General features: G+C 70.7%; 46 protein-coding genes and 3 pseudogenes (1 of these 49 running past the window's edge). 21 read left to right on the top strand and 28 right to left on the bottom strand.

The features are described 5' to 3' along the window. The 3 genes in view from AB0G63_RS18985 to AB0G63_RS18975 are tightly spaced (at most 15 nt apart) and all read left to right on the top strand, a layout consistent with a single transcriptional unit that may run on beyond the window. Positions 1-384: the end of a hypothetical protein gene (locus tag AB0G63_RS18985; protein ID WP_360751322.1), read on the top strand. It extends 654 nt beyond the left edge of the window; the window shows 384 of its 1,038 coding nt (coding positions 655-1,038); its start codon lies beyond the left edge, outside the window; it ends in the stop codon at positions 382-384. 9 nt (positions 385-393) lie between these two features. Further along, positions 394-1,143 carry a hypothetical protein gene (locus AB0G63_RS18980; protein WP_360751319.1) on the top strand — a complete coding sequence of 250 codons (750 nt, stop codon included), beginning with the start codon at positions 394-396 and terminating at the stop codon, positions 1,141-1,143. 15 nt (positions 1,144-1,158) lie between these two features. Continuing rightward, positions 1,159-1,983 (top strand): methyltransferase domain-containing protein, encoded by an 825-nt coding sequence (locus tag AB0G63_RS18975; protein ID WP_360751316.1) that lies wholly within the window; start codon positions 1,159-1,161, stop codon positions 1,981-1,983. A gap of 83 nt (positions 1,984-2,066) precedes the next feature. Here AB0G63_RS18975 and AB0G63_RS18970 read toward each other — a convergent pair whose 3' ends face one another. The 7 genes from AB0G63_RS18970 to AB0G63_RS18940 all read right to left on the bottom strand — a co-directional run bounded on the left by AB0G63_RS18970 (position 2,067) and on the right by AB0G63_RS18940 (position 8,829). Continuing rightward, positions 2,067-2,510: a hypothetical protein gene (locus tag AB0G63_RS18970; protein ID WP_360751314.1), complete on the bottom strand. Its 444-nt coding sequence runs from the start codon at positions 2,508-2,510 to the stop codon at positions 2,067-2,069. 20 nt (positions 2,511-2,530) lie between these two features. Then, a complete protein-coding gene (locus AB0G63_RS18965) occupies positions 2,531-3,307 on the bottom strand; it encodes a hypothetical protein (RefSeq protein ID WP_360751311.1) in 777 nt (258 codons plus the stop codon). A 267-nt stretch (positions 3,308-3,574) separates the two neighbouring features. Beyond that, on the bottom strand, positions 3,575-4,051 hold the full coding sequence (locus AB0G63_RS18960) for an ATP-binding protein (RefSeq protein WP_360751308.1): 477 nt from the start codon (positions 4,049-4,051) through the stop codon (positions 3,575-3,577). A 235-nt stretch (positions 4,052-4,286) separates the two neighbouring features. Beyond that, positions 4,287-5,006: a TetR family transcriptional regulator gene (locus AB0G63_RS18955; protein ID WP_360751305.1), complete on the bottom strand. Its 720-nt coding sequence runs from the start codon at positions 5,004-5,006 to the stop codon at positions 4,287-4,289. An 85-nt stretch (positions 5,007-5,091) separates the two neighbouring features. Next, positions 5,092-5,817, bottom strand: coding sequence for an EthD domain-containing protein (locus AB0G63_RS18950; RefSeq protein WP_360751302.1), 726 nt, complete (start codon positions 5,815-5,817; stop codon positions 5,092-5,094). A 261-nt stretch (positions 5,818-6,078) separates the two neighbouring features. Next, on the bottom strand, positions 6,079-7,740 hold the full coding sequence (locus AB0G63_RS18945; protein ID WP_360751300.1) for an AMP-binding protein: 1,662 nt from the start codon (positions 7,738-7,740) through the stop codon (positions 6,079-6,081). 360 nt (positions 7,741-8,100) lie between these two features. Then, the gene (locus AB0G63_RS18940) at positions 8,101-8,829 is read right to left on the bottom strand and encodes an alpha/beta hydrolase (RefSeq protein ID WP_360751298.1); all 729 of its coding nucleotides are present in this window, start codon (positions 8,827-8,829) and stop codon (positions 8,101-8,103) included. 385 nt (positions 8,830-9,214) lie between these two features. Between AB0G63_RS18940 and AB0G63_RS18935 the strand changes: the two genes are divergently transcribed. Then, entirely contained in the window at positions 9,215-9,625 is a 411-nt protein-coding gene (locus tag AB0G63_RS18935) for a nuclear transport factor 2 family protein (protein ID WP_360751295.1), read from the top strand. 752 nt (positions 9,626-10,377) lie between these two features. Here the strand turns inward: AB0G63_RS18935 and AB0G63_RS18930 are convergent. After that, positions 10,378-10,878 carry a substrate-binding domain-containing protein gene (locus AB0G63_RS18930; RefSeq protein ID WP_360751292.1) on the bottom strand — a complete coding sequence of 167 codons (501 nt, stop codon included), beginning with the start codon at positions 10,876-10,878 and terminating at the stop codon, positions 10,378-10,380. Between AB0G63_RS18930 and AB0G63_RS18925 the strand changes: the two genes are divergently transcribed. Further along, positions 10,859-11,014: a hypothetical protein gene (locus AB0G63_RS18925; protein WP_360751289.1), complete on the top strand. Its 156-nt coding sequence runs from the start codon at positions 10,859-10,861 to the stop codon at positions 11,012-11,014. The genes AB0G63_RS18930 and AB0G63_RS18925 overlap by 20 nt on opposite strands. A gap of 416 nt (positions 11,015-11,430) precedes the next feature. Then, on the top strand, positions 11,431-14,490 hold the full coding sequence (locus AB0G63_RS18920) for a family 78 glycoside hydrolase catalytic domain (RefSeq protein WP_360751286.1): 3,060 nt from the start codon (positions 11,431-11,433) through the stop codon (positions 14,488-14,490). A 140-nt stretch (positions 14,491-14,630) separates the two neighbouring features. Here AB0G63_RS18920 and AB0G63_RS18915 read toward each other — a convergent pair whose 3' ends face one another. Further along, complete coding sequence (locus AB0G63_RS18915) at positions 14,631-15,212, bottom strand: TetR/AcrR family transcriptional regulator (RefSeq protein ID WP_360751409.1); 582 nt, start codon at positions 15,210-15,212, stop codon at positions 14,631-14,633. Here AB0G63_RS18915 and AB0G63_RS18910 point away from each other — a divergent pair. The 3 genes from AB0G63_RS18910 to AB0G63_RS18900 all read left to right on the top strand — a co-directional run bounded on the left by AB0G63_RS18910 (position 15,195) and on the right by AB0G63_RS18900 (position 16,350). Continuing rightward, entirely contained in the window at positions 15,195-15,395 is a 201-nt protein-coding gene (locus tag AB0G63_RS18910; protein ID WP_360751284.1) for an alcohol dehydrogenase catalytic domain-containing protein, read from the top strand. The two genes, AB0G63_RS18915 and AB0G63_RS18910, sit on opposite strands and share 18 nt — an antisense overlap. 30 nt (positions 15,396-15,425) lie before the next feature. Then, the gene (locus AB0G63_RS18905; protein WP_360751281.1) at positions 15,426-15,731 is read left to right on the top strand and encodes a zinc-binding dehydrogenase; all 306 of its coding nucleotides are present in this window, start codon (positions 15,426-15,428) and stop codon (positions 15,729-15,731) included. A 91-nt stretch (positions 15,732-15,822) separates the two neighbouring features. Then, complete coding sequence (locus AB0G63_RS18900; protein ID WP_360751279.1) at positions 15,823-16,350, top strand: hypothetical protein; 528 nt, start codon at positions 15,823-15,825, stop codon at positions 16,348-16,350. Here the strand turns inward: AB0G63_RS18900 and AB0G63_RS18895 are convergent. The 8 genes from AB0G63_RS18895 to AB0G63_RS18860 form a co-directional block, all read right to left on the bottom strand. Beyond that, entirely contained in the window at positions 16,298-17,092 is a 795-nt protein-coding gene (locus AB0G63_RS18895) for an IS5 family transposase (RefSeq protein ID WP_360751277.1), read from the bottom strand. The genes AB0G63_RS18900 and AB0G63_RS18895 overlap by 53 nt on opposite strands. Before the next feature lie 608 nt (positions 17,093-17,700). Further along, positions 17,701-18,801: a phosphotransferase gene (locus tag AB0G63_RS18890; protein WP_360751273.1), complete on the bottom strand. Its 1,101-nt coding sequence runs from the start codon at positions 18,799-18,801 to the stop codon at positions 17,701-17,703. Then, on the bottom strand, positions 18,798-19,619 hold the full coding sequence (locus AB0G63_RS18885; RefSeq protein WP_360751272.1) for an ABC transporter ATP-binding protein: 822 nt from the start codon (positions 19,617-19,619) through the stop codon (positions 18,798-18,800). Before AB0G63_RS18885 ends, AB0G63_RS18890 begins: the two co-directional genes overlap by 4 nt. Next, positions 19,616-20,506 (bottom strand): ABC transporter permease, encoded by an 891-nt coding sequence (locus tag AB0G63_RS18880; protein ID WP_360751269.1) that lies wholly within the window; start codon positions 20,504-20,506, stop codon positions 19,616-19,618. The genes AB0G63_RS18885 and AB0G63_RS18880 overlap by 4 nt, the downstream gene beginning before the upstream one ends. Next, on the bottom strand, positions 20,506-21,549 hold the full coding sequence (locus AB0G63_RS18875) for an ABC transporter substrate-binding protein (RefSeq protein ID WP_360751266.1): 1,044 nt from the start codon (positions 21,547-21,549) through the stop codon (positions 20,506-20,508). Before AB0G63_RS18875 ends, AB0G63_RS18880 begins: the two co-directional genes overlap by 1 nt. 124 nt (positions 21,550-21,673) lie before the next feature. Continuing rightward, positions 21,674-22,603 (bottom strand): ABC transporter substrate-binding protein, encoded by a 930-nt coding sequence (locus tag AB0G63_RS18870; protein WP_360751263.1) that lies wholly within the window; start codon positions 22,601-22,603, stop codon positions 21,674-21,676. 97 nt (positions 22,604-22,700) lie between these two features. After that, the gene (locus AB0G63_RS18865; RefSeq protein ID WP_360751260.1) at positions 22,701-24,077 is read right to left on the bottom strand and encodes an LLM class flavin-dependent oxidoreductase; all 1,377 of its coding nucleotides are present in this window, start codon (positions 24,075-24,077) and stop codon (positions 22,701-22,703) included. A 327-nt stretch (positions 24,078-24,404) separates the two neighbouring features. Further along, positions 24,405-25,109 carry a GntR family transcriptional regulator gene (locus tag AB0G63_RS18860; RefSeq protein ID WP_360751258.1) on the bottom strand — a complete coding sequence of 235 codons (705 nt, stop codon included), beginning with the start codon at positions 25,107-25,109 and terminating at the stop codon, positions 24,405-24,407. Positions 25,110-25,326: 217 nt separating this feature from the next. Here AB0G63_RS18860 and AB0G63_RS18855 point away from each other — a divergent pair, with 217 nt between their 5' ends. Then, on the top strand, positions 25,327-26,241 hold the full coding sequence (locus AB0G63_RS18855; protein WP_360751256.1) for a rhodanese-like domain-containing protein: 915 nt from the start codon (positions 25,327-25,329) through the stop codon (positions 26,239-26,241). A 69-nt stretch (positions 26,242-26,310) separates the two neighbouring features. Here the strand turns inward: AB0G63_RS18855 and AB0G63_RS18850 are convergent, their stop codons facing one another. After that, positions 26,311-26,442 carry a hypothetical protein gene (locus AB0G63_RS18850; protein WP_360751253.1) on the bottom strand — a complete coding sequence of 44 codons (132 nt, stop codon included), beginning with the start codon at positions 26,440-26,442 and terminating at the stop codon, positions 26,311-26,313. A 474-nt stretch (positions 26,443-26,916) separates the two neighbouring features. Here AB0G63_RS18850 and AB0G63_RS18845 point away from each other — a divergent pair. From AB0G63_RS18845 to AB0G63_RS18825, 5 genes and pseudogenes are all read left to right on the top strand, one after another. Beyond that, a pseudogene (locus tag AB0G63_RS18845) lies at positions 26,917-27,003 on the top strand (ectoine/hydroxyectoine ABC transporter ATP-binding protein EhuA); the annotation flags it as partial. 65 nt (positions 27,004-27,068) lie between these two features. After that, positions 27,069-28,094: a transporter substrate-binding domain-containing protein gene (locus AB0G63_RS18840; RefSeq protein ID WP_360751250.1), complete on the top strand. Its 1,026-nt coding sequence runs from the start codon at positions 27,069-27,071 to the stop codon at positions 28,092-28,094. Positions 28,095-28,367: 273 nt separating this feature from the next. Continuing rightward, the gene (locus AB0G63_RS18835; RefSeq protein WP_360751407.1) at positions 28,368-29,594 is read left to right on the top strand and encodes an MFS transporter; all 1,227 of its coding nucleotides are present in this window, start codon (positions 28,368-28,370) and stop codon (positions 29,592-29,594) included. Positions 29,595-29,680: 86 nt separating this feature from the next. Further along, positions 29,681-30,517, top strand: a complete 837-nt coding sequence (locus tag AB0G63_RS18830; RefSeq protein WP_360751247.1) for an LLM class flavin-dependent oxidoreductase — start codon at positions 29,681-29,683, stop codon at positions 30,515-30,517. Positions 30,518-30,629: 112 nt separating this feature from the next. Next, positions 30,630-31,109: a nucleoside deaminase gene (locus tag AB0G63_RS18825; RefSeq protein WP_360751404.1), complete on the top strand. Its 480-nt coding sequence runs from the start codon at positions 30,630-30,632 to the stop codon at positions 31,107-31,109. 72 nt (positions 31,110-31,181) lie between these two features. On the opposite strand, the gene AB0G63_RS18820 is transcribed toward AB0G63_RS18825, so the two are convergent. The 8 genes and pseudogenes from AB0G63_RS18820 to AB0G63_RS18785 form a co-directional block, all read right to left on the bottom strand. Next, the gene (locus AB0G63_RS18820; RefSeq protein ID WP_360751245.1) at positions 31,182-31,634 is read right to left on the bottom strand and encodes a cupin domain-containing protein; all 453 of its coding nucleotides are present in this window, start codon (positions 31,632-31,634) and stop codon (positions 31,182-31,184) included. A gap of 62 nt (positions 31,635-31,696) precedes the next feature. Continuing rightward, on the bottom strand, positions 31,697-32,962 hold the full coding sequence (locus AB0G63_RS18815) for an MFS transporter (RefSeq protein WP_360751242.1): 1,266 nt from the start codon (positions 32,960-32,962) through the stop codon (positions 31,697-31,699). Between the two features lie 8 nt (positions 32,963-32,970). Beyond that, positions 32,971-34,227: an ATP-grasp domain-containing protein gene (locus AB0G63_RS18810; protein WP_360751239.1), complete on the bottom strand. Its 1,257-nt coding sequence runs from the start codon at positions 34,225-34,227 to the stop codon at positions 32,971-32,973. A gap of 81 nt (positions 34,228-34,308) precedes the next feature. After that, complete coding sequence (locus AB0G63_RS18805; protein WP_360751237.1) at positions 34,309-35,535, bottom strand: ATP-grasp domain-containing protein; 1,227 nt, start codon at positions 35,533-35,535, stop codon at positions 34,309-34,311. A 44-nt stretch (positions 35,536-35,579) separates the two neighbouring features. Continuing rightward, positions 35,580-36,590, bottom strand: coding sequence for a cysteine synthase family protein (locus tag AB0G63_RS18800; protein ID WP_360751401.1), 1,011 nt, complete (start codon positions 36,588-36,590; stop codon positions 35,580-35,582). After that, positions 36,585-37,463, bottom strand: a pseudogene (locus AB0G63_RS18795) (ATP-grasp domain-containing protein); the annotation flags it as partial. The pseudogene AB0G63_RS18795 and the gene AB0G63_RS18800, both read right to left, overlap by 6 nt. Before the next feature lie 442 nt (positions 37,464-37,905). Continuing rightward, positions 37,906-38,514: a serine O-acetyltransferase EpsC gene (epsC, locus tag AB0G63_RS18790; RefSeq protein ID WP_360751234.1), complete on the bottom strand. Its 609-nt coding sequence runs from the start codon at positions 38,512-38,514 to the stop codon at positions 37,906-37,908. Positions 38,515-38,576: 62 nt separating this feature from the next. Further along, positions 38,577-42,611, bottom strand: a complete 4,035-nt coding sequence (locus AB0G63_RS18785) for an amino acid adenylation domain-containing protein (RefSeq protein ID WP_360751232.1) — start codon at positions 42,609-42,611, stop codon at positions 38,577-38,579. A gap of 849 nt (positions 42,612-43,460) precedes the next feature. Between AB0G63_RS18785 and AB0G63_RS18780 the strand changes: the two genes are divergently transcribed. The 3 genes from AB0G63_RS18780 to AB0G63_RS18770 all read left to right on the top strand — a co-directional run bounded on the left by AB0G63_RS18780 (position 43,461) and on the right by AB0G63_RS18770 (position 47,846). Beyond that, positions 43,461-43,637 (top strand): hypothetical protein, encoded by a 177-nt coding sequence (locus AB0G63_RS18780; protein ID WP_360751230.1) that lies wholly within the window; start codon positions 43,461-43,463, stop codon positions 43,635-43,637. Positions 43,638-44,771: 1,134 nt separating this feature from the next. Next, positions 44,772-46,871, top strand: a complete 2,100-nt coding sequence (locus AB0G63_RS18775) for a glucose PTS transporter subunit IIA (RefSeq protein WP_360751227.1) — start codon at positions 44,772-44,774, stop codon at positions 46,869-46,871. Positions 46,872-46,994: 123 nt separating this feature from the next. Further along, positions 46,995-47,846: a PRD domain-containing protein gene (locus tag AB0G63_RS18770; RefSeq protein WP_360751224.1), complete on the top strand. Its 852-nt coding sequence runs from the start codon at positions 46,995-46,997 to the stop codon at positions 47,844-47,846. Positions 47,847-48,044: 198 nt separating this feature from the next. Here the strand turns inward: AB0G63_RS18770 and AB0G63_RS18765 are convergent, their stop codons facing one another. Continuing rightward, positions 48,045-49,637, bottom strand: a complete 1,593-nt coding sequence (locus AB0G63_RS18765) for a cellulose binding domain-containing protein (protein WP_360751222.1) — start codon at positions 49,635-49,637, stop codon at positions 48,045-48,047. 528 nt (positions 49,638-50,165) lie between these two features. Between AB0G63_RS18765 and AB0G63_RS18760 the strand changes: the two are divergent. Then, positions 50,166-50,756, top strand: a pseudogene (locus AB0G63_RS18760) (lytic polysaccharide monooxygenase); the annotation flags it as partial. Positions 50,757-50,932: 176 nt separating this feature from the next. Here AB0G63_RS18760 and AB0G63_RS18755 read toward each other — a convergent pair. Then, the gene (locus AB0G63_RS18755) at positions 50,933-51,394 is read right to left on the bottom strand and encodes a pyridoxamine 5'-phosphate oxidase family protein (RefSeq protein ID WP_360751219.1); all 462 of its coding nucleotides are present in this window, start codon (positions 51,392-51,394) and stop codon (positions 50,933-50,935) included. A gap of 390 nt (positions 51,395-51,784) precedes the next feature. Here AB0G63_RS18755 and AB0G63_RS18750 point away from each other — a divergent pair, with 390 nt between their 5' ends. Together AB0G63_RS18750 and AB0G63_RS18745 are read left to right on the top strand one after the other, a co-directional pair. After that, positions 51,785-52,651: a DUF4132 domain-containing protein gene (locus AB0G63_RS18750; RefSeq protein ID WP_360751216.1), complete on the top strand. Its 867-nt coding sequence runs from the start codon at positions 51,785-51,787 to the stop codon at positions 52,649-52,651. A 14-nt stretch (positions 52,652-52,665) separates the two neighbouring features. After that, a complete protein-coding gene (locus AB0G63_RS18745; protein WP_360751398.1) occupies positions 52,666-57,558 on the top strand; it encodes a DNA-binding protein in 4,893 nt (1,630 codons plus the stop codon). Positions 57,559-57,671: the final 113 nt, after the last annotated feature.

Below are 57,671 nucleotides of genomic sequence, written 5' to 3'. Positions count from 1 at the left end.
GTCCTCCGGTCGATGTCCGAGGAGGTCTTCCCGGGCATCGAACTGGTGGCGAACTTCCTCATGATGCACGACCTGCTGGCCGCCCACGATGACGGCGCCGACGTCGTGCGGACCCTGCGGCGGGTCTTCCCGGACGCCCGGTACTTCCTGGTGGCCGACACCACAGCCCGGCCGTGGGACCGGCATGCGGGCCCGGTGCCGGTCTTCTCGCTGGAGTTCGAGCTGGTTCACACGTTCATGGACACACCGATCATGAACCGCGACGTCTACGAGAACGCCTTCGCGGCCGGCGGCCTGCGGATCCTGCGGCGCGAGCCGTTCGGCGCCCCCTCCACGTGGATCTACCTGCTGGAGGCCGACGGCACGACCACGCCGCGCCGCTGAGGGGCGGGCATGAGGAAAGGGAACCTGCTCTCCGCCGCCGGATACGCGCGGCTCCTCGCTCCACTCACCGGCGAACTCGGCATCGAGATCGCCGGTGTCGGGGACCCGCGGGCGAGCACAGCGGACCGGGACCGGCACGAGGCCCTGCTCCAGGAGATCTCGGCGTTCCGCGGACACACGTACTACGCCGGCGGGCAGCGGCCCGATTTCCGCCGGACCGACGGCGGTTACGCCGACCTGCAGCCGTACGACCGGGCGGCGTACCACGTCATGCTGCGCGAGCGGGCCTCGGGCGCCCTGACGGCGGTGGTCCGGCTGATTCCCCGTGACTGGGCGCCGGCCGGGCACAGCGCCGTGGAGCGGATGTTCGGGCCACGGGTGGTGGAACTGATCGCCCGGCGCGGGCTGTGCGACGCCGCCGTCCTGGAAGGCGGCCGCCTGGCCGTCGCCGTGAGCCGGCAGAACTACTCGATCGGGCCGCTGGTCAGCCTCGTCGGGCTGGCCTTCGCCGAGTCGATCGGGCGCCCGATGCTCTGGGGGCTGTCCGGTACCAAGGGCCGGCAGGACCTCCTGTTCGCCCGGCTCGGTGCCCACATCCACGACGAGTTCCTCGAACCGGACCCGAAATACCACGACACGATGACGGTCTACAGCTTTGATCTCGCTGCCGTACCACCGGTTCTACGGCCCGTCTACGACCGCATTCAGGAACTGCTGCTCGCCGGCCCCTACCCGGTACCGGTCGGCCCGAGCACGTGACGAACGAGGTGAGTGATGCGTCCCTTCAGCGCTCTGCCGACCGGCGACAGGTCGGTGGCGGCCCAGACCTATCTGGAGACGGTGTCCCGGCACCCCAAGACCGCGGAACTGCGCGACCTCGCCCTGGAGGCGCTTCCGCTCACGGAGGGCGAGTCGGTTCTCGAGGTCGGCTGCGGCCTCGGCGAGATGGCCCGCAGGCTGGCCCGGCGGACCGGACCGCGTGGCCGGGTGACCGCGGTCGACCACGACCCGGCCATGGTGGCCGCGGCGCGACACCGGGACGACTCCTCTCCCGGGGCGGCCGGTGTCGACTACCGGGTGGAGGACGTGTGCCGGCTCACCTTCGCCTCCGGCGAGTTCGACGTCGTCTGGTGTGAACGGGTGCTCCAGCATGTCCCGGATCCGGGGCGGGCCGTGCGGGAAATGTGCCGCGTCACCGCACCCGGCGGACGGGTCTGCGTCCTCGACGTCGACTGGCGCTCCCTGCGCGTCGACGGAGTCGGCCCGGAGATCGCGGGGCCTGTGCTGACGTCGTTCGCGTCGATCGTTCCGGGCCCCGACGTCGCCGGCCGGGTTCCCGGGCTCATCGCGGCAGCGGGGTTCGATCAGGTCTGGTCCCGGCAGTTCACGGCCACGTTCGCGTCACTCGCCGAGGCGAAGCCGATCATCCCCTTGTTCGACCGCACCAGTCCCCTCGCCGCCCAGCACGGCGACGGCAGCCTGGACACCTGGTTCGATCTGCTGGACGCCGCGGACGCGCGGAACGAACTGGCGGTCTCGCTGTCCACCTGGATCACGATCGGCACCGGGCCGAGCACGACGGACCGACCCCGAGTGTGAGACACGTGTGCCGGCACGGACCGGGCCGCGCATGCCGAGGCCTGCCCGGGGCGAGACATCGCGCCCCGGGCAGGCCGTCCGGTCTACAGCTCCCGCTCCGGTACCTGCGGATCCATACGGACGGGGGGGTCCGGAATCTCCGCGTCCGTGCGGACCTCGACCGGGATGCCGAGGTCGGTGAACCACTGTCCGAGCAGGGCCGCCTCCGAATCGTCCTCGGCGCAATGCGCCGGAAGCGCCTCGGTGAGCGTCCGGCCCCGCACGGTGAAGAACATCGCCTCGGCGTCGATGCAGACGACGGGCGGCGGCCAGACCTCGCCCGGGTACCGCCAGTACCCGTAGACGAGATCATGCTCCTTCTCCGCGGAGGGAAGGAAATAGTCCAGCAGTGTGGCCAGGTGCGGAACCGCCGCTCGACCGTGCCTCCTGGATGGCGTGAGCTGGAGAAACTCCTCCGGGACCTCCCGATCCCCCAGCCACTTCGCAGCCCAGGCCCTCAACTCCTGCGTGCCTGCCACGTCGCCCACAGCCCGCCCCCCGCGGAGACTCAGCTGAGCTGGGCCGCGTCGAGGCTCTCGGACGCGCTCGGCACGTCAATGCTGAGCGGCTTGCCGTACTCGTCGAGGACGACGCCGGCGGGGCTGTCCCCGTCCGTCCCGTGGATCTCCAGCGGGTAAGGCTTGCCGGTCCGGGCGATGTACAACTGGGAGCGGCCTTCCTGGGGATCGTTCCTGACCAGCTCGAGAGCCGCGATCCCCCTGACCTCCTTCTGCACGCCCTTGTTGACGGTGCTGTTGCCGTTGTCCTCGGTCATGGAGTCGGCGTAGCCCGCGATGTCGCAGGCATCCGCCAGCGAGCTGAACTCGGGATTGCTGGAGTCGGTGACGATGTAGCGGTCGCCGACCAGCGCTTCCGTCTGGGTGGCCTGATCACCGGCGGCCTGGACCCAGAACGCGTGATCGGGCTTCAGCCACACCTTGCTGCCCTGCTTGATGAGATCGACGTTGGTCCCGTCCTCCGTGATACGGCCCTCACAGTTACCGGAACTGTCCATGCGCAGGTCGAGTTGGCTCTTGTTCACCGTGCCCGCGATGTGGACGGACGGTGCTGTCCGCAGAGCGTCGGAGGCGGCGTCGACCACCTCCGACGCGGAGAGGTTGTCGATCCCGTTGAACTGCGGCGCGCTGGAAGGAGTGGCCGAAGGGGGAGGAGGGGACGAGGGCTCCGACTTCTTGCCGCCGGTGAATGAGATGGAACAACCGGAGGTGGCTGCCAGGGCACAGATGGAGGCTATGGCTATGCCTGCCCTCTGGGTGATCTTCATGGTCTTCCTTCGCGAATCAAGTCAGCACGGCCCGCGCACGCGTACCGTCGGCCGGCCGCGCCCTGTGCGTTCACACTGCGGTTCGTCCTCGGGCGCCGGCCATCGGTTCTGCGGACATGCAGCGGACCGACGAGCCCACGTCGGTCCGGTCCCCGGCATCCGACACACACCAGACTGCCGACCCCGTGCGGATTTCACATGAGTACTCATTGCTCATGCGGCGCACCCGGACCCGTCTTCGGCCGGGGGCGGCGGGACCCGCGCCGGTCAGCACACCCCCGCGTCCGCGAACAGGACCCGCGCCGTCCGCGATTCGGCGGCCTGCTCGGTCATCGGCAGCTCGACCCACTGGGTTTTCCCGCCGTCGTCGGTGCGCTCGGTGAAGGCGGTGCCCTTCAGCTCGCGGACCAGATCACGGACGATCTGGAGCCCGCGGCCCCGGCTGGCCTCGGGAGGGGCGGGAGAGGGGCTGGGGCAGTGCGGATGGAGGTCGTGGACTCCGAGCCGGATCCGGGTGCCGTCGACGATCTCGACGGTCAGTGTGATCTCGGCGGTGACCGTCGAGGAGTAGCGGACCGCGTTGGTGAGCAGCTCCGAGACGATGAGGCGCACCGTGTGGGCGACATCGCTCTGCGTGTCCAGGCCCCACTTCCGGAACGTGTCGAGCACCGCGCGTCGGGCGAGGGGAACCTGTTCGTTCGAAGGCACGCAGATGATCTGGTGGTGACGGTGCGCGGTCGTCATGATGGCGATCTCCCGTGGCCGCGAGCGGACGCCCTTGCGTGTCCCGCGCAGTGGGGGGCGATACGCGCCTCGAACGGCCGGCGGGTGGGCGTGTGGCCGTACCTCCATCAGTACTCGAACACCGCTCGTCTGTCAAAATCGGCGTTCCGGAGGAAGTGGCGAAGGCCGACCGACCCGCTCGGCGGGGCCGGTGCCCCGCTCGCGGCGTGTCGCGACGTGGGCCGACCGGTACGGCTCAGTTCGGCGACGCCTGGCCGCATTCGGCGACGCGGGCCTTGATGCCGGCGATGAAACGCTCGACGGCGTAGCGGAACTGGCGCTTCATGGCTTCGCCACCCGTACCCGGCCCGTAGCGCATCAGGTTCGGGTACAGGCGGGCGGCATCCGCTGCCTCCTCGTCCTGGTCCGACAGCTGCGCGCGCATCTGGCTGTAGGGAGGATTCCCCGGTGAGGTGCGTCCGCCCGCGACGAAGCCGAGCATCATCGTGACCAGGGCCAGGTAGGAGTCGGCCACCTCGTCGTCCGGAAGGCCGCTTTCGGCGACGAGTCCGGTGAGGGCATCGGCCACCCTCAGTGTGTCGGGCCCCAGTCGCCACGCGGCACTCCACAGCACATCGACGAGTGCGGGGCGCGCCAGGAGCGCATCGTGGCATTCGGTGAGCGTCTCGAGGAGCCGGACATCCCATGCGCCGGCCTCGGGAGGGACGACATCGCGCAGCGTCTCGTCGAGGATGAGCAGCAACAGCTCATCCTTGTCCTTGACGTGCCAGTACAGGGTCGAGGACCCGGTACCCAGCTCCCTGGCCAGCTTGCGCATCGACAGCTTCTCGGCGCCCTCTGTGTCGAGGAGCCGGATGCCGGCCCTGATGACTTCCGCCCGCGTCAGGGTCAGGCGACCCTTGGCGCGCGCGGAATCCGACCGACGGCGCTCTACCTCGAACTCTGCTCGTGACACTCGAACAGTCTAGAGCACCTTTCGTCCGGTGCCACCGCCCCGTCCGGGTGCCGCGCCTCGCACCGTACCGGGCGGGACACATGCGTCATGGACCGGTCGGCAGGAACTCGTCCGGCTGCCCTGCGACGAGGACTTCGCGGGTGGCGACTGCGCGGTAGGTGCCCATGAAGGCGCGCTCGTCCTCAAGGAGCACCTCCAGGTTGGACCGCACGAAAGCCTGCTGCTCGGCCACCGAGTAGTCGAGGGCGAGTTCGGCGATCCCGTCGTAGAGAGGAGACTCGTGCGGCGACCACCCCCGGTAGTCGGCGGCGAGGCCCACGTTCGTCGTGTAGCGGACGAGGGCGTCGGCGAACAGGTCCCGGACGAAGGGAACGTGCCGGTCCCGCCAGTAGGCGACCGACTGATCCGGCGTCATGTCGGGCCGGCGCATCAGCATGAACAGCATCTTGACGCCGGACTGGGCACGTCCCACGTCGCGGTGGACCCGCTGATCCGTGATCACATGCCGGAAGGTGCCCATGAACTGCCGTTCACCGGCGCGCAGATGATCAGCCGTCGCACTGAGGAGAGCCGTCAGATCGGCGGGGTCGTCGCAGTCGTACCAGCCTTCGGCGACACCGTCCCAGGCCGGAGCCTCATCCGGGGCCCAGCCGGAGTAGTCGGCAGGCACGCCGACGTTGCATGCGTACCGGAGCAGGTGACTGCCGTGCGCCGCGACCACCTTCGGGGCGTGCACCCGTGTCCAGTAGTCGACGGCCTCGTCATGGGTCTGGTCGAGACGGCGGTTCCAGAGCGTGAAAAGCTTGATCACATCGCACTCCTGTCGGAAGCTTGAGGTCGGTGTTCGGTACAGCGGTTCGCGCAACGCGGCGCAGCGGAGATCGGCGCCGGCGGTTCGACCGGGGCGTTCGGGGGACGCGTACGGATGCCGGCCGGCGGCACTTCTTCCGTCCGCCGGGCCCCGAGCGCCCGGCTTCGGCGCCGCAGTACCCGTACTCGGCCGGGTCCGCGGGCACACGGGTTCAGCGGTACGAGCGGCTCGGCTCCGGATCGACGGGTGGTGGCCCCCCGGTCACGCCGGTCCTCCGGCCTTCCGGTCGGCGTACCGCTCGCGCAGCTTGACCTTCTGCACCTTGCCGGAGGCCGTGAGGGGCAGTTCCTCGACGATCTCCCAGTGTTTCGGGACCTTGTGGCGGGCGAGCCGGGCCAGACAGTACTCGCGCAGACCATCAGTGTCGGGTGTGTGCCCGGGCGCGGGCAGGACGAAGGCGGCGACCTGTTCGCCCCACGTGTCGTCCGGGACTCCGACGACGGCGACATCGGCCACGTCGGGGTGCTGGAACAGCACGTCCTCGATCTCCCGCGGGTAGATGTTCTCGCCACCCCGGATGATCATGTCCTTGAGGCGTCCCTCGATACGGCAGTAGCCGCGGTCGTCCATGCTGGCCAGGTCCCCGGTGTGCAGCCACCCGTCACCGTCGATCGTGCCGGCGGTGGAGTCGGGGGCGTCGAAATACCCCATCATGACGTGGTAGCCGCGGGTGCAGAGTTCTCCGACCGTGCCGACCGGGACGACTTCGCCGTCGGCAGGGCTGATGATGCGCACGTCGGTGTGGGGCAGCGGCCGGCCGAGTGTCTCCGCGCGGTCCCGGGCGCTGTCCTGCGGCGACGTCCCCGTGATGACGGGCGACGCCTCCGTCTGGGCGAACAGCACGCTGACGGTCGCCGCGGTCTGCGTCTCGACGCGGTGGACGAGTTCCGGCAGCACCACGGCTCCGCCGCTGATCACGCGGGCCAGCCGTGACAGGTCCGTGCGGGCGAAGTCCGCATGGTCGAGCAGACCGATGAGCATGGTGGGGACACCGATGAGGGTGTCAGCGCCCTCCGTCTCCAGGAGGTTCAGCACGAGCGCCGGGTCGAACACGGGCGGGAGCACGAGCGTGCCGCCCACGGCGAGGGCGCCCAGGACGCTCACCACACAGCCCGCGGTGTGGAACAGCGGCATGGGACTGACCTGCACGCCACCCGGGTGAAGTCCGCACCGTTCGGCGTAGAGGCGGGCGTTGTTGACCACTCCGCGGTGACGCAGCAGCACCCCCTTGGGAGTCCCCGTGGTACCCGAGGTGTACTGCAACTGGGCCGCGCTGTCCGGGGAGACGGCGGGAAGCGGCTGTCCCCGCTCGCCCTCGGACAGGAACCGGTCCCAGTCCGCGAGCGAGACGGCCTCGCGCAGGTGAGGCAGCTCCGCACGCACCTGCGCCAGGATCTCGGAGAGTACGCAGCCCCGGTACTCGGGGATGTGGAGAAGACCGGCCGCGCGGGAGTGTCCGAGGACGTGTCGCACTTCCCCGGCCCGCAGGGCGGGATTGACGGTGACCAGGGTGATCCCGGCCAGCGCGGCTCCGTACTCGAGCAGCACCCACTCCGGCCGGTTGTTGGCCCACACGGCCACCCGCTCACCCGTCTCGAAGCGGGCCAGCAGCGCGCGGGCCACCGTCTCGGCCTGCTCGAGCAGCTGCGCATACGTCCAGCGGCGCCGTTGTGCGGCGTCGGGAAGGCCCTCGACGAGGGCGACGGTGTCGGGGTGGTCATGTGCCGCCGACCGGAGCGCGGCGCCGACGGTGAGGTCGGCGAGCGGCGGCGCTGGCTCGGCAGGCCACCATGAGCTGGTCAGGGGCGGTCTCGGCCCGCTCGTGGTGTCCCCCGTCGGCGGGAGGTGTGGCGCGTGGGTCATTGCGGATTCTCCAATCGGGACGGTGCGGCCTGATGCAGCGCCGGTGCAGCCGAGTTGGCCGGATTCGGCAGCGGCCGCTCGGCGGCCGGCCCGCGGACCATCTCCTCGGCGACGAGGCTCCCCTGCTTCGGGGACCCAGGGCCTGTCACGGAAGTCGGGTCGTCCGAGGCAGGGCGGGGCCCCGCGGCGTTCGCCGCCTGTTCTCGGCGTACCGGGAGGCAAGCCCTCGCACCGGGCGGGTGCGAGGTGCGAGGTGCGGCGAGTGGGAGCAGTCCGGCGGCGGGCGGTGGTGGACGATGTACTCGCCCATCCGTGCGGGCCGCCACCGCCACCCCGTGCTGCCGCCGTGGGGAAGCGCGATCACTCCGCCGATCGCGAAGCGAGCGATTCGATCAGTCCGGCAACCGTGGCCGGCATGACGCGCACCGCGTCATGGGGGCTGGCCAGTTCGTAGTAGTCCCAGTCCGGAGAGTTGCGGGCACGCAGCGCGTAGGGCTCGACGATGCCCAGCGGCCGGGCGTTGCAGTAGACGAACGATCGACGCGCGCTCAACTCGGCCGGGGCGCGCACCGGTTCCTCCATGGTGCCGATGGGGTGCGCGGTCAGCCGTTCGGCGACCGCCGCGGCCCGGGGGCCGGACCATCCGGTGGTGTCCTCCACCGTGAACATCGGCGGGATCAGCAGGGGAGAGCCGGAGGCCGCGGCGGCCGCTCGGGCGCTCTCCACGAAGTCGGGCCCCAGAAGGTCGCCCACCGACTGACCCGCCTCCGGCACGAAAGCGTCCAGGTACACCAACTCGGCCACCCGCTCGCCCCGCTCGGCCGCTACGCCGGTGATGACCATCCCCCCGTAGGAGTGGCCGACCAGGACGATGTCGTGCAGGTCGTGCTCATCGATGACGCGGACGACGTCGGCGACGTGCGCCGACACGTCGGTGTGTTCGGAGGCCTCGCCCGCCCGCTCCGCCAGGCCCGTCAGGGTCGGCGTGTAGACATCGGCGCCCGCGGCGCGCAGTCGCGCGGCCACGTCTTCCCAGTGCCAGCCACCGTGCCAGCCACCGTGTACGAGGACGCAGGGTCTGAGTGTCATTGACAGTCTCCCGAGATCAGCAGGTCAGGCAGCAGGCCAGGGCTCAAGGAAGAGCGCCGCCTGCTTGTAAGCGGCAGGACGCCGTGTAAACTCGGCCCACTGTCACTGGAACACCGTTCGTCTGTCAATATCGGTGCACCAGAAGCCCGGACGGCGCTCATCCGGGGGTGGGGGAGTGGTTGCCGCACAGGGCATACGGCCGCACCCCCCGCACCCCCGGCTGCCGGGGCCGTCACGTCACCGTCGGCAACGGCCGCCTTCCGTCACCACCCGTGCCGAGCGCAGGAACCGCCACGGCAACCGCGGCCGAGGCGCTCGACCTGCGGGAACCGGCAGGTCGACGCCCGCTCGGTCCCCGTACTCCTCCACCCCTGGAAAGGACGCCATGACCACCCCGAACCACCCTGGGACGCGCGAGTCCCTGCTCGACCAGGATCAGCGCTTCTTCGACGCCCTGGTCGCAGGCGACGTCACCGTGCTCGACGAACTGCTCACAGATGACTTCCTCCTGGTGAGCCTCAGCGACGGAGCGGTAGCGACAAAGTTCGACCTGCTCAGCCTGGTGAGGTCAGGAGCCGTCACGTTTCCGGCCGTCCAGCCCTTTCCCGCCGAGGCCGTCGTGCGCTTCATCGGCGACATCGGCATCACCGTCGGAAGGACGAGCATGAACTTCACCCAGCCCGACGGCACCACGTTCACCGCCGGCAGTCGCTACACCCACGTGTTCGCCTTCGAGCCGGCTGTGGGATGGCGCCTCCATTCCGCGCAGGGGACACAGATAACAGCTGGAGCCTGACGCGCTCCGGCTCCCGTCCAACGGCGCCGTGAGGCCGGCGGCGGCCGCCGACCCGTCCACTTCGGACGGCGGCAGGCGCTGGCCGGCCGGTCCACCCCTCCCTTCCCGCGCCACCCCTGCCTGCCGAGCGGATTGACCGGGTGACTTGAAGCCGGTTCGCCTCCGACGGGGCCAGAGCGTCCCTCGAAGCCCCGGACCGGACGGGCGCCCGGCTCGCGACGGCGCGCCCCCACGCTCTGCCGTGCTCGCCGGGAGAGATCCCATCGAGGGCACTCGGGCGCCTACCGGTCGCACGCACCGGACGCCGCGAGCTGATCGGCCCCGTTATGCCCCACGCCGTGGAGCGTAGCGGCATCGGTCAGGCTGCGTACGCGTACGGGGCTCGGCCACCAAGATCTCCAGCGGTCGGCACGGATGTCTGCCGCTCCCCCTACTGCTCCAACCGCTAACCGTCACCGAACAGCCCCTGCGCGCCATGGCACAGCATGCCGTGGCCCTGCTCCTGGACAGCGCCTCCCCGCAACTCCCCCCGCCGGCCCAGCTGATCCTGCGCCAGAAGCTGCTGCTGCAGTCCTGTCCAGTGACTTCGGCGACTCCCCAACGAGAGTTCCCTCCGCACCATTGCCAAGCCGTGCTTCATCCATCGACTCCGGATGATCGAGGACACCATCGAGACCGCACAGGTTCGCCGGGGTGTAGGCGCTGTCGGGGTGCCGTCGAGGCTGATGACGGCCAGCCGGTCGGGGGCGGGGTCACCCGTGGCCCCGGCCCGCGGCGAGGACCCCGATGGGTTGCTCGTCGGTGGCGGTGATCAGCGCGTGGGGCATGGCACCCTCGACGGTCAGGCGCCCGGTCAGGGCGGCTGCCGCGGCGCGCGCGTACTCGCAGCGCAGCAGAAGGGCGTCCGTTCCCGCGACGGCCTCCTCCCAGGTGGCGCGGCGCCAGGCCACCGGTCCCGCGTCCTGCGGTCCGGCGAGGAAGGCGATGCGCGTGTGCCCGTGGCCGCGCAGGTGGTCGACGGCCTGCCGGACGGCGGCGGCGTTGTCGGCGGTGACGGCCGGCCCCTGCCCGCCGACCGGCTGGTTGTGGACGTACACGGTGGGCACGCCGGCCTGCCTTGCCTGCGCGCCGACATCGGTGCCGCCGTCGGCGGAGACGATGACGAGCCCGTCGACCTGGGCGGCGAGGAACCGGTCGACCAGATGCTCCTGCCGGTCGGCGCAGTATCCGGCGTTGCCGATCAGCGCCGACACCCGCACCACCTCCGCCACCACGCTGCAACGCGAGTTCGAGTCGCTGTCGCGGACCCCCGGATGGACCAGCCGGCATGAGGCCCTCGCCCAGGGCAACGCCGCCCAGGCGTACTTCACCCCGCGGAGCGGGCGGTAGGCAGGCAGGGTCGCGGTGGGTGCGCGGCGACTCCGACGAGCCTGACCGCCGGAGCCGCCGCGCGTCGTGACGGCGGAGGCGAGACCCGAGCCGGTCAGGTGCTGCACGAGGCGACCAGGTCGCTCGCCCGTCAACGACCGCGTCCCGTGCGCCACCAGCGAATTGAACGTTTCAATCATCTGCATCTGCCTTTTCGTGCCCGCTTATTGACTGGCTGAATGTGCGGTCCTAGGCTCCCGGCAATCCGATTGAAACCTTTCATGAACTGCGAGAGCGCCATGGCTCCAGATATGTCGCGCCGGAGACTTCTTCAGCTGGGCGGTGTCGCAGCCGCTTCGGTCGCCCTGACCCGGCCCTGGCCGTCCGTCGCCGCCCCGGGCGCTGTCAGGAACGCGGCATCGCCCGTACCCACCGGCATGCTGGCTGACCTGCTGCCCCAGGGGCTCGGTGCGAGTGCCGGACGGGACCTGCGTTTCAGCTGGCAGATGCCCGACTTCGGTGCTGGGACCGTGCAACGCGCCTACCAGCTTCAACTGGCCGCCACGCCCGACGGCTTCGACTGCGACCGCTTGGTGTGGGACTCGGGCAGGGTCACGTCCGCCGATTCCACCGCTGTCCCGTACGGCGGGCCGCCGCTCAAGCCCCGTACCGCTTACTGGTGGCGGGTGAGCAGTTGGGGGCGGAAGCGGTCGGCATGGTCGCAACCGGCGCTGCTCGCCACGTCGGTGGAGAACGAGTGGGAGGCCGAGCCCATATGGGCGCCTGCCGGCAAGACCCTCACGGACGGCACGTTCACCACCCGGCTCAAGATCACGGCCGTGGCCGCGGGCCTGTGGTTCCGTGCCGCGAGCGTCAATGACAACTACCTGTGGCAGCTGCGGGCCGGAAGCCCCGGCGTGCTGCGCAAGCACATCCGCGTGAACGGGACCTACACCGTGCTCGCCGAGGTCCGGCTGCCCTTCGCCGTGGCCACGGGGGAGTGGCTGGACCTGGCCGTCACCATGACCGGCTCCACCTTCACCACCTCCGTGAACGGCACCGTCGTCGACACCACCACCGACACCCGGCACACGGGCGGCAACATCGGACTGCGCAACGGCTCCACCGAGTCCCAGATCTACGACCGGGTCACCTTCACCGGAGCGGACGGCACCGTCCTGCTCGACGACGACTTCACGTCCGACAAGGGGACCTTCACCGCCGGCACCGTCGCGAACGGGGTGCTCACCTTCCCTGCCGGAGCCTCCTCTCTCTCCTCCTACAGCGACGACGACACCTGGGCTCTGCTGCGGAACGAGTACCAGCTGGGCGCGAAGAAGGTCGCGGCCGCGATCCTCTACGTGGCCGCCGCCTCACCCGCCCCGGCCCGGCAGTACGTCGCCAAGGTGTGGAGCAACGGACACCTGGTGGGCTACGCATCGGCGCGCTCGGGCACCGGAGTCGCCTATCACGTGTTCGACATCACCGACACCGTCCGCTCCGGCAAGGCCAACGCCCTGGCCGCGCTCTGTAACGCCACCTCGTCCCAGAAGTTCCTGGCCCAACTGGAGATCACCTACGCCGACGGATCCCGCGCGACCATCAGCTCCGGCGGCGGATGGAAGGCCCGCCGGCACGCGGGCATGCTGCCGCCGAAGGGCAACGCGGGCAGCAGCTACTACACCGCCCCGCAGGAGTACTGGGACCTGCGCCAGGAACCGGTCGGCTGGACCGAGCCGGGCTTCGACGACAGTGGGTGGGAAACGCCGGCGTCCCGCGACGCTGTCGGCGAACTCGTTCCCGCGCGGATCGAGCCCGTCAGGCTTCACGACGTGACGCCGGCATCCATCACCGAAGCGGCCGAAGGGCGCTGGCTGGTGGACCTCGGCAGGGAGATCGTCGGAGGCCTGTCACTGCGGGTGGCGGGCAGCCAGGGAGACACCATCGAGGTGCGTCTGGGCGAAGAGCTGAACTCCGACGGCTCCGTCAGGTATCAGCTGCGCGCCGGCAACACCTACCGCGAGGTCTGGACCCTGCGAGACGGCGCCCAGCGCTTCGAGCACTGGGGATACCGCGCCTTCCGCTGGGCCGAACTGCGCACCACACTCGACCTCTCACAGGCCGTTGTGACCGGACGGGCCTGGAAAGCGGACTGGGATGACGCGCACTCCTCCTTCAGCAGCTCCGACCCCGCACTCGACCGCGTCTGGGACCTGTGCCGCTACTCCATCGAGGCCACCCGCGGCGACCTCTACGTGGACACACCGACCCGGGAACGCGGTCCCTACGAGGGAGACGCGCTGATCAACCAGCTCTCCGAATACGGAGTCCAGCGCTCCTACGCGCTGGCCCGCTGGTCCAACGACTACCTGGTACGCAAAGGCACCTGGCCGACCGAGTACCGCCTCATGTGCGCGATATCCGCGTGGGAGGACTACCTCGTCACCGGCGACGACCGGCAGCTCACCAAGGACTACGATCTCCTCACCGCGAAGAACCTCACCGCCTACCTCGGCACGGACGGCCTGGTGCACAAAGCGCCCGGCTCCAGCAGCCAGGACCTCGGCGATCTCGTCGACTGGCCGACGGCGAGCCGTGACGGGTACGTCTTCACCAGCGTCAACACGGTCGTGAACGCCTTCCAGTACGCGGCCTTCGACGCCCTCGCCAAGATCGCCACGGCGCTCCGGAAGACGGACGACGCCCAGCTGCTGCGTCAGCGCGCCGACACGCTTGCCGCAGCCATGCGAAGCACCCTGCTCGACGCGACCGCCGGCCGTTTCCTCGACGGCGCCGGAACCACCCACAGCGCACAGCACGCCACCGCCTTTCCCGCCGCGCTCGGCGTCGCCGACTCCCTTCCCGACGAGGTGCGGAAAAGGCTGGGGGACACACTGGCCGCCGGCGGGATGAAAGTCAGCGTCTACGGCGCTCAGTTCCTGCTCGACGCACTCTTCACGCTGGGCCGCTCCGACGCGGCCATCAAGCTCCTGACGTCCACGGCCACCAATTCCTGGCTGCACATGCTCGACGACCTGAAGGCCACCATCGTCACCGAGGCATGGGACCCCGCGCTGAAGTCCAACATGACCTTCTCCCACGCCTGGGCTTCCGCACCCGCCAACGCGGTCGCCCGGCATGTGCTCGGCGTCCGGGTCAGCGAGCCGGGGGCGGAGGAGTTCCTGATCCGGCCCAGGACCGGCGCCCTGACCGATGTCCGGGGAACGGTGCCGTCCATCCGGGGCCCCGTCTCGGTCTCCGTCCACCGCGACGACACCGCCCACGAGACGAAGGTGACGCTGCCGCCGAACTCCCGGGCCGTGATCGAGGTGGAAATCGGAAACGGTGACCCCGACACGTATCAGATCGACGCCACGCCCTCCGGGGGCGGCGGGGCCGTGAACGTGACATCGACGAGTGACCTCTCAGGGACCGTGCTGCGCATCGGACCGGTCGGCTCGGGAACCACCACGGTGAAACGCGTTCCGAACGCCTGACATCCCGCAGCCGGACCGACCAACCGCAGCTTCACGAGATGGCGCGACCGCAGTCCCAAGGCCGGAACCCTCGGCCGCGTGACGGTCGCGCTCTCTCGCTGTGAGAGCCGAGGCCGGACTCGTCGGGCGTGGTCGTCGCCTCAGGTGGCCGGGCGGGCGCTCGGCGCGTGGGCCGCGCGCCAGCAACGCATCGCCGCGTCCTCGGGCGACTCGTCGTGGGGATCGAGGATCCGGTCCTCGAGGAGTGCTCCGATGCCGGCGAGGATGAACAGTGTCATGTCCTCCAGGACGGTGGCCGGCAACTGGGAGCCGTACTCTTCACCCACCCTTCGTCGGGTGCCCGGCCGGAAGTACCCGTTAAGTGTCTGTCCGACCTGTCGTGCGACCGGGCTCTGAATGACTTGCCGGTAGAACTGCCGGTGGGACCAGAGGTGCCGCGTGAGTGCGCCGAGCACCGCGGGCGGCTTGTCGCTGGGCCACGCGGTATCGGCATCGTGCGGAACCTCCCGGCGTATCAGGTCCTCTGTGGCGGCCAGCAGGACGGCAGCCGCGTCCGGGTAGTGCGAGTAGATCGTCTGGCGGGTGAGCGCCGACTCCTGGGCCAGCGCGGCCACGGTCAGCTTGTCGCCTCGAGTGACGAGGCTGATGGCCGCACTCAGCAGTGCCTGCTGGGACCGGATGGCGCGGCGGCCGACGGTCCCAAGGTGATCACTCAGGGGCACGAGGCATCCGGCTGCATCGCGGAGCTCGGTCCGGGTGTCCGGGGCTGGTCGGTCGGTGACCGGGTGATCCCCGCTGCCGGCCGCCCGTGCCTGGAGTGCCGAGACTGTGCCCGTGGCGACTTCGCCCACTGCCTCCAGGTCCGCATCAAGGCTTTCGCGTACGACGGCGCGTGGGCGGAGTAGACCATCGCGACGGCGGCTGGACTGACGCGCGTGCCCGACAACGTTCCGATGGAGCAGGCCGCGATCCTCGCCGACGCCGTCTCCACACCCTTCGGCGCTGTCGTCCATACCGAGGTACGCGTCGGTGAATCCGTCGGCGTTCGGGGCGCAGGCGGCGTCGGGACACATGTCGTGCAGATCGCGCGACTGGTGGGTGCCACTCCCGTCATCGTCATGGACGTCAACGACGAGGTGCTGCAGCGTTCACTCGACCTCGGCGCGGACCATGCGTTCCGTTCGGACGACCCTGCCTTGCAGGCCAAGGTCGCTGAGAAGCCGTATCTCAACCGAACATGATCACTTGATTTCCACTGGTCAGGCATGGTCTAGCTCGGAATGAGGGAGGCATGCGGCGTCTCGTTTCGGCTCCGTGATCGAGGGGTGCGCGATGGCGTCGGTGCTGGGAATGCTGGAGGAGCGGGAGACAGCGGCCCGGGTGCGGGTGGAAGGACTGCGGGAGGAAGTCGCGCGGCTGGCTGGGGTGTTGGAGGCCGCTGAGATCGAGCTGGACCGGCGGGTGATCGCGCGGGAAGAGCTGGTAGAGGCCCTGGCGGCCTCAGCTGCCGAGACCACCTCCGTGACCGAGGCGAAGGCGGAAACCGTGTCCTCGCCCGCGCCGGTGCCGGGCTCGATCGTGCCGCCTTGGCGCGAAGGACTGCCGGTGACGGTGCTGGCGCCGGACTACCAGCGGATTTTGGGCGTGCTCGACGAGCGGCAGCCCGCGGGCCAAGGGCCGCTGAAGGCCAAGGAGATCGCGGTGGAGCTGGGCCTTCAGACGACGTCGGCGAAGGTCGAGGGGGTGCGCTCAAAGGCCCGCCGTCTGGCGGAGCGCGGGTGGCTCCTGCAGGAGGCGTCGGGAGCATTCAGCGTCGGCTGGCGGCCCGTGGCCGTGCCAGACGCCGGCTCATCCGCGTGACCATCGACCACCGGATCATCGCCTCGCTGCTGGCCGGCAACGTCTCGTAGTCCCGGGCCAGCCGGCGCGAATGCATCAGCCACGCGAACGTGCGCTCTGCCACCCAGCGCCTGGGCAGCACCACGAATCCCTCCATGTCGTCGGTGCGTTTGACGATCTCCAAGGTCAGCGCGAGTTTCTGACGGCACCAGTCGACGAGGGAACCGGTGTAGCCGCCGTCGGCCCAGACGAGGGTGATGTCACGGTGCAGGCGGCGCAGCCACCTCAGCAGGCCCACGGCGGCGTCCCGGTCGCCGATGTTCGCAGCGGTGACCGCGACGACCAGGAGCAGACCGAGCGTGTCGGTCACGATGTGGCGCTTGCGCCCTGGCACCTTCTTCCCGCCGTCGTAGCCGCGTGAGGCGGCCGGCACCGTCGCGGCGGCCCGCACCGACTGCGCGTCGATGATTCCCGCCGTGGGCTCGGCCTCACGGCCCTCGCGCTCACGGACCTTCCCGCGCAGCCGGTCGTGGAGCTCGGTGATCAGCCCGTGCTCGCGCCAGCGGCGGAAGAAGGCGTAGACGCGGCCCCAGTCGGGAAAGTCCGCGGGCATCGCCCGCCAGGAGATCCCGCCCGCGACCAGGTAGCGGATCGCGTCCAGCAGCTGGCGGTGGCAGTAGCCCTCGGGCTGCCCGCCCCGGCCCTGGAGCCAGGCCGGCACCGGCAGCAACGGCCGGATGGCCGCCCACTCCGCGTCCGTCATGTCCGACGGATACCGGCGCACCCGGTCAGGATGATCGGCCGCGTTGCCGTACACGTGAGCGAGGCAATCACACGATGGTGCAGCCGAGTTGAACTGGACGGGCTCGGACGCGTACAACAACGACACCAGGGCCTTCCGGCATTGCTTGGTTAGATTCGCATCCCCGAGCTACCGAGGGGCCCTGTCTTCATGCGCGCACAACGGGAAGATCACCCCGGCGGGAAACCTGTTCGACCCGCCCGTTACATGATCGGTTGAGATACGGCTTCTGAGGTCACGGACGGCCGAATGCTTGACGTCACCTTCGACGCGGTAGGGATCAAGGCGACGTTCGAAGCCGCCCTCGCCCTGCCGCGGGGCCCGCCGGCGGACTCCCGGCGCGGTCGGGCGCCCACTCGGCCCGCGGCCCGTCGGCCCGGACATGACTGAGCGCCCGAGCCGGCGCCGTCGGTCGGTTCGGGCGCGCGGACGAGGCAGGGCTTGCTTGTCGACGCGGTTAGGGCATCCGGTGAACGCGGTCCGACATCGCGGCCGCTCAGACGGTCATCGAACGGCCGCCGGACGCCGTGCGCGGAGCGGCCGGTGACGGCGCGCGCCCGGACGGCGCCTCAGCCGAGACGCTCGAGCCGGTTGCGCAGGTGATCCAGCAGACGCCGGCCTGCCGGACCGCCGAACCATTCGGTGTGTTCGGTGAAGTAGGCGTATGCCAGAGCGGTGTTGACGGCCGATCCGGTCACGCCGTGGAAGTAGTCCATCTCGGAGAGCGCGAACTCCGCGTTGACCAGGGGCAGCAGGGCCGGCAGCGCGGCTCGTTCGGCCGGTGTCAGCGGGCGGACCGCGTGATAGCCGTCGAGCAGGGCGTCCAGGTGGTCCAGGTGGACCCGAACCCTGCCGCTGGGCAGGTCCAGCCACTGGACGACGTTGCGTTCCAGCGCCACGGCCAGGTCGTGCACCGCGGTGGTGCGGTCACTGAGCCCCATGTCGAGCGCGGTCGCCACCGTCGCAGGCGTGCGGGTCGTGTCCCACAGCAAGTTGGAAGCGTGCCAGTCGTTGTGGGTCCACAGTGCCTCCAGCGCGTCTAGGTGGGGAGCCAGCACCTGGTGGTACGGCAGATGCAGCCGCTCCAGGTCGTCCTGCCAGGACCTGCCGGACAGGGCGTCCGCGAGCGCGGGACGGGCATCCACGTAACGGTGCAGCGCCGTCACCGGATCGGGTCCGGCGAAGATGGTGAAGGAACTGACCAGGGGCTGCACCCGGCGTCGTGGGGCGTCGAAGCCGACGGCGGCCAGGTGCAGCCCGGCCAGTGCCGCCCCGGCCTCCCGGGCGTGCCCGCAGGAGGTGAACGGCGACCACGAGCGGGCGTCCCGGTACAGGTCGGTGCCGACGCCGGCCGTGTGCACCTCGTACACCCACTCGCCGCGGCCGGTGGCGGACACGACCTCGACCACCGGGGCCCCGCGGCTTCGCAGATGACGCAGGAAGGCATGCTCCTCGGCGAGCCCTTCCAGGGAGCGCACGCTCACATGGTGGCGCTTGACGAACAGCCGCCGTCCGGCGTCCACGAGTGCGGCGGCCGACAGCGGGCGGGGGCTGCGCCACACGATCCGGGCGGGCCCGCCCAGCACGTCCGCGACCTCCGGCCCGGTCAGCGGAGCCCAGTCGGGCTCCACCGCCTCATGGCCCAGACCGTGGGAGAGCACGGTGCTCACGGCGAGGCCTCCTCGTGTTCGACGACGGGCGCCGTGGTGCCGGAGGAAGTACGGCGGGTCAGGGCTGCCAGCAGGCGTCGCTCCACGGCCGCCGTGGCGGGCTCGGTGAGGTCGGCCCGTCCGCGCGGTGTGCCGCGCGGGATCTCGACACGTTCGACGACGGTCGCCGGGCGCGGGGACAGCACGTGCACGGTGTCCGCCAGCAGGGCCGCCTCGCGGATGTCGTGGGTGACCAGAATGATCGTCCAGCGGTAGCGCTGCCACATCTGCGCGAGCCACAACTGCATGTCGGTGCGGGTCAGCGAGTCCAGCGCACCGAAAGGCTCGTCGAGCAGGAGGACCGGCCGGCCCAGGACCACGGTGCGCAGCAGCGCCGCGCGCTGCCGCATGCCGCCGCTGAGCTGGGCGGGGTAGGAGCCCTGGAAGCCGTCGAGGCCGAACGCCTCGAAGAGCTCGCCGGCCCGCCGCCGGGCCTCCTTGCGCCGCACGCCCTCCGCCTCCAGGCCGAGGGCGGTGTTGTCCAGGACGGTACGCCAGGGCAGGAGCAGGTCCTTCTGGGGCATCTGGGCGACCTGGCGGGAGCCCGGCCCGGTCGGCTCGCCGTCGACCAGGACGGTGCCGGTGTCGGCCCGCTCCAGACCGGAGATCAGGTCGAACAGGGTGGACTTGCCGCTGCCGCTGGGTCCGATGACCGCGGCGAACTCTCCGGGACGGACGGTGAGGTGCAGGTCGCGCAGCACTTCCAGGGTGCCGAACGACTTGCCGACGCCGCGGACCTCCAGACCGCGGTGGAGTGCCGGAGAAGGGGCGGTGCTCATGACGCGTCTCCGTTGCGCAGAATGCGCTGCCAGGGCAGCAGCAGGCGTTCGAGCAGGTAGGTCGCCGCGAACAGCGCGATGCTGAGCGCGGCGGTCACCGCGACCGCCGCCAGGACCAGGTCGGTGCGGAAGGCGCTCTTCTGGGCCTGCAGGTAGATGCCGAGTCCGCTCTCGGCGCCCGCGTACTCCGCGAACACGGCGCCGACGACGGCGTAGGTGATGCTGACGCGCAGGCCGGCGAAGAAGTACGGCATGGCGCTGGGGACCCGCAGCAGCCGGAAGGTGCGCAGCCGGCCGGCGCCCAGGGAACGCAGCAGCCGCATCGCGTCGCGGTCGGCGGAGGCGAACCCGGCGGCGAGGTTGGCCGCGAGGGGGAAGAACGTGGCCAGGGTGACCACGAGCATCTTCGGCAGCAGACCGAAGCCGAACCAGATGATCAGCAGTGGGGCGATGGCCACGATGGGGATGGTCTGGGACGCGACCAGCAGCGGGTAAAGGCCGCGGCGGGCGGCGCGGGAGAAGTCCAGCAGTACGGCCACCGCCCAGGCCAGGACGAACGACAGGGCGAAGCCCGCGGCGGTTTCCTGGATCGTGGGCAGTGTGTTGGCCGACAGGTCCGCACGGTTGGCCCAGCCCTGCTCGACGATGCGAGCGGGGCTGGGCAGCACCGTCGGGTCCACGGCCGCGGCCGTGGTGTAGATCTGCCAGCCGCCGACCAGGAGGGCGAGGACGAGCAGAGGCGGCCAGAAGGCCGCGAGAAGGGCTGCGAACCGGCGACGGGAGTGGCGTGCCCGCGGCGCGGCCGGGCCTGCCGCGGTCGTGGGCACGCCGGCGGCCGGCGCGGGCGGGGCGGTGGAGGTGACGGACGGGGACGCGGGCACATCCATCACCGCTTCGGGAGGTAGTCGTTGGTGAAGAACACGGAGGCGTCGGGGGCCTTGGTCAGCTTCTTGCCGTCGGCGTCGGTGAGCAGGCCGGCCCCGAACTCGAAGTCGGCGAAGTCCTGCCAGCGCTTCGCGGACTGCCCGCCGATGGTGCCGTCGGCGGCCCGGTAGTACTTCTGGGCGAGCAACTCCGCGCTCTTGTGCACCAGTTCGCTGTTGGTGAGCTCGCTCCGATTGGCCTTGATCAGCAGGTCGGCGGCCTTGTCGGGATGGTCGGCGGCGTAGGTGTAGCCCTTCTGAAGGGCGGCGACGACCTTCTTCGCGGTGTCCGGGTTCTTCTTGAGATAGGTGTCGGACGACGCGATCAGCGTCGAATAGATCTCGGGGAAGCCGTAGTCGGACAGGGCGAAGTTCTTCAGCGGCTTGCCGGTGAGATCGGCTTCCAGCCCTTCCCAGGTGGGCATCGGCATGGCGAAGTCGGCCTTGTCCGCGTAAAGGGCGGTGTAGGCGGAGGTGTTGAGGGCGACCGACCTGAAGTCACCCTTGCCGCCCGCGTTGCGGATGACCTTCTGCAGGAGCGGCTTCTCGTAGGCGGCGCCGAAACCGGCGTACGTCTTGCCGTCGAGGTCCTTGGGGCTGCGGATGTCGTCGCGTTCGGCGGAGACGGCGATGGTGACGTTCGTCTTCTGGGTGACCGCGTACACCGAGGTGATGTCCTGGCCCGCGGCACGGGCGACGGTGAGGCCCTCCTGGTAGGAGATCCCGAAGTCCGCCTTGTGGGAGGCGATCAGCGTGTTGGGGTCGGTGGAACCGTAGGGCAGGATCTTGAGGTTGATGCCGGCCTTCTTGAAGTAGCCGAGCTCCTGGGCGACGTAGATGCCGGTGTGGTTGGTGTTGGGCGTCCAGTCCAGGGCCAGGGTGACGGTGGTTTCCGACGTGCTGGACGCGGTGTTCTGGGTGCCGGCGGAGCAGGCGGTCGCGGCGAGCAGCAGAGCGGTGGCTGCGGCGAGCAGGGTGGTGCGGGGAAGCGGGGAACGGCGTGTCATGGCGGGGGCCTTCTTCGTGCGTGCGCGGCGGTGTCCGGACGGGGGTGGGGTACGGCGGCCGGGCAACAGAGGGCGCTGCATGTGCGTTTGAGGTCGACCGGCACCCGCCGGGTCAGCAGGGAGTTCACGCGGCCGCCGTCTGGGAGAGCGGCAGGAACCGGTTGGTGTACGACGTCTCCCAGCCCTCGGCGGAGGGGATGGCGCCGTGCTCGGCGAGCCACTCGGCGTACGGTCCGGTGCGGTCGGCCGCCACGAGGCCCCAGCGGCCCTCGGCGTCGGTCCAGGTGGGGGCGACGAGTGAGAGGGAGCGGGAGATGAGGGACTGCGGGAAGTACGGGATGACCCGTTCGAGGAGGTCGAGGGTGCGGGTGTGATCCTCGGCGGCCGCCTGGAAGCCGCGGGCGGTCGCGGCGAGGAACGCGGCGATCAGAACCGGGTTGGAGGCCACGAGTTCCTCGTGCGCGCCGAGAAGGTAGCTGTGGTAGCGGGGAGCGCCGATGGCGTCGACCGGCCAGGTGATCCGGCGCTTCTCGGGCAGTTCGCCGCGCAGGGCGTCCCAGGACCAGTAGTTGCCGAAGGTGGCGTCGGCGCGGCCGGCCTCGATGTCGTCGACTGTCAGCTCGCGGGCGCCGGCGTCCACCGTGACGAAGGTGTCCGGGTCGCCTCCGTCGGCGGCTATCAGGTGCCGGATCATCGCCCGGCCGCGTGGCGTCGGGTTGTAGGCGATGCGCCGGCCCGCGAGGTCGCGGGGACGTGTGATGCCCCTGCCGGTGACGGTCTGCACGGCCTCCAGTCCGCGGTGGTTGACGGCGGCGACGCCGATGACGCGTTCCCCGCGGGCGCGGCGTGCCAGCAGGCGGTTGGGCGGGAAGACGCCGAAGTCGACCCGGCGGCGGGTGAGGTACTCGAGGGTGTCGCCGACTCCGGGGTCCTGCACGACCAGTTCCACGTCGAGCCCGGCGTCGCGGTACCAGCCGCGGTCACGGGCGGTGTAGAAGCCGGCCGCGTTGGGCCAGGGATGGAAGTAGTCGAGCATGACGCGGATCTGGGACACGGACGGCTCCGTACGGGCGTTCGGGAGGACAGTGGGTGGGATACGGCCAGGGCGGACGGGCGGACCGGTAGTGGCCGGGCGGACGGGCGGGAACGGTTCAGAGCCGGCGGTGTGAAGCTCCGGGGTGGCTCGCGGGCAGCCGCGGCCGGCCGGGACGGCCCAGGTACTCCCGCAGCGTGTGGCCCTCGTACTCGGACCACACCCGGCCACGGCGCCGCAGTTCGGGCACGACCAGATCGACGAAGTCGCGCAGGGTGACGGGGGGAACCGGGTCGGCGATGTTGAAGCCGTCGACGTCGGCGGCCTCGACCCATCGCTCCAGTTCGTCGGCGACGGTCGCGGGGGAGCCCACGATCACCGGTCCGCCGCCCCCGACGCCCACGAAGTCGGCGATCTCCCGGGGCGTCCAGGTGCGGGTCGGGTCCAGCCGGGTGAAGACCTCGACCATGCCGCGGATGCCCTCGGTGTCCACGTACTCCAAGGGGACGTCGGGGTCCAGTCGCGAGAGGTCGATGTGCATCAGGGCGCTGTACCGGGCGAGGCTGCCCTCCAGCGAGGCGTAGCGGTGATAGTCCTCGTACTTCGCCCGGGCCTCGGAGTCCGTGGCCGCCGTGACCACGGTGACGCCCGCGAAGAACTTCAGATCGGCCGGATCCCGGCCCTCCCCGGCGGCCTTCGCCCGGACGGAGTCCACGAGTCGGCGGGCCATCTCGGGACGGTAGGCCGACAGGAAGACGCCCTCCGCGTGCCGGGCGGCGAAGGTCTGCCCGGCGGGTGAGGTGCCCGCCTGGAAGAGGGCGGGCGTGCGCTGTACGGACGGCTCGGACAGGGCGATGCCCGGCACGTCGAAGTACTTCCCCCGGTGGGCCACGGGACGCACCCGGGCGGGATCCACGAAGACTCCCGCCTCCGCGTCGTGCACCACGGCGCCGTCCTCCCAACTGCCCTCCCACAGTTTGTAGACGACTTCCATGAACTCCTCGGCGCGCAGATACCGCTCGTCGTGCGGTATCTGTTCGGCCAGGCCGAGGTTGCGGGCCGCGCTGTCCAGCGCGGAGGTCACGATGTTCCAGCCGATCCGGCCACCGGTCAGATGGTCCAGCGTGGTCATCTTCCGGGCGAAGGCGTAGGGGAGTTCGTAGGTGGCGGAGACGGTGACCGCGAATCCGAGGTGCCGGGTGGCCGCCGCCATGGCGCTGACCAGGAGCAGCGGGTCGTCGGTCGGCGTGTTGATGCCGTCGCGCAACGCCGCGTCGACGCGTCCCTGGTACACCTCCAGCGGGCCGAGGGCGTCGGCGATGAACAGCGCGTCGAAGCGGCCGTGTTCGAGGATGCGGGCCGTCTCCGTCCAATGGTCCAGTTCGCGGTAGCGGTGGGCCTGACTGTCGGGGTGGCGCCACAGCCCCGCGGCGGTGTGGCCGACGGTGGACTGGCGGAGGGCGTTGAGACGGATACGACGGTCGTTGCTGCTCATGCGGGAGCGCTCCTGGCGAGGTGGCCGACGCCGCGGCAGCGGGGTCGGCGGACGAGAGGGACGGGGAGGTCAGCGGGAGAGGCGGTGAACGCGACAACACCGGCGACAGGTGCCGGACAGACACGTGCCGGAGGGGTGCTGCTCGATGCGCTGCTCGCTGTGCTCTCGCGGCGCGAGGAGACAGTGAGGGCGGCAGGAAGGGCGGGCTGCCACGGTCGTCTCCTCTCGTCGGTTCTCGTCGGTTCTCGCCGGGACGTCCCTGTTCTCGTCAGGGGCTGGGAGCGCTGCCATGACCCGGGGCGCGGGTCCGCTCGGCAGGGGAAGAGCTCAGTGGACGGGGACGTGCTCCCCGCTGCCCACCAGAACGCGGATGCGCTGTTCCAGACTGCGCTGGAGGTGGGCCCGCATCGCGGCGCGTGCCTCATCGGGGGAATGGCCCTGGAGGGCCTGGAGAATCCGCTCGTGCTCCTCGTGCAGCACTCCGGGATCGCCGAACGAGGAGGGCGGGCCGCTGTCGTAGATCCGCAGCCTGGCGTTGAGCTTCGTCAGCAGCTCGACGATGGTCGCGTTGTGACCGGCATGCCACAGCACCTCGTGGAACCGGAAGTTGGCGGCCCGCGCGGCGTGCTCGTCGCTGGGGTCGCTGATCAGCTCGTGCTGGTGGCGCAGGCGTGCCAGGTCCAGGTCCGTGCGGCGCAGCGCGGCGGAGGCGGCCGCCTCCGACTCCAGGGCGATACGGGCCTCGTAGATCTCCACGACGTCCTCGGAGGTGCCCGAGCGGATGCGATAGCCACGAGCGGCGCGCTCCAGCAGACCGTCGTGCTCCAGCAGGCCGAGCGCTTCCCGGACGGGGGTGCGGGAGATGCCGTACTCGGTGCTCAACGCGGTCTCCAGGAGCGGGGCGCCCTTGGGGAAACGGCCGTTGAGGATGTCCTGGCGCAGCCGCCAGTAGTGCTCGGAGCCGTGCTGCTCCGGCTGGTCCCGGCCGGAATCCGGCGCGGGAGTGTCGGCCGGCTTGCGTGCTGCGCTCATGGCTCCTTCTCGGTTCTCTCCGGTTCGGCCGTGGACGTGCCGTCTCGGTGTTGATCGCAGCTTAGAGCATCGATCGACCTGTGTACACCCGCGTATACAAGCGTCGACGTGCGGATGCGTTGCGGTGCTAGCATCGGGCACCCGCCCTGCCGGTGCGGGCGCGAGCCGATCGGATCGGCAGGGCGACGGAGAGAACCAGGTGAGGAGTCGGGACGCGGTGACCGGGGAGCGCGGTACGGACAGGGCCCAAGTGCTGATCACTCCCGAGGAACTGGCGTTGGACGCACCGTCCGGTGGCCGGCGTCTGATCCTCGACACCACCGTGCTGCTGGCGCCCGCCCGCCACGACGGGGACTACCGGGCCGAGTCCGGCCTCGCCGCCTGGCGCGAGGCCCACCTGCCGGGTTCACGCCACGTCGACCTGCTCACCCGGTTCACCGACCCAGCGGCGCCTTTCCACTTCGCCGATCCCGGTCCCGAGGCGGTCCACCGCGAACTCGCCCTGCTGGGCGTGGATCCCGGCACCGAGCTGATCGTGTACGACTCGGGCAGCACTCAGTGGGCGACCCGGCTGTGGTGGACGCTGCGCAACGCTGGAGTGGCCGCCCGGGTGCTCGACGGAGGACTGGCGCGCTGGCAGCGCTCGGGTCTGCCGGTCGAGCGCGGAAGTGCCGCGGTCCCTCCCCGCCCGGCCGGACCCCGCCCGGCGGACGCCTGGCCGGCGGGGGGACGCGGTCTCTGGGCCGACCTGCGACTCGTCCGCGACATCAGCCTCGGCCGTCGTCCGGGCACCCTGGTCTGCGCCCTGGGCCGGGAGCATTTCGACGGCACCGCCCCGACCCGCTACACCCGGCGCGGCCGGATCCCGGGCAGCGTCAGCCTGCCGGCGCGCGCTGTCCTGACGGATTCCGGGGAGGTGGCCGGCCCGGCCCGGCTCGACGCCTACGCCGCCGGACTGCCCGCCGACGCGCCCGGTCCCGTGGTCGTCTACTGCGGCGGGGGCATATCCGCCACGCTCGCCGCGCTGGGCCTCGTACTCGCCGGCGTGCGGGACGTGCGTGTCTATGACGGTTCACTGGAGGAGTGGACGGCCGACCGGACACTGCCGGTCCTGACCGGACGGGAGGGGTGAGGAGAAGGCCCGCCCGAGTCGCGGGGTGGCGTGCCGCGGCCCGCGCCAGGGACCTCGGAGGTCCCGCACTCACAGCAAGGCGATCGTGGCGGCCGGTGCCCGGGCCGGGACCACGAAGATCGCGCGGCGGGCGACGGGGCACCCGATCACTTTCGGGAGGCGCGCGAGCATCGCGTCGAGGGCGACGGCGAGTTCGTGCAACTCGTCCTTCCGCGGGCAGCCGTCGCCCTCGCGTCGTCCTGATGCCGGCGTGACATGTGGCCACGACGCCTGGGGGAGCAAGTCGGACCGTTGGTTCCCGACGCCTGCCAGGAAGATTCATGCGCCTGCAATGATCCGTCTCGCGCTTGCCTGGTACACATGTCGGGTGAGCATCCCAGTGCTGCTGTACCGCAGGTTGTACGTGGATCTGGCGCGCGTCGACGCGTCAGCGTGTCGTCGCGTCTGACGTAGCCTTCACCTGTCCAGCAGGAGGCGGCCCCAGCGTGACATCCCCGTAACGGCGGCACACAGAGGGCAAGCGATGAGCACTGTCGCGAGCTACGAGATCCGACGGGCGGGACCTCGGTTCGGTGCGGAGCTGACCGGCATCGATCTGAAGTCAGGGGTCGACGGCCGAACCGCCGGGAAACCGCGTCGCGCGCTCCGGGGCCGGCCCGCTGCCTGACCAGGGCAGGTGAAGTCCTCGTCGCCATCGAGGACTTGGCGTCCACCCGTACCACCCTGGTTCTCGTCACCCACGAGATCGGCTTCGCCCGCGACCCCACGGCGCATCCACGATTTCTCCCCCCACTCCAACACCTTCTCCCGAGCGACAAGGAACGGCCATGCCTACCCACTCCACCCGGCGCAGCCTGATGCGCGGCATCACCGCGGCGACTGCCGTCGCCACCCTCGCCACCGGGCTCGCCGCCTGCGGTGGTGACAGCGACGCCGTCACCAAGACGGACGACGCCGCTTCCGGGAGTGTGACCATCGGTCAGCTTTCCAACGGCGCGGCCAAGCAGACCACCCTCAAGGTGTCCGAGGTGAAGTCCATCAGCGCCGAGCTGCCCGCTGCCGTCAGAAAGAGAGGCAAGCTGGTGATCGGCCATGGCTCTCTGCCGTCCGGCTCCGCCCCGCTCGAGTACGTGGGTGACGACCAGAAGACCCTCACCGGTTCCGAGACCGACATCGGCCGCCTTGTCGCCGCGGTCCTCGGACTCAAGCCGGAGAGCAAGAACTTCACCTGGGAGAACCTCTTCGTCGGCATCGACAGCGGCAAGGTGGACGTGGCCTTCTCGAACGTCACCGACACCGAGGAGCGCAAGAGGAAGTACGAGTTCGCTTCCTACCGGGAGGACAACCTCGCCTTCGAGGTGCTGAAGTCCGACAAGTGGAAGTTCGACGGCAACTACGAGAACCTTGCCGGCAAGACCGTCGAGGTCGGCTCGGGCACCAACCAGGAGCGTATCCTCCTCGAGTGGCAGAAGAAGCTGCAGAGCGAGGGCAAGAAGCTCACCATCAAGCACTACCCGGACAACAACGCCGTCTACCTTGCGCTCAGCAGCGGCCAGATCGATGCCCACTTCGGCCCCAACCCGACCATCTCCTACCACATCACGCAGACCGCGAAGACGAACAAGCCGACGGCCAACGCGGGCACGTTCTCCGGCGCCGGCGCTTCGCTGCAGGGCCTGATCGCGGCGACCTCCAAGAAGGGCAGCGGTCTCGCCAAGCCGATCGCCGACGCGATCAACTACCTGATCAAGAACGGTCAGTACGCCAAGTGGCTGGCCGCCTGGAATCTCTCCAATGAGGCCGTCGCCAAGTCCGAGGTCAACCCGCCCGGGCTGCCGCTCGACAACTCCTGATCCGCTGCCTGCTCCGGGGCCACGCCATCGCCACCTGCGGGCCCCGGAGCGGGCTCGGCCGCACCCGGCCGCGTCCTCGTCCCGGAGATGCCGAACCGCCAGGTGCACCAGCATCCCCCCATCGTGCTCCTGGCGGTCCTGCAAGAGCGCTGCCGGCCTTCGGGACCGGCAAGACTGTTTCCCCCTTGTCGCACGGATGGTCCGGGGAGTGGCGTCACCGGGCCCGAAGGGTGCCGTCCGAGACGCTGATGAAAGGTCCGACCACCGGTGAGCATGTCGGCAGACCCGTCCGCGTCGACCGACCGCTGCCCGGCGCCGTCCGCCGGGCGGAGGCGGGCAGCGATAGCCGGCGCCCTGATCGCCGCGTTCGGTGGTTTCGCCAGCTTCAATCTGATGCTCTCCGCGATGCCCGCGTACGCCGTCCGCTCCGGCGCCGGACCGTCGGGCGCCGGAGCGCTCACCGCGACCCTGATGGCGGCCACCCTGGTCGTCCAGCCCTTCACACCGTGGCTCTTCGCCCGGCTGGGACGGCGGCACGCACTCGCCATGAGCGGTGCGCTGCTCGGACTGCCGTGCACGGTTGTGCCGGCTGCCTCCACGCTGCCCGCCCTGACCGGCCTCGCGGCGGTACGCGGGCTGGGCTTCGGCGTGTTCGTCGTCGCCGGTGTCACCTTCACCGCGGAGCTGTTCCCGTCCGGCAGCCGGGGGCGGGCCATCGGCTGGTACGGCGCGGTGGTCGGTGTCGCCGGCGTCCTGGGGGCTCCGCTGGGCATCGCCCTGGCCCGGCAGGAGGCGTACACGCTCACCTTCGCCCTGGCGACGGGCACGGCCGCTCTGGTCCTGGTCGGCTCGTTCGGTTTCCCTCGGGCTGCAGCGCCCGCCCGCCCGGCCGGACCCCGCTCCGGCCGCCCGCGGACCCTGCATGGAACATGGCGGTCGCTGCGCCCCATGGCCGGCCCCCTGATGGTGGAGACCGCCTCCACCACGGCTTACGGCGTCGTCTTCACCTTCCTGCCGCTGACCGCCTCGGCCGCGCCCGGGGCGCTGCTCGCCGCGCAGGCATCCACCGTGGTCTCCCGGCTCGGCGCCGGGTGGCTCATCGACCGCTGCGGCGGCCGCCGGGTGCTGATCCCTGCCGTCGTGGTCACGACGCTCGGCACTGCCGCGGGGGCGGCCTCTCATGAGCCGGCACTGTTGCTGGCCGGCACTGCCCTGTTCGGAGCGGGCTTCGGCGCGGTTCAGAGCGCCACCCTGGTGCTCGCCATGCAGGCGGCCGGCGACCGCCCCGCCGCTCTCGGCGTGGCCGGGGTCGCGTGGAACGTCGCCTTCGACGGCGGTACCGGAATCGGCTCGCTCGCCGGCGGCCCCCTGCTCGCCATCGGTGGCCCGTCCACCCTCTTCCCGGCGACGGCGGCTGTCCTGGCCGCATTCCTCCTCCTGGACCTCCGCACAGCACACGTGCCGGATTCGGAGAATTGCGACTTGTCGCAGGGCGACTGACCGGCCGCCACTCGTCGTGCAATTGCTTCACCGAAAGCCTTGCCGACAACTGCACGCCATTGATGGGTAGTTGCTAGGGTTGGGTCATGCGGATAGGCGTGAATGTTCCCAACTTCGGTCCGGGTGCCAACCCGGACAATCTGGCCCGCTGGGCCAAAACGTCGGAGGGTCTCGGTTTTGACCTGCTGATGCTCTCCGACCATGTGGCGATCACATCGGATGTCGCCAAGCAATATCCCGCTCCGTTTTACGAACCGGTCACAACACTTGCCTGGCTGGCCGGAATCACAACCAGGATAAAGCTGGGCACGACGGTTCTCATCGCGCCCTACCGGCACCCCCTGCTGGTCGCTCGCATGGCGGCCAACCTGCAGCAACTCAGCGGCGGCCGACTGATCCTCGGCGTCGGGGTCGGGTGGGCCCGAGAAGAGTTCGAGGCGCTGGACGTCCCGTTCCAACGGCGTGGTGCGCTGACCGACGAACTCCTGCGGACCCTGCGCGCCGCATGGGACGACGACTCCGACTACGGCAGCGGACAGATTCCGATCTGGGTCGGTGGAAACAGTGACGCCGCAATACGGCGGGCCGTACGTTTCGGTTCTCCTTGGCATCCGCTGCGTTTCACGATGTCCTGGTTCAGGGACGCCGCGGACCGGCTGAAGAGTATTTCGGCCGAGCTCGACCAGCCGGTGCCGCAGTTGGCGCCGCGCATCTGTCTCCGGATCACGGAAAAACCGGTCGACGACCCGGATCGCCGGGCCGGCGAGGGCACCATCGAGCAGATTCTCGAGGACATCGAGGAGTTGCGCCTGGCCGGTGCCGAAACAGTGCTGCTCGATCCCTACCACGGAGACCCGAACGAGACCCTGCGGCCCGAGACGGCATGGCAGGCACTGGCGACCGTGGCCGCCCACCGGCCATAGCCGACACCCCCACAGAGACGGAGTAACAGTGGCCCTCAACGACCACGCCCTTCCCGAGAGCGGCACCGACCGTGCCGCCGCCGACCGCCCCGCCGCTGTCAGCGCGGCCGAACTGCCCTATCTGCGCCGCTGCATCGAGCTGGCGGCCGAGGCGGTCGAGGCCGGCGACTGGCCGTTCGGATCCGTGCTCGTCGATGCGGACGGCAAGATCCTCGCCGAGGACCGCAACCGCGAGTCCACCACGGGCGATCCGACCCGGCACCCCGAGTTCGAACTCGCCCGCTGGGCCGCGACCCACCTGAGCCCCGAGGAACGGGCCTCGGCGACCGTGTACACCTCGGGTGAGCACTGCCCGATGTGCGCGGCCGCACACGGGTGGGCCGGACTGGGCCGCATCGTGTACGCGAGCTCGTCCCAGCAGGCTCGGGACTGGAAGGCCGAGTGGGGCGTGCCCGTCACCTCGCCCTTGAGCCCGCTGACCGTCCAGGACATCGTCCCCGGTATCGAGGTGGCGGGTCCGGTCCCGGAACTCGCCGAGCAGGTACGTGAGTTGCAGTGGCGCTTCCGGACCAGGAACAGCGCGAACGACTGACGGCGGGCACGAACACCGGGGCCTGGCAGCGGAATCGCTGCCAGGCCCCCATCGTTGCCGCAGGTGTGCGGGTCAGACCATGAACTGGTCGTACTTCGCCATGTGCTCCTGCAGTTCCTCCAGGCTGGGGTTGCGCCCGTTGGCCGTCAGACGCCCCAGACCGCGGAAGTAGTCCTCGCGGTTGTAGATCGGGTAGAACATGATCAGCAGCGTGGCGTCCACGTTGCCCCGGTTGGTGAAGCCGTGCGGCTCGCCCTTGGGAACGTAGGCGAACGCGCCGGGCTCACCCACCACCTTGCGGTCGCCGATGGTGAACTCGATCTCGCCCTTCACCACATAGAACATCTCGGTGGACTGCTTGTGGATGTGCGGGCTGGCACCGCTCGCCTCCGGAGCCATGTGGTGCTCGAAGAAGCCGAACTCGCCGTTGGAGTCCGCCGTGGTGAGCTTGAAGTACGTCCTCTTGGTGTCCCGGATGTTGACGAACTCGCCTTCGCCGGACGGAACATACAGCGGAACGGACATTTCTCTCCTTAAATGGTGATCAACTGTGCCGGCTCGACAACGGGGCCGGCCTGCATGGGTGGTTACGTGGCCTCGGCCAGGCCCGGATCCGGTTGGGCCTTGCTGTCCGCCTGCGCCTGTGCCCATCGGCCGATGACCGGCGCGGCGAGGCCGCAGGCGGCGAACAGCGCGGCCAGCACGACCCATCCCGTGGTGCCGGACGTGACGACCACGCTGACCAGGACCGGTGCCGCTATCTGCTGGACGGCCACGCCGAGCCAGAAGACCGAGAGGTAGACGCCCTCCTGGCCGGGTACCGCGAGCAGATAGGAGCCGCCCCAGCCGCCGGCGGACTGGAACAGCTCACCGCCGGTCAGCGCGACCATGGCCAGCAGCAGCACGCCGACGGCCAGGACGACCGGCAGCTTCGGCGCCGCGACAAGCAGCAGGCAGCAGACCGCGAGCGAGATACCGGCCCGTACCAGGGCCCGGGCCGCGCCGGCGATGGTGTCGGTCCCCCGGCTGGCCCGCACCTGCAGGGCGACCGCGAGCACGGTGTTCACCGCCACCAGGGGGGAGATCAGCGCTGAGGAGACGTCGGTGTGTCCGACGATCCACAGCGGGACGCCGATGCTCAGGAGGGTCATGTGCATGGTGAGCACGGCGTTGATCCCGGTGAACGACAGGAACGACCCGTCCCGCAGCACACTGACCGAGAAACGCCGGCGCAGGCTCTTCGCCGGCGCGCTGAGCACCGGCAGCCGGGAGGCCAGGCTCGCGAGCCCGGCGAAGGAAGCCGCGTTGACCAGCAGGATCGCGGTGTACCCCGCCCGCGTGTCGATCAGCAGCCCGATGCCGCCCAGCAGGGCGCCGACGGTGAAGCCGACGTTGCGCAGTGACCGGAGGATCGCGACGACCCTGACCCGGTCGTCGGTAGCCGTGACCTGCCCGACCAGCGCCTGCTCCATCGGTGCGGCCGCCTTGTCGACCAGGCCGAGCAGGCACACCACGGTCAGGAACTGCCACAGGTTCTGGACGAGCGGATAGACCACGAAGCATGCGCAGCGCCACAGGCTCACCCCGACCAGCACCTTCTTCGGGCCGATCCGGTCGGCCAGTATGCCGATCGGGATCGCCGTGCCCAGGGCGATGGCCGCGGACAAGGACAGGCCGAAACCGAGCTTGCCCTCCGACAGGTGGACCGACCTGGTGATGAACGGCACGGACACGGCCAGGAAGGCACCGGTGCCCACCGCGTCGATCATCGCCATCACGGCCAGCCGTAAGCCGACCGGCCCTCCGGGCATGGAGCCGCGCCATCCGCGGACGCGTTGCCACAGAACAGACATGTGTTTCCTCAATCGGTAGCGATGCGGATGGCGGCGTCCGCGTCCAGGACGCGCTGACGGGTGGTGTCCGCATCCGGTCCGGTCGCGATCACGTGCCCGGCACGGTCCCAGGAGGACGCCCACGGCCTGACCTCCTGGCCGGCCTCGACGTCCACCTCCGCGACCTGGACGCCGGGCAGTTCCCGTGCCGTGTCCACGCCGGCGACCTCCGTCACGGTGCCCGGCTCGGCGGCCAGGAACCGGATCGCCGAGGTCTGCCGCGCGGAACGGGGCAGCGTGACCGTACGGCCGGCGAGCAGGTCGATGAGGGTCAGCCTGATCCGTGTGCCGTAAGCCAGGTCGATGAGATCGATCAGGTAGTCACCGGGGCAGCGGCCGGCGCATTCGACCAGCGTCGGGCCCGACTCGGTCAGGATCCACTCGGCGTGCAGGATGCCCGTCCGGAAGCCGGTCGCGGCGACCAGCGCCCGCATGGCCGTCTCGAACGCTGTCTGCGTGTCGTGGTCGAGCGGAGCAGGCAGCAGATGGCCGATTTCGACGGGATACGGTCCGGGAATGACGGTCTTGGCCGTGATGTTCTCGAAGATGATCTCGCCCTGCTGCACCAGCGCCTCGACGCTGTACTCGGGACCTCGCAGGCGTTCCTCGGCGAGGAAGCGCCATGCCAGCTGCCGGTCGGGCACCTGCTCGTACTCGGCGGCGGACGAGGTCCGCTCCCATGCCTGTGCCGCGGTGGTGGCGTCCACCGAGTCCAGCAGCTGCACGCCCACACTCGCCTGCCGGTTCGCCGGCTTGACCACCACCGGACCGTCACCGGCGAACTCGAGGATGTCCGCGGGCCCGTGCACCTCGCGCCAGCGCGGATTGCGGACACCGCCGGCACCGGAGACCTCGCGCAGTCGGACCTTGTCCCGCAGGGCCTGCGCGGCCGTCTCGGTCGCTCCCGGCAGCCCGAGCTTCTCGGCCAGTGCGGCAGTCGCCGGCACCGCGTACTCCAGACCCGGGACGACGGCGGCCACCGGGCGCACGGCTGTCAGTTCGGCCGCCAGGTCGAGGGCCTCGGCCGACTGCTGGTAGCTCGCCGGAACGATCCGGTCCAGGCAGTCGAAGCGTGCCGCCGCGTCCTGCAGCTGCCGCTTGCGGATGATGTCGGGTTCCTCGATCACCACGACAGATCCGCTGGGGACGCTCCCGTCGATCGCGCGCAGATAGGCCGCGTTGTAGCCGACGAACACCACCTGTGCGTCGGCGGCGGGGGCGGTCATGGCGACCTCCTGGTTGTAGATGTGGACCAGTGCATGGTCACTGCCTTTCTTCGGGGTGGGGGGACTCGTGACCGACCGTGCTCATGCGGGCGTCCCGAGTGCCCCGGTGCGACCGTCCGCTCGTACGGGCACGTCGTCGATGACGACCTCGATGCCGGCGAGCACCTCCGCGCAGCGGGCCCGGGCCTCCTCGGGAGAGGCGCCGGAGACGATCACGTGCCCGTGCCTGCTCTTGGAGTCGCGGACCGCGGGCACGATGTCGCCCGGCCGCAGCCGGAGGCTCAGTTCGTCGACGTGTCCGAGTCGAGCGGCTGTCTCCACGCCGTGGATGGCGTCGACGCGGCCGGGCGGGAAGGTGAAGAACCGCACGATCGCGGTCGCCGTCGGCTCGGCGGGCTCGGCCGGCCTGCCCGCGAGGGCGGCGAAGATCGCCTGTTCGATGTCGAGTCCGGTGGCGAGCTCGACGAGCCGCGGTATGCGGTCACCGCCGAGCCGGGCCTGCGATTCGACGATGCGCGGGCCGTGCTGTGTCCAGATCACCTCGGTGTGCGCGGGGCCGAACCGGTACCCGCATGCCGTGAGGAACTGTGTGGTGAGTTCCTCGACGGCCTGCCGGCGGTCCCGGGGCAGCGGCGCCGGATGGACGTGCCCCGTCTCCACGAACAGCGGCGGGGGTCCCAGCAGCTTCTCGGTGATGCCGATGACCTGGTGCCGGCCGTCCTTGCTCAGCGTCTCCACGCTGTATTCGGGACCTCGCAGGTATTCCTCGACCAGGAACGGGCCGTCGTAGCCGTACTGGTCGACGAGCGCGGTCCAGGCCGCCCGGTCCTGCGCCTCCTGCCACAGGAACACCCCTCGGCTGCCGGCGAGCGCGGCCGGTTTGACCACGGCCGGGTAGCCGATCCGCTCGACCGCGTCCGGCACCTCCTGCCGCGTCGGTGCGGCCTCGAAGGACACCGGGGACAGCCCGCGCCGGGCGAGCAGGTCACGCATCGCGTGCTTGTCGGCGAGGAAGCGGATCGCCGCGGCCGGGTTGAGCTCGGCGTGCAGGTCCTCGGCAACCTCGTAGGCCGTGACCATCGTCTCCTCCCTGCCGATGTGGTAGATCACCGTGGCGCGGTGCTCCTGGGCGGTCTCGCGAAGGGTGCGGCGCAGCAGCTCCGGGTCCCGGAAGTCGACCGTCACGAACAGGTCCGCCAGCGCGCGCACGTCGTCGAGGTACTCCGGCGACTCCAGCCGGGGGTCCCAGATCGCACCGACCCAGAACCCCTCGGCCTGTGCCATCCGCACGAACTGGCGGTACGGCATCACCATCAGCAGACGGGGCCGGTCATCGGTGGGTCCGGGCGCCGTCACCGGGCACCGCCGTCGTCGGCAACCCCTGCCGGTACCTGCTCGGCCTCGCGGCCGAGCAGGCTCAGGTACCGCTCGCCGGTGTCGGGCAGCAGGGTCACGATGCGTCGTCCCCGGTACTCCGGACGGGCCGCCAGGACACCGGAGGCGTGAACGACGGCGCCGGCCGAGACACCGACCATCAGGCCGGTGCGCAGCGCGAGCCGCCGGGTGGTGTTCAGGGCGTCCGCGTCGGAGACCGCGATCACCTCGTCGATGAGGCCCCGTTCCGTGGTGGGCGCGATGAAGCCGCCGTTGAAGCCGGGGATGGTGTGCGTGCCGGGCTCGCCGCCGGACAGCAGCGGCGAGCCCGCCGGTTCCACCGCCACGATCCGGACCGCGGGATGGCTCTCGCGCAGGTACCGCCCCGCCCCGCTGAGCGTGCCGCCGGTGCCCACTCCGCAGACGAACACGTCGATCTGTCCGTCGGCGTCGTTCCAGATCTCCGGGCCGGTCGTCTCGTAGTGCGCGCGTGTGTTGTCCGGGTTGTCGTGCTGGCAGCAGAACCACGACCCGGGGGTCTGCCGGTGGAGTTCCTCGGCCTTGTCGACCGCGGCCTGGTAACCGCCCGTGTGCGGGGTTCGCACCACCTCGGCGCCGAGCGACCGGAGCATGGCCACCCGCTCCTGGGTGGCGTTGTCCGGCAGCACGATGACGCAGCGGTAGCCGCGGGCCGCCGCCAGCGCGGCCAGCGAGATGCCGGTGTTGCCCGAGGTGGCCTCGATCACGGTGCCGTCGCCCGGGGTGAGCAGCCCCCGCTCCTCGGCGCCGCGCAGCATCGACAGCGCGGCCCGGTCCTTGCTGCTGGACCAGGGATTGAACAGCTCCAGTTTCGCCAGCACCTCGGCATCGCCCGGGGCACCGTCCACCACGCGGTGAACCGGCAGCCGCAGCAGCGGCGTACCGCCGATCAGGTCGACCAGGGAGTCGGCGACCGGGCGGCGGCTGACCGGCTCGGTCCGGATGCTGATCTCCTGCGCGGCGGCCTCCGCGGTGCGCGCCGCGAGCTCGGCGGTCTCGGCCACCACCAGCACATGACCGGCGCGGTCACCGTTGCGGCGCAACTCCCGCACCACGGAACCCGGTTTGGGCTTGACGACGACCTCCTCGACGCCGGGCAGTGCGGCAGCCCGCTCCCGGCCGCTGACCGACACGACGCGGCCGGGGCGCGCGGTCAGGTAGCGGATGGCGGCGCCGCCGACCGGCCGCTCGGGCAGCACCTGGGCCGGCAGCGGCTGCCCGAGGTACTGGCGGGCCACCAGCTCCAGGGACTGGATGCCGAGAGCGCGGTCGACGAGGTAGGTGATCTTGCCGCCGGCGGGCCTCGGGTTGATCTCGATCAGCTTGGGCCCCGAGTCGGTCACCTTGATCTCGACATGGGCCATGCCCAGGTCGAACCCGACCGCACGGAGCGCTTCCACGGCCAGGTCGCCGCAGGCACGCACCACCGGCTCGGGCAGACTGGACGGGAAGGTGTGGGCCAGCTCGACGAAGTAGCCCTGACCGGTGACCGACTTGTCGGTCACCCCGAACACCTCGTACCGGTCGCCGTCGGCCAGCACTTCCACACTGACCTCGGGACCGCTCAGGTACTCCTCGACCATCAGCTCGTGGTAGCGGGCCTGGCCGCGGGTGTTCTCCACCCGGGAGCGGATCAGCGCGACATGCTCGGCGGCCTGCGCCGGCGTCTCCACCAGCCGGACGTCGGCGCTGCTGGTCTCGTCGGCCGGCTTCACCACGCAGGGCAGGCCGATCTCCGCCGCGGCGGTCTCGGCCTCGGCGGGGGTCTGCACGGTACGGAACGCCGGTATCGCGACGCCGAGTTCGGCGCACCGTCGGCGCATCAACGCCTTGTTGCGTGCCGTCGCGACGCCGTCGACGCTGACCGTGGGGAGTCCGAGGTGGACCGCCACCTGGGCCGCCACGACCACGTCGTACTCCGCCAGGGTCAGGAACGCGTCGAAGGGATGCTCGGCCCCGGCCGCGTGCACGTGCGGCAGGAGCTCCTCGAGGATGTTCGTCTCGCAGTGGACGATCTCGTCGACGTAGTTGTCGAAGTAGGCCGGCCCGCCCGGCACTTCCAGGTACCGGTCCAGGTCACGGGTGAAGAAGGTGACGCGGGAGTCGAGTCCCTTGATGATCTGCAGGCCTTCGAAGCCGGATCCGGAGAGGTTGCTCTCCACGACACCGACGTGAATCATCTGTGCCTCCGTTGGCATGCCGACCCGTGGTCGGCTGAAACGACGAACAGCGAACGATGAACGGGGAACGGAACCGGGCGGGCCGTCACCAGCACCCGGAGGTGGCCAGCGCGCGCAGCAACTGATCCGCCTCCTCGCGATCCGCGGCCGACAGCCGCGGCACGACCTCGGCCGCGGGGGCCATCACCCGGGCGCCCGGGGGCACATCGCCCAGTACGAGCGAACCGGCGCCGATCAACGCGTCGTCGCCGACGGTGACCGGACCGAGAACGATCGCGTTGGTGCCGAGCACCACCCGGTTGCCGACGACCGGATGCCGGCGGGCACCGGGCTCGCGGCGCCCGTCCCGCCACCAGCCGACCGCGCCCAGCGTGACCTGATGGAAGATCGTGACATCGTCGCCGACCTCGGCCGTCTCCCCGATGACCACGGCGGCCCCGTGATCGATGAACACGCGCCGACCCAGCGTCGCTCCCGGATGGATCTCGATGCCGCCGGTCACCGCGCGGGCCAGGTAGGCCAGGATCCGGGCGAGCTGACGGTGCCCACGCGTGTACAAGGCATGTGCCACCCGGTGGGTCCACAGCGCGGGCAGTGCGGGATGCAGCAGCGCCTCCGCGCGGGTGCGGACCGACGGGTCCCGCGCGACGATCACGGAGAGGTCTTCCGCCGCCCTGGTGATCACTCTGCGCATGCGATCCTCCGCAATTTCATGGCCTGGATTTCCGGTGGCACCGTCGAATTCGATGGAAGGCTTCAGTAGTTCGGGGCTTTGACCAGGTTTCCGGTGCCTTTGACGATCTCCGGTATGTACACCCGCTCGGTCCAGGCCTCCTGGGCCACCGGTTCGAGGGCGATCGACACGGCGCCTTCGTCTACCGAGAACGCGGTCCGGACCGCGCTGGTGATCGCGTCGACGAGGACTGAGATCTGGTCGGCTTCGAGGTCGTTCGGGAAATGCTTGATGCTGACGTGGGGCACTCCGATGGCCTTTCTGGGGAGTCGTGCGGCCTGAATGGCGGTGACGAGTTCGGCTATTCCGTTCGTGCGCAGCAGTTCGTAGTGATCAGCGCTGAGTTGGCTGACCCTGAGGGGCGCGCGCGAAACCGCGTGGGTGGAGTCGATGAAGGAATCCTGGTCGCCCTTGGCCCGGAACACGGTGATCGGTGCCGTGACGCTGCGCTCGGCCAGTTCGTGAGGGGCGTACTCGAAGAGGAAGGTCTGCCGCACCACGCCGACGATCCTGCGCACCAGTTCACGTTCCAGGTGCTCGAACCGGCCGCAGACGAACGCGATGAAGGATTCTTCGTCGCGGGTCGCGTCCAGGCACGCGTCGACTGCCGACTTCTCGAGGTTTCCGGCGAACACCGAATAGAGAATCGAGACGAAGGTGCTGTCGGTGAAGCTGACCGCGGCCCCGGTGGGCGTCTCGTCGCGGATCTCCACGGGCGGCTTGCCCGGGGCGATCAGGATCACCTCGTCGACCCGCTCGCCCGCTCGCTCCAGCTGATAGGCCGCCTCGAACGCGACCCGGGCCCCGAAGGAGTAACCCCACAGGGTGTACGGGCCGGCCGGCTGGACCTGCCGGATGAGTTCGATGTCCTTGGCGACCATCTCGTCGAACGTCGGGTACGCGATCTCGCCCGCGTTGATACCGGAGGCCTGGACACCGAGGAACGGCCGGTCCAGCTCCAGCCTGCCGGCCAGCAGCCGCAGGCTCATCGGGTAGCCGCCCAGCCCGGGCCAGCAGAAGACCGGCCGGCCGCCGTCGCCGGCTCGCAGCCGCACCAGCCTGGGCAGCTCGGTCGCCGGCTCACGGTCGACGCGCCTGGCCAGCTCGGCGATGGTCGGCGCGTCGAACAGCACCTGGAGCGGCAGGGAACTGCCGAGTTCCCGGTTGATCCGGCCCACCAGGTTGACCGCCGTCAGCGAGTGGCCCCCGGCGGCGAAGAAGTTGTCCCGGATGGAGACCCGCTCCTGCCTGAGCACCTTGCCCCACAGCGCGGCGATGGCCTCCTCGGTGGGCGTACGCGGGGGGACGACCGGCGCATCGGTGTCGTCCACGGCGGCCTTGTCCAGCTCGCGCAGGGCCTGGTGGTCGATCTTGCCGTTCGGGGTGAGCGGGAAGGAGTCCAGCACGGTGACCCGGTTGGGCACCATGTACGGAGGAAGGGATTCGGCGAGGTTGTCCTTGATGATCTCGGCCGGCCCGCGCATGTGGACGGAGTCCTCCTTCATGCCTTCGCTGAGCCGCTGCTCGGCGTTGATGCGGCCGCCGACGGCGAAGTAGGAGGCCGCGTCCGGGCCGATGCCGGCGATGTCCGCGATGCGCCGGGCGGACGGCAGGGGGTTGCCGGTCTCCGAGCTGTAGCCGGAGGACATCAGCCCGAGGTCGAGGCCGTTCATCTGGAGGCGCTGCAGTTCCCGGCCGAGGTCGACGTAGCGCTGCCAGGGTTCGGACGCGTGGCCGATCATGCTGATCCCGAAGCTCGCGCGGTCGTAGACCTCCTGGTTGATGGCGATCACGTCCCGCCTGCGGATCAGGCGGTCGGACACGCGCACCAGCTCGGCGCCGTCATACCGGTACTGGCCGCGGTCCAGATCGGCGATCCGGTCGGGATGGGCCTGCACGTACAGTTCCACCGGGCTGCCGACGGCCGGGGCAGCGGCCGTCTCCACCTCGTACGTGGCCAGGTAGTAGTCCTCGTCCGGGCAGCGCAGGACGTCTTTGACTTCGGGCGCTCCCGGGCGGGCGTTGATCCGCAGCCCGTACTCGGGGAGGACCTGGTCGAACAGGCCGACCATGTGGCCGGCTTCGAATTGCAGGACTTCCTGGATGTTGTTGCGATAGACAGGCTCGATGGCCGACCGGCGCCCGATGAAGTGGACGCGCAGTCTCGGCGCGCCGACCGGAGCGGGGCTGATCAGCACGAGCTGGTGGCCGATCGGGTGGTAGTAGTAGTAGCCCGGTTCGAGGCCCGCGATGCCGGACAGCTCCAGGTACAACTGCGTGGCGTACAACGAGCCGGGGGAGGCGTACCCGTATTTGGGCAGCAGCCGTTCACCGCTGGTGAACTGTCCGAAATGGCGCAACAAGGTGCCGAGTTCGGACAGTGTCAGGGTGTCCGGGTCCCGGGGCGTGGCCGGTTGCTCAGCCGGGCGGGCGAGCAGGTCCAAGATGTCGGCCCGGGTGACCGCGCCCCCTTCGTAGAAGCGGTACGTCTTGCGGGCGAACACCGTGCGCCGCTGCCGGGTCGTCGCCGAACGCCCAGGCAACTCGACGACTGGCGCTCCGTCTTCCTCACGGACACCCAGGTTCGCGAGCTGTGCCTTGAGCTGAAGCCTGCTCTGCTTCGACTGGTGGTGGGCGCCGTGGTTGCCCTGGTCCATCAACGCGGCCCGCTGGGGGTCGAGCTCGATGAAGGCGATGAGGTTGGCGCCGATTCTGGCGTCCTCCCGGACCAGGACGGCGGCCCGCTTCACCCAGTCGTGCTTCTCGATGGACACCTTGATCTCGTCCAGCTCGACCCGGAAGCCGCGCAGCTTGACCTGGCTGTCGGTACGGCCGAGGAATTGCACGGTGCCGTCGTCGTTCCACCGGGCCAGGTCGCCGGTACGGTACAGGCGGGCGGATTCGGGGCCGGTGGAGAACGGGTTGGGTATGAATCGTTCCGCCGTCAGCTCAGGGTTGTTCAGGTACCCGCGGGCGAGTTGCGGTCCCGCGATGTGGAGTTCACCCGATTCACCGTGCGCCACAGGCCGACGGGCGGCGTCGAGGATGTGGAAGCTCATGCCCCGGACCGGCCGGCCGATGGAGATGTGGTCGGGACTGTGCTGGACGGTGCCGCGGTCCACGGTGTGGGCCGACGCGTTGATGGTGCACTCGCTCGGACCGTACAGGTTGACCAGTTCCGTGTCCGGCAACGCGTCGAGCAGCTCGATCGCCAGGCTCCTGGTGAGCGCCTCACCGCCGCTGAAGACGTGGGTGAGGGAGGTGCAGTCGGACAGCCGCCCGGTGTCGACGAGCGCCTGCAGCAGCGTCGGCACGCCCTGAAGGGTGGTCACCCTGTTCGCCACGATCAGGTCTATGAGCCCGCCGGGGTCGGCGTAGAGGCCCGGTTCGCTCATCACCACGCTGCTGCCGCAGGCCGGTGCGAGGATCTCCCACTGGGCCGCGTCGAAACTCAGCGGCGTCTTCTGCAGCACCGTCCTGCGCTCGTCCAGCCCCTGTTCGTCGGCCAGCCAGCGCATCTGGTTGACGATGCTGTGATGTTCGATGCCGATGCCCTTGGGGTTGCCGGTGCTCCCCGAGGTGTAGATGACGTATGCGAGGCTGTCGCCCTGCGCAGGCACGGGGGCGGACGGTGTGCCGGTCCCGGTGTCCGGCTCGGCTTCCGGGCGGGCTTGGGCCTGGGCGACGGTGACGATCTTCGTCCCCCGTGGTGTCATCGCGGCCAGCCGGGAAGCTAAGAACTCGTTCGTCAGGATGACCTTGGTCTGTGAGTCCGCGACCATGTAGCGCACCCGCTCGTCCGGGTACTCCGGCGACAGCGGCAGGTAGGCGGCGCCTGCGTGGAGGACGCCCCAGACACTCACCATGAGGTCGACGGACGGCTCCATGAAGATGCCGACTGGTTCGCCGGCCGCCGCACCGAGCTGCCGTAGGTGGTCAGCCATGTTCTCGCTGCGCTCACTGAGCTGCTGAAAGGTCAGCCGCTCCGTGCCGCAGGAGACGGCAGTCCGGTCGGGCTGGGCGAGGGTGGCCGCGCGCAGCATGTCTGACAGGGACAATTCCTCGGACCCCGCTAGTTTCGCCATCATCCTTCGAACCTGGAATTCGTCATTTGAGTCGACGCGCGTAACCCGCCTGGGAATTCAGGCATGAGAGAAGCGCGATCGGTGATGGGCTTCGGTTTGGACGGAAGCAGTCGGAAAACATACGACGTTCACGTGAACGGTCGCTGGAAACAACCCGCCGGCACCGCCGTGCCAGGCCGGCGCTCAGGGCATGTGCCTACATCGCCCACAGGGGATCTGCGTTCGCTCAAGGGGTCGTTCGGACATGCCTTTTACGCCTCCCCCAACCAATCCGTGGCCCGTGACGATCTCGCACCTTCTTTCCGGAGGGCGCTGCACAGGCCGAAACAAGTCAGTCATCTCTGCGATCGATCGGAACGTACACGATGGAGATGGCCGACGCGAGATCGGGAAACAGACCCGCTCATCCCTTTTGGGTCTGTTGTCGCCGCTTCTCTCTCGGCCAGGCCGGAATGGCTGAAGTGTTACGAGATGCAAAGAGGGGGATGTTGCTCCGGTTGTTCGCCGGCCGATGTGATGTAGAGGGGCCCCCGTCCGACTGGTCTACGGCGGCCAGGTTCATGACAGTGGACGCGAGCCGGCCGATCATCCGTCGACGTGCGGACGTCTGTGACCGTCTGCGGCAGTGAATTTCTGATGCAGCCAGCGGCGTGCTGCCGTCGGCCGATGATGCCGGGGCCGTGAAGAAGCGTTCATGGAGTTGCAACAGAGGTCGCCACCAAGCGAGTTGGGACCGCCTTGGCGTCGAAATCTTCTCGTCGAAGCAGCGGCTGAGTACCGTGAACCGGCCAGCCGCAGACCGCAGCCAGTGGCTGGAAGCCCGTGGTCGTGGTCGACGGCCACGCGGCGCCGGAACTGCTCGACTCCCGCCGGGCCCAGCGCCGTTCCACCGGCAGGCCCGCGCTTGCAGCAGCGGTGGCACCCGGCCCCGCCATTGAAGGCGATGGGGCGACGCTGTTCTCGGGCACCGCGCGCATGACCGGCGTGGGAACGCCGTAGGAGCCCGGGGCGGCGTTCGCGGGTCCCGGCAGTCACCGGCGGCATTCCGCGCCGGGATCACGATGGCCTGTTCGCCCGCCGTGCCAAGGCGGCGATGAATCCCGGCATGCGCCGCTGGGCAGCCGGTCCGGCCGGGCCGGCCACCCCATCGGAATCGGTGCCTTGCTGCCCTTCCGGGTCCGGAGGCGTCGGCCCTGTCCGACGCTCGAACGCCGCCTCGCCGCGGCCCGGTCCCGGATCTACTCCACGGCAATGCGCTCGACCGCGCCGCTTTCCGTCGAGCGCTGGACCGCCGCGAGCACGCGGTGCTGTCGCAGTGCGTCGGCGAAGCCCGGGCGGGGATGCCGGTGTTCGCCAGTGCTTGGGCGAAGTCCTGGTACAGCGCCGCGATCCGTGCCGCCGGGCCGGGCGGGACTCCGGGAGGGGCGGTGCGGTAGGCGTCCGGCACGGCGACGGGTTCGCCGTCGATGTCGATGGCCCGGTCCGTCCAGTGCATGTACCCCCCACGCTGCTGCGGGGCGATCGTCAAACCTCCTTCCGCACTCCCGAGCCGGATCGAGAACCCGACCCGGCTCGGGCGGTCTTTGCCGAGGACGGCGACGGATGCCTCGGCGCCGCGGGCGAGCCGCCCCTGCAGGAGGCGGGAGCGTGGGCTCGCGACAGCGTGCTGGTGCGTGCAGCACGGTGTCGAACGTGGTGGTCCGGCCCCACGTCCGGGGCGTGCGCGGTGGAGCCGGGCTGGAGCCGCACCGAACCGGCCGGGCGCCGGGCGTGGGGCACCGGCTGTAGGCGGCCGGATACCCCCTTGGGGACCGGCCCGGCGTTGAGCCGGCGTCAGATGCTCTCACCCTGGGGGCGCAGTGGTGTGGCGGAGATTACAGAACGCTCGTATCGAGGGGTCGGTGTGGCCGGTGCTAGGGTGAAGTTGATCGATCTTGATCACAGGATTGTTACTTCCTGAGGCTGTCGTCGTCATCGCTGTATGCGGTGCCACGGTCGGCATCTGTTTGAGGGAAGGCAAGGCCTGGGTCACGCCGTTGGCGTGACCTGGGCCTTTTTTGTTGCCTGAATCCTGGTGTGAGAGGTCGTGGACCGAAGCAGGACGGCGAGAAAACAGGGATGCAGGGACGCATCATGACTACACCCGTTGCCGGGGCCGGTGCACTGGCGGAGGAGATCCTCCGCGGTGTGGGCGGACCGGAGAATGTCGAGAGCCTCACGCACTGCGCGACGCGGCTGCGTTTCCAGCTTCATGACGGCACGAAGGTCGACAAGGCCGCCCTCGACGCCCTCGACGGCGTGATGGGCACCGTGCCGCAGTCCGGCGACCGCTTCCAGATCGTGATCGGCGGAGCCGTCGCCGGCGTCTACGCGAACATCGTGAACCTGCCCGCGATGAGCAAGGCCGGCGCGCGCCCGCAGTCGGACGCGGAGGTGAAGGCCGCGATCCGCGCGAAGGGCCGCGGCCGGTTCGCGTGGCTGGACAACTTCTTCGAGTACCTGTCGGACTCGTTCCGCCCGCTGCTGGGCGTGCTGCTGGGCGCCTCCCTGATCATCGCGATCGCCTCCGTCCTGGACGCGGTGGGCGCGGTCGATTTCCGGGCCGCGGACAAGTCCGCGAGCTGGGTGTTCGTGGACGCGATGTGGCGGTCGGTGCTGTACTTCCTGCCCATCATGGTCGCCTACAACGCGGCGAAGAAGCTGAAGATCGACCCGTGGGTGGGCGCGACGGTGATGGCCGCCGTGATGACGCCGAACTTCACCGGCATGATCGGCTCGAAGGTCCCGGGCGTCACCACCACCACCAACAGGACGCTGGGGACCAGTGAGTCCGTCGCGCACGTGTTCGGGCTGCCGATGCAGCTCAACGACTACGGTGGCCAGGTGTTCGTGCCGCTGCTGATGGTGGCCCTGCTCGCGCTGGTCTACAAGCGTCTGCAGCGGATCTTCCCGGAGAACCTGCAACTGGTGTTCGTGCCGTTCTTCAGCATGCTGATCATGATCCCGGTGACCGCGTTCCTCATCGGCCCGCTGGGCGTCTGGGCCGGCAACGGCATCGGCTCGGGCCTTGCCTGGCTGAACAGCAACGCCCCGATCGTCTTCGCGATCATCATCCCGCTGCTGTACCCGTTCCTGGTGCCGCTGGGCCTGCACTGGCCGCTGAACGCGCTCATGCTGCAGAACATCAACACCATCGGCTACGACTTCATCCAGGGTCCGATGGGCGCATGGAACTTCGCCTGCTTCGGCGCGACCGCCGGTGTGCTGCTGCTCTCCATCCGTCACCGTGAGCCGACGATGCGGCAGACCGCGGTCGGCGCGCTGGCCGCGGGCCTGTTCGGCGGCATCTCCGAGCCCTCCCTCTACGGTATCCACCTGCGCTTCAAGCGGATCTACCCCCGCATGCTGGTCGGGTGCGCCGTCGGCGGTGTGATCGTGGGCGTGCTGGGCGGCGTGGACACCAAGGTCTTCGCCTTCACCTCCCTGCTGACCATCCCGGTGTTCTCCCCGGCGGCCGTCTACCTCATCGCGATCAGCGCGGCCTTCGTCACCGCCATGGTCCTCGTCTACGTCTCCGACTACCGCACCCCCGAGGAGCGCGCCCAGGCCAACGCCGAGCGCGACGCCGCCGAGGCCGCCGCCCGCGCGGAGACCGCGGCTGCCGCCGCCGACGGTGAGGCAGCGGCGGCCGACCAGCGCGAACTCGTCACCGTCGGCGCCGCCGCCCCGGACGCTGCCGCCGGCTCCGCGGCCGCTGTCGACGGCCCGGCCGCGGGGAAGGGCATCGAGGTCGCGGCCCCGGTCGCGGGCCGTGTCGTCGCCCTCGACGAGGTCGGGGATCCGGTCTTCGCGTCCCGTGCGCTCGGCGAGGGCGTGGGCATCGAGCCGGCCGACGGCCACATCGTCGCCCCCGTCGACGGCGAGCTGGTCACCGTCGCCGCCACCGGCCACGCCTTCGGCATCCGCACCGCGGACGGCATCGAGATCCTCATCCACATCGGCATCGACACCGTCCAGATGAACGGGGAAGGCTTCGACGTCCGCGTCAAGCCCGGCCAGAAGGTCACCGTCGGCGACCTCCTCGCCGAGGTCGACCTGGACGCCGTACGCGCCGCCGAGCACCCGACCGTCACCCTCATGACCGTCATCAACACCGCGGAGCTCGCCTCCGTCGAGCCCCACACCGGGCACGACGTCACCCCCGGCACCCCTGTGGTCACCGTGCGGCGCTGACACCCGCCACCCATCCGGCGCGTGCGCCCGTCACCCCACGTGACAGGTGCACGCGCCGCGCCGTCTTGGGCAGGATGGGGGCCGGACAGGGGGACGAGGCACGGACAGAAAGGAGGACCGGCGGTGAAGGCGCTGCGGGTCCTGAACAACAACGTGGTCCTCGCGCGCGAGGAGAACGGCCAGGAGGTGATCCTCACCGGGCGCGCCATCGGCTTCAGCTCCCGCCCGGGCAAACGCGTGGACCCCGCGCTGATCGAACGCGTCTTCGTCCCCGTCGACGGCCGTGACCCCGACCATCTCGCCGAGGCCCTCGCCCTCATCAGCCAGGACGTCCTGCAGGCCGTCGTGAGCGCCCTGAGCGAGACCGGCATCGAGAAGCCCGACTCCACCCGGCCCACCCTCGCCATCGCGCTCGCCGACCACGTCGCCGGAGCCCTGGACCGCGCCGCCCGCGGCATCACCGTCGACTACCCGCTGCGTGCCGAGGTCCAGACCCTCTACGCCACCGAGTACGCCCAGGCCCGGCTCCTGCTGCAGGCCATCAACAAGCACATCCACCCGAGACTGGAGGCCTCCGAGGCGACCGCCCTCGCCCTGCACCTGGTCAACGCCGGCTTCGTCTCCGGCGACCTGTCCTTCACCTACACGATGACCGGCGTCATCCAGCAGATGCTCGCCGTCGTACGGGAACGCTACGGACTGGACGTCTCCCACGACTCCATGAGCGCGGCCCGCTTCATCACCCACGTCCGCTACCTCTTCGTCCGCATCCAGCAGCACCGCCAGCTCAAAGGCCAGGAAGTCGCCCTCGGCGAAGGCATCCGCCAGCACTACCCCGTCGCCACCCACACCGCCCAGCAACTCGCCACCATCGTCGAGCTGCGCCTGGGAGAGCGCCTGACCGAGGACGAGGTCTCCTACCTGGCCCTCCACATCGCCCGCATGACCATGGACGCCGACGGCACCGCCGCGTGAGGACCACGGTCCGCAGCCGGGGCACCGGCCCGTGACCGGCGCCCCGGCCACCGCGGCTCCGCCCTCCCGAGGCAACTCCTGGCACCGGCTGTGAATGCGGCGTCCGGCCGCTCGCCGTCCCGCCGTGCGGGTGCCCGGGCAGGTCGCGGGGCGGGCGCGCGGTCTCACGCGCCCGCCCCCTTACTGGGATCGCGCCGGTCAGCTGAGTGTGCAGACCGCGTTGCCGGGCAGGCCGGAGGAGTCTCCGTCGGCGTTGAAGCCGAACGTCGTGCTGCCGGAAGGCGCGATGGCGCTGTTGTAGGCGACGTTCGAGGCCGTGACCGAGGAACCCGACTGCGTCAGCTTGGTGCTCCAGGCGGTCGTCACCTTCTGGGCGCCGGGCCAGGTCCAGCCGACCTGCCAACCGCTGCTGGTGGAGGTGCCGGTGTTGGTGACCGTCACCTCGGCGGTGAAGCCACCGGACCAGGAGTTGACCAGTTTGGTGGTGACGGTGCAGCCGGAGCCCGAACCGCTCCCCGAGCTCTGGGTGGTCCCCGAAACGCTGCCCGAGGCGGCCGATGTGCCTCCCGAGCTGTCGTGGGCCTTGACCGTGTAGGTGTACGAGGTCGAGGCGGACAGGCCGCTGTCGGTGAAGGACGTGCCGGCGGTGCTGCCCACCTGCTGCCCGTCGCGGTAGACGTAGTAACCGGCGGCACCGGACGAGGCGCTCCAGGACAGCGAGACGCTGCTGCTGGTGGTGCCGGTCACCGTGAGGTTCGCCGGCGCCTCCAGCGACCCGCTGCCGCTGCCGCCGGTGGTGTAGCTGACGCCGGTGTACGGCCGGGTGCATCCGGAAGAGCAGGAGCCCGGCATGGCGAAGGTGTACGTCCGGCCGTCCTGGACGAGGTTGCCGTCCACGTCACGGACCCGGATGGTGTAGCTCGATCCGCCCGAGGAGTTCGGGCCGATCGTGTACTGCTGTCCCAGGTCGCTGACCATGCCGGCCGGCACCCACGCGCTGCCGTCGTAGTACTCCACGCCGTGGATGCCGTTGGGCAGGTGCGTGACGTCGATGGTGGGCCACCATGTCGCCGCGTTCTGGACGAAGCCGATCGAGATGTCGCCGGAGTAGCCGGGCGCCGGGATGAACGACCAGGAGATGTGCCGGTTGTTCCAGCTGTTGGGGTACATGTCCGCCACCGCCCGGCCGTTGAGCTGGAAGGCGTTCAGCGAGTTGGTGGCCAGGTCCAGGTGATACGGGTCGTCCCGGCACCAGGCGTTGGTGTCGCCGCAGCTGTCGGCGACCAGCATGTCCAGGGTCGCGCCGTTGTACTTGTCCGACGTCCAGTTCCCGTTCCGGCAGAACGCCTGGCCCGCCGCGCCGTCGTTGGTGCCGGTGCAGTAGTCGCCTATCGTCACCCGCACCCAGCGGCCGCAGTTGTGGCCGTTGTCGAACAGCCCCATCTTGCCGGCGCCGCTGGACGGGACGGGACGCGGGGTGGGCTGCCCGGTGTAGTCGCCCGGCGTGTTCCATACGTTGAGCGCCACGAAGTTCTGTGACTCCAGATTCGCCTGCGGTACCCCGCACCCGCCGTACGGCGATCCGAGGCCGTCGAAGTGCGTGGCGTTGCCGGTGTGGTCCGACGAGTCCGCGGCGGCGGCGCGGCCGGCCGACGCGTCGGACGCCGGCGCGGCGGCGGCGGACGGGGACGACAGGCCGCTGAGGAACGACGAGGCGAGCAGCAGTACGGCGAACACCGCCGTGATGAGTAATCGCCGGCCGGTGCCTCGTGCGAGAGGGGCGGTGATCACGGTGACCTCCCTGATGCCGGACCCGATGACCGGCACGTCGACTGGCCCGGCCTCGCGGTCCCCGCGCACCGCCGGTCGGGTTCATGCCAATAATGCGGCCGGAGCCGGACCTGGTCACCCCCCGTGCAGGAATGTCCGCACAGGGCGTTTACGGCACCACCGGTCAGCGCTATACCGGTATGTGGGAGCGCTCCCAGCATGCAGCCTCGGTCGGCCCCCAGACCGCTGTGCGCGTGGCGAGGGAGCCTGCCACGCACGGTCGCACCACCCGCGGACGGTCCGCTTCCGGCCCTGCCGGAGGTCACCGGTGTGATGTCCGACCGGTGCCTGACCGGCGCTTGCCGGGTGCCTGTCGTCCCCGCCCGCGGTCGGATGACCTCAGAGGAGACCCCCCACATGAAGATTCCACGCACCGGTCGGCGCAGCTCCCCGATGCCCGCCTTCCGCGCGCTCAGTCTGCTGGGAGCGGCGCTGCTCGCTCTCGTCCTGAGCCTGCTGCCGTCCCCCGCGTCGGCCCACGGCGTCGCCATGGTGCCGGGCTCGCGCACCTACCTGTGCTACAAGGACCTGGTCGCCCACAGCAGCACCCAGATGCCGGCCAACCCGGCCTGCGCCGACGCGGTCAAGGCAACCGGCACCACGCCGCTGTACAACTGGTTCGCCGTCCTGGAGTCCAACGGCGGCGGACGGACCAAGGGCTTCATCCCGGACGGCGAGATCTGCAGCGGCGGCCACACCGGTCCGTTCGACTTCTCCTCGTACAACGCGGCCCGCACCGACTGGCCCAAGACGCACCTGACCGCGGGCTCGACCATCCAGGTGCAGTACAGCAACTGGGCCGCCCACCCGGGCACGTTCAACGTCTACATCACCAACGACGGCTGGTCCCCGACCAAGCTGCTGGCCTGGGACGACCTCACCCTCATCAAGTCCGTCACCAACCCGCCGCAGTCCGGCAGCCCCGGCTCGGACGGAGGCCACTACTACTGGAACCTCACGCTGCCGAGCGGCAAGACCGGCCAGCATGAGCTGTTCATCCACTGGATCCGCTCGGACAGCCAGGAGAACTTCTACTCCTGCTCCGACATCGTCTTCGACGGCGGCAACGGCGAGGTGACGTACTGATACTGATCCCGGCCTGACGCCCCGTTCCGGACCCGCCGGGCACCCCCCGGCGGGTTCCGTCGCCCCGCCGCACGGTGGCGCAGGGAGCTGATCTCACCGTCGCGCCATGCCCAGGGCCTGGACATGCGGCGGGCGGACCCGGTCGCACCGCGTGGACAACGACAAATGGGCTATGCCAGCCACATTCCGTCGCGCATGATGACTCTCCCGCGTAGCTCGGGCTCGCCGCGCCATGCGCGCACCGTCCTCGGGACCACGCGTACGTACACAAACGAACCCTCTTCCACGCGTGGATCCCACCCGAACTTGTCGGCGAAGGCCTCCGCTGCGCCTCCGGGCACCTCCTGGTCCGGGAAGCACTCCGCCTCACCCTGGAGGAGCACCACGTCGGAGGTGTCCGGCAGCGCCAGGCGCACGCGCGGCTGCGTGCGGACGTTCCGCGCAGTCACGGAAGTGGCGCCGGTGCACATCCACACCGCTCGCCCGTCCCACGAGAACCACAGCGGCACCTGGTGCGGCCCATGATCGGGGTGAGCCGTCGACACCCATACGTCCCGCTCGGTGGCGAGCCGTTCCAGAGTGTCGCGCACACGCTCCGCGGTCTGCCGGTGAACGATTCCCGTGGTCTCCATGAGGACCGACCCTAGCCAGCGGGCGCGGAGCGCGCCTGGGGCGCAGGGCCTACTCCCAGCGACCGATGAACCCTCAGCTCCGGCTCGGACGACCGGCTTCGGCGCTCAGCGGGCCGGCTGAAGTGCTCAGTCACGCCCGTCTCCGCAGTGGCCGGGCCGACGGACCGGCCGCCCGCCCGGCCCAGGTCCGGGCCTTCCACGGCTGCCCGCCCGGCACATGTGGGAGGCTTGCGCCGAGAATGATCCCTGGGGAGCGGGCCGCCGGTGGGGTACCCGGTGTCCGATTGTCAGTGGTCGCCCCTAACGTTCTCCCCATCGTCGCACTGGCGCCGGGATCACCCCGGTGAACTGTGCTTTCTTCGTGATGTCTTGGTACGAAGGTGGGGGCTCGTGGGTTGGCTGTCGGCGGGTGACGGGTATGAGGTCGCCCTGGTGGAGGGACGGGTGGCGGCGCGCGCCACACAGGGGAGGGCGGCCGGACGGCAGCTCAAGTCCCTGCCGCGCGCGCTGAAGGACCACCCGGAGGTGGACCGGCTGCGACGGTTCGCCGAATGGCTGGACCGGCACGCCGCGCAGTGCGTGGCGCAGGTCGACAGCTGGATGGTGTCGTCCCTGCCGGTGCCCACGGGCCTGCTGGCCCGGGTGTGGCCGGACGAGGCCTGGCAGTCGGCGCTGTGCGACCTGGTGGTGACCGGCGACGACCCGGACGAGGCCGGGTTCCTGCGCGGGGTGACCGAGTCCGGTGAGCTGAAGGTGGTCGACCTGGACGGGGAGACCGTCCGGCTGTCCGCGGCCACGGTCACCCTGCCGCATCCCGTCACCCTGCCCGACCTCGACGACCTCCGGGAGTTCGCGGCCGAACTGGGCATCGTCCAGCGCGTCGAGCAGATCCACCGAGCCGTCTGGCGCCGGCCCGCCGACCTCGACCCGAAGGCCACCCACATAGGTGACTTCTCCGGCGGCTCCTACCGCTCCCGGTTCGCCCTGGCCGCCCGCGCCACGTCACTCGGCTACCGCGTCAGCGGCGGCTACGCCACCGCCCGGGTCCGGGACGCGGGCTCCACGATCGAGGCGTCCGTGTGGATCGGAGAGCCCTATTGGGAGGACGCGGTGTCCACCGGCACCCTGACCTGGCGTGACGGGGACGGCCGCGCCCTGCCGCTGCCCGAGGTGGGCCCGGTGGCGTGGTCGGAGGGGATGCGGATGGCCGCGGCGCTGTACGCCGGCCGTGTGATCGAGGAAGGCAAGAACACGTGAGCGGGGGAACGCAGATGGAGTACGAGGAGGCACTCACGGCGGGCGCGGTGCTCCCGCCGGACACGCGGGGCGCCGGAGAGCGGGCCGTGCCGCTGACCGCCCGGACGTACCGCCACCCCGGGCTCGACGACCGGGTGGTGGTGCGGCTGGTGGCCGGTGAACTGGGCGCCGCGGAGGACCTCGCCGCCGAGTACCTCGGCCTGGAACAGGACCGGGAACCGGTCGTCGTGGGACTGGGGCTGCGCCAGTCGCTGGGCTTTCCCGAGTGGGTGCTGGTGCACCACCCGGAGGACGGACACCACGCCCTCGCCGTCGTACCGGACCTCGAACGCGCGGCCCGGCAGGCCCGGTCGCGCCCCAAGGCGGCCCTGGACGCCTGCCTGCAACTGGGCGAGCAACTCGCGGCATCCGTACCGCACTTCCTGCCGGTCTTCTACGAACAGGTCGGACGCGTCTTCCTCGCCGAGGAGAACAGCAACTACGCGGCGCAGATGTTCACACGGGCCCGCAAGGCGGAGGCGCAGCACGGACTGCCCGTCGACGAGGAGCGACTGGACGCCGTGTTCCTGGAGTTCGCGCTGGCCGGCGCGCTCCCGGTGACGGTGCTCACCGGCTACGCCAAGGAACTCGCCGCCCGGCTCCCGGCCGACGAGGCGCTGCGGCGCTTCACCCGCCTGTGCCTGCGCCGGACCGCCGGCGGCATGCCGCCCTCCACCCAGATGGCCAAGAGCCTGCGCAAGCTGGCCCTCGCCGCCGACCGGGACGCGGACCGGGTCGAACAGGACTACCTGTCCGAACTCCTCGGCCACCAGGCCACCCTGTCGGCCCCGGTCGGCTGGTGGAGAGAACACCGCGCGGCCCTGGCGGCCCTCGCCACCCGCGAACCGCGGGTCCGCGGCACCCTGCTGAACCTGCTGCCCGCCAGGCGCGACAGCGAACTGCCCGAGATCTGGCTGCGATTGCTGGACGATTCCGGCGCCACGGCCGGCCTGTGGGACACGTCGCTGCCCGAGGACCAGCGGCCCGACGACGGCACCGCGGGCTGGGCGGCACGCTTCCTGGCCTTCCACCAGCAGACGGCCAGCTGGAGGCGCCCCGGCCGCCTGCCCGCGCTCTACGCCCTGGTGGAACGGATCGCCGACCCACTGCGCGCGCAACTCGTCGCCACCGGGAAGGAACTGACGGTCAGCGACGACATCGACCTGATCGACCTGCTGCTGTCCCTGGACATCCCCGTCGCCGCCCCGGACGGCAGGGCGGCCCTGCCGCTGTCGCAGTGGTCGCTGGAGGACGGGCAGCGCGACCTGCTCGCGCTGTCCGCCGACGCCCGGTTCCACCCGGCGTTCCACCGCGGCGCCGACCGCCTCGCAAACAACGAGGACGGAATCCGTACGCTCCGCCTGCTCGCCGAGTCGCCCGGCGGCCGGCCCCTGCTCACCGAATGGGTGCGCTCGGTCGCCCGGAACTTCACCGTTGTCGGCCTGCCCCAGCTGCCCGATGCGCTCAGCCGGCTCAAGTGGCTCCCGGCCGTGGCATTGGCACTGGCCGAGGAGGACGTGCGCGCCGCCGTCACCACCGACCTGGCGCCCGTCGTCGTACGCACCCTGCGAGCCGGACTCTTCGACGAACTCGGCTGGCCCGCGTGGGAGGAGGCGACCGCCGCCCTCGTGCCCAAGGCGAACGTCGAGGACATCCTCGTGGCGGACGCCTGGCCCCACCTCGTCGTCGCCGGCTCCGCACAGGCCCGCGTCATCGGCCCCGACGGCACCCTCCTCACCCACGATCTGCGCATCCCCGGGAACGAAGCCTCCGGCGACCCGGGCTTCCACCTCGTCGACGGCGAACTCCTGGTCTACTGGCGCACCCGGCGGGACGGCCTGCGCGGCTACTGGCACACCCGCGCCGACCACGTCCACGCCCTCAAGGGACCCGAGCGGACCCGCAGCACCGAGATGGACTGGTACCGCGGCGCCCTGCCGCACACGCTGCCCCTGCCCGGCGGCGGCCGGACCACCGGCGCCGGCGTCCTGCACGCCGGCGACACCACCGTGCCCGAGGACCTGCCGCTCCTCTTCGACGGCTCCTCGTACTGGGTGTGGCACGCAGGCTCCGACGACCCGCAGACGCACGACTGGTACGAGTACGACCCGGCCACCGGCGACCTCGGACGCATGAGCCGGCCCGCCTTCCTCGCCGACGCGCAGCGCGACGCCCCCGAGGGCAGCACGTTCCTCACCGGCCGGCTCCTGCCCGCGCCGACGACCGACCCCGCCCCCGCCTGCGCGCCCGTCGGCGGCCTCGTCGGACTGCGCGTCGTGGAACTGCCCGGCGGCGCCCTGCGCGCCGAGGACCTCGCCGGACACAGCATCACCCTGCCCGCAGGCACCGGCGCGCCCTCCGCCCTCGTCGTCTTCCCCGGCGACGACCGGGCCCGGGCCGTCGTCCGCAACAACTGGCAGCTGGAGATCGTCGACCCCGACGGCATCGTCACCTCCGTCGCCAAGACCGACCGCACCCCCGGCGCCTTCGGCGAAGGCACGCTGCTGCTGCCGCCCGTCCAGTACTGGGAGAGCCTCACCCCCCGCGACCCGGTCGCCTCCAAGGCCTTGCGCAACATCGACCGGGACACGGCCGCCGCCCTGCTCACGGCCGCCGCCCAGGACGACACCGAGGCACTGCCCGAGGCCGTCCGCGCCCTGCTGCCCGTCAGCCACCCGGCGCTCGTCGCGGGCATCGCCGGCGTCGTGCGGTACGCCGTCGGCCAGCAGACCGTCCTCGACGCCGCGGCCCAACGGCTCACCCATGCCCTCGAAGCCGGCCCCGAGACGGCCGGCCCGGCCGGCCCCTCCGACACCGCCCTCCGCGACGCCATGAACGGGCTGGGCGTACGCCCCCACTCCTGGTGGAACCACGACGAAGGCAAGGACACCGCCTTCCGCGCCCTGCGGACCCTCACCCGGGCCGCAGGCCTCACCGGCGACGCCGTGCCCGAGGAGCGCACCACGAACCTCCACCTGGACGGTGTCGAAATCGATGTGGCGGACCCGCACCTGGGCACGCTCCTCGCCCGCAGCGCCGCGCTGGCCTACCGCACGGCGTCCGCCGTCACCGGTGAGGAGCACCGCGACGTACTCCGCGCACTGCTGACCGGGTTCGACACGCTCGGCCTGACCGCGCCCGACGCGGCCGCCCGCTGGCGCAGGGTGACCGTGCGCCTGCCCAGCGGACCGCTGCGCACCCCGTCTGGCCACTGGCGCGACGGCGCCTGGAACGGCCTGCTGCCGCTGGGCGGCGGCGCCTTCCTCGCCCTGCTGGGAGACCGCCGGCTGGACGACGCCGACTGCACCTTCCACGGCTTCTTCCACGACCCCACGGGACGCTTCGAGGCACCCGAGCCCTACACCCTCGTCTCCTGCCTCCCGCCGGGCGAGGACGCGCACCCCGGCCGCCTCCGCGGGCTCCTCACGGAACTGGCCGCCCGCGGACCCGCGCCCTGGTTCCCCGAGGCCGCCGCCGAGTTCGCCCGGCTCACCGGCGTCACCGACACGGCGGCCCGGCTGATCGTGGCCGGCCTGCCCCACGTCGATACCTACCAGCGGACTTTCCTGACCGCCGAGACACGGGCCCTCATCGGCGTCAAGGCAGCCCCGGCCGCCGTGGCCAAGGACGAACTCGGCACGCTCGACGCCGACGTACGGACCGCGGTGGTCGGCGCGCTGCTGCCCGCCGACCCCGCCCGGCTGTGGACCGACGGCCCCGACGTGCGGGCCGCCGCCGACGTCTGGAACAAGGCGGTCGGCCGGCGGACCGCCCTGCCCGAAGACGTCCTCGGCGACGCCGTACGCGTCCTCAAGCACACCCGGTGGGACGTGCGGCAGGCCCTGCCCGCCCTGCTCGACCCGGCCGGAGAACCCCGCCTCAGCCGCGACCTCGAGTGGGCGGTCAAGGGCGACCGGGTGCAGCCCGTCGGCGTCGCGCCCGGATTCACCGAGCAGACCCTCGTCGGCTCCGTGGACATCCTCGCCTGGCTCGCCCACCGGCTGCCCGCGGGCGACCCGCTCCGCGCCGCACTGCCGCCCGCGCTCACCGCCGTCCGCGAGCGGGTCGCCCACCCCGGCCTGGTGCTCGACCTCGGCCGGTACATCAGCCTCCCCGACTTCCGGAAGACCGCGGGCACCCCCACCGAGACCGGCGAGAACTTCGTCCGCTATGGCGCGGTGATCCTGCCCACGCACGACGACCAGCCCGCCCCCGGACTGCGGGTCGCGCTGCTCGACGCGGCCGGCCAGGACCCGTACCTGCCCGCGATCCGGGTCGACGGCCAGCGGCCCTACGCGGCCGAGGTGGCCCTGAGCCTGGTGCGCGACCCGCGTTTCGCCGCGCTCCTCGCCGACCCGGGCGAACCGATCGCGGGGGAGCGCGGCAAGGACGGCACCTGGTGGCCGCAGGACCCCTCCCGCTCGGTGCCGGACCTGGTGACCGAGGCGGCCGGGGAGTACGGCATCGGCGAGGACGCCGCCGCCCTCTACCTGATGCTGCTCGCCCTGCCCGACCCGACCGACCGGATGACGGCGCGCTGGACGGGCTGGAAACCGGCCCGCCTGAAGGCGGCACGTACCGAACTCGCCGCCACCGACCTGGTGATCGGCGCGGACCGGGCCCGCGCGGGCCGCTCGCTGTTCCTGCCCGGCGGCTGGGTGGAGCGGTCGGCCCCGCGCCTCCCCCTGGAACGGTGGAAGCTGCCGCTGTACGACGCGGTGAACGGCGAGCACACCCCCTTCGCCGCCCTCGTGCCGACCCAGCCGGCCGCGGACCTGTTCCGCCGGGCCTGGCAGCGGGTCCGGGACGGAGACGCGCCCCGCTTCGAGGAACTGAAGGTCGGGCGCAGCCGCGGACGCCGCCGCTGAACCCACCCGGCCGGTGAGCGGGGCGCCGGGCACCCCGCCCCCGTGCCCCCGCACCCGCCCCGCCCCCCCGCCCGCCGGGCCCACCAGCAGGGAGAAGCACACCGCAGGAAACC

This window comes from Streptomyces sp. NPDC020996, from assembly GCF_040641355.1.
Lineage (GTDB): Bacteria > Actinomycetota > Actinomycetes > Streptomycetales > Streptomycetaceae > Streptomyces.
This window is presented reverse-complemented; position numbering and strand designations above follow the sequence as displayed.

What these genes read in the sequence shown, in the direction of transcription:
- AB0G63_RS18980 (WP_360751319.1), top strand. Translation starts at nt 394, where the DNA reads ATGAGGAAAGGGAACCTGCTCTCCGCCGCCGGATACGCGCGGCTCCTC.
- AB0G63_RS18975 (WP_360751316.1), top strand. Translation starts at nt 1,159, where the DNA reads ATGCGTCCCTTCAGCGCTCTGCCGACCGGCGACAGGTCGGTGGCGGCC.
- AB0G63_RS18965 (WP_360751311.1), bottom strand. Translation starts at nt 3,307, where the DNA reads ATGAAGATCACCCAGAGGGCAGGCATAGCCATAGCCTCCATCTGTGCC.
- AB0G63_RS18960 (WP_360751308.1), bottom strand. Translation starts at nt 4,051, where the DNA reads ATGACGACCGCGCACCGTCACCACCAGATCATCTGCGTGCCTTCGAAC.
- AB0G63_RS18945 (WP_360751300.1), bottom strand. Translation starts at nt 7,740, where the DNA reads ATGACCCACGCGCCACACCTCCCGCCGACGGGGGACACCACGAGCGGG.
- AB0G63_RS18940 (WP_360751298.1), bottom strand. Translation starts at nt 8,829, where the DNA reads ATGACACTCAGACCCTGCGTCCTCGTACACGGTGGCTGGCACGGTGGC.
- AB0G63_RS18935 (WP_360751295.1), top strand. Translation starts at nt 9,215, where the DNA reads ATGACCACCCCGAACCACCCTGGGACGCGCGAGTCCCTGCTCGACCAG.
- AB0G63_RS18920 (WP_360751286.1), top strand. Translation starts at nt 11,431, where the DNA reads ATGCTGGCTGACCTGCTGCCCCAGGGGCTCGGTGCGAGTGCCGGACGG.
- AB0G63_RS18900 (WP_360751279.1), top strand. Translation starts at nt 15,823, where the DNA reads ATGGCGTCGGTGCTGGGAATGCTGGAGGAGCGGGAGACAGCGGCCCGG.
- AB0G63_RS18895 (WP_360751277.1), bottom strand. Translation starts at nt 17,092, where the DNA reads ATGACGGACGCGGAGTGGGCGGCCATCCGGCCGTTGCTGCCGGTGCCG.
- AB0G63_RS18885 (WP_360751272.1), bottom strand. Translation starts at nt 19,619, where the DNA reads ATGAGCACCGCCCCTTCTCCGGCACTCCACCGCGGTCTGGAGGTCCGC.
- AB0G63_RS18880 (WP_360751269.1), bottom strand. Translation starts at nt 20,506, where the DNA reads ATGGATGTGCCCGCGTCCCCGTCCGTCACCTCCACCGCCCCGCCCGCG.
- AB0G63_RS18875 (WP_360751266.1), bottom strand. Translation starts at nt 21,549, where the DNA reads ATGACACGCCGTTCCCCGCTTCCCCGCACCACCCTGCTCGCCGCAGCC.
- AB0G63_RS18865 (WP_360751260.1), bottom strand. Translation starts at nt 24,077, where the DNA reads ATGAGCAGCAACGACCGTCGTATCCGTCTCAACGCCCTCCGCCAGTCC.
- AB0G63_RS18860 (WP_360751258.1), bottom strand. Translation starts at nt 25,109, where the DNA reads ATGAGCGCAGCACGCAAGCCGGCCGACACTCCCGCGCCGGATTCCGGC.
- AB0G63_RS18840 (WP_360751250.1), top strand. Translation starts at nt 27,069, where the DNA reads ATGCCTACCCACTCCACCCGGCGCAGCCTGATGCGCGGCATCACCGCG.
- AB0G63_RS18835 (WP_360751407.1), top strand. Translation starts at nt 28,368, where the DNA reads ATGTCGGCAGACCCGTCCGCGTCGACCGACCGCTGCCCGGCGCCGTCC.
- AB0G63_RS18830 (WP_360751247.1), top strand. Translation starts at nt 29,681, where the DNA reads ATGCGGATAGGCGTGAATGTTCCCAACTTCGGTCCGGGTGCCAACCCG.
- AB0G63_RS18820 (WP_360751245.1), bottom strand. Translation starts at nt 31,634, where the DNA reads ATGTCCGTTCCGCTGTATGTTCCGTCCGGCGAAGGCGAGTTCGTCAAC.
- AB0G63_RS18815 (WP_360751242.1), bottom strand. Translation starts at nt 32,962, where the DNA reads ATGTCTGTTCTGTGGCAACGCGTCCGCGGATGGCGCGGCTCCATGCCC.
- AB0G63_RS18810 (WP_360751239.1), bottom strand. Translation starts at nt 34,227, where the DNA reads ATGACCGCCCCCGCCGCCGACGCACAGGTGGTGTTCGTCGGCTACAAC.
- AB0G63_RS18805 (WP_360751237.1), bottom strand. Translation starts at nt 35,535, where the DNA reads ATGCCGTACCGCCAGTTCGTGCGGATGGCACAGGCCGAGGGGTTCTGG.
- epsC (WP_360751234.1), bottom strand. Translation starts at nt 38,514, where the DNA reads ATGCGCAGAGTGATCACCAGGGCGGCGGAAGACCTCTCCGTGATCGTC.
- AB0G63_RS18775 (WP_360751227.1), top strand. Translation starts at nt 44,772, where the DNA reads ATGACTACACCCGTTGCCGGGGCCGGTGCACTGGCGGAGGAGATCCTC.
- AB0G63_RS18755 (WP_360751219.1), bottom strand. Translation starts at nt 51,394, where the DNA reads ATGGAGACCACGGGAATCGTTCACCGGCAGACCGCGGAGCGTGTGCGC.
- AB0G63_RS18745 (WP_360751398.1), top strand. Translation starts at nt 52,666, where the DNA reads ATGGAGTACGAGGAGGCACTCACGGCGGGCGCGGTGCTCCCGCCGGAC.